The sequence below is a fragment of the Pseudomonas sp. Ga0074129 genome (assembly GCA_001465025.1).
In the GTDB taxonomy this organism is placed as follows: Bacteria; Pseudomonadota; Gammaproteobacteria; order Pseudomonadales; family Pseudomonadaceae; genus Aquipseudomonas.
In genome coordinates this window covers 1-54,786 of the sequence record LNDO01000113.1, presented here as the reverse complement: position 1 = coordinate 54,786, position 54,786 = coordinate 1, and the positions used below count along the sequence as shown (strand labels likewise).

At 59.8% G+C, this 54,786-nt stretch carries 53 protein-coding genes; 19 read left to right on the top strand and 34 right to left on the bottom strand.

The genetic code is table 11. The annotated features are described in order from the left end of the window. The 4 genes from groEL to AUK77_RS17915 form a co-directional block, all read right to left on the bottom strand. Positions 1-779: chaperonin GroEL (gene groEL / locus AUK77_RS17930; protein WP_296132518.1), on the bottom strand; the 779-nt coding region annotated here is incomplete at its 3' end. A 59-nt stretch (positions 780-838) separates the two neighbouring features. Further along, positions 839-1,132 carry a co-chaperone GroES gene (locus AUK77_RS17925; RefSeq protein WP_296132517.1) on the bottom strand — a complete coding sequence of 98 codons (294 nt, stop codon included), beginning with the start codon at positions 1,130-1,132 and terminating at the stop codon, positions 839-841. Positions 1,133-1,469: 337 nt separating this feature from the next. Next, complete coding sequence (locus AUK77_RS17920) at positions 1,470-1,919, bottom strand: FxsA family protein (protein ID WP_296132514.1); 450 nt, start codon at positions 1,917-1,919, stop codon at positions 1,470-1,472. 63 nt (positions 1,920-1,982) lie between these two features. Further along, positions 1,983-2,714 carry a HugZ family protein gene (locus tag AUK77_RS17915; RefSeq protein ID WP_296132511.1) on the bottom strand — a complete coding sequence of 244 codons (732 nt, stop codon included), beginning with the start codon at positions 2,712-2,714 and terminating at the stop codon, positions 1,983-1,985. A gap of 185 nt (positions 2,715-2,899) precedes the next feature. On the opposite strand from AUK77_RS17915, the gene AUK77_RS17910 reads away from it, so the two are divergent. Beyond that, complete coding sequence (locus tag AUK77_RS17910; RefSeq protein WP_296132509.1) at positions 2,900-3,658, top strand: SDR family oxidoreductase; 759 nt, start codon at positions 2,900-2,902, stop codon at positions 3,656-3,658. 74 nt (positions 3,659-3,732) lie between these two features. Here AUK77_RS17910 and AUK77_RS17905 read toward each other — a convergent pair whose 3' ends face one another. After that, complete coding sequence (locus AUK77_RS17905) at positions 3,733-4,737, bottom strand: DUF481 domain-containing protein (RefSeq protein ID WP_296132506.1); 1,005 nt, start codon at positions 4,735-4,737, stop codon at positions 3,733-3,735. A 115-nt stretch (positions 4,738-4,852) separates the two neighbouring features. Next, the gene (locus AUK77_RS17900) at positions 4,853-5,851 is read right to left on the bottom strand and encodes a DUF481 domain-containing protein (protein ID WP_296132504.1); all 999 of its coding nucleotides are present in this window, start codon (positions 5,849-5,851) and stop codon (positions 4,853-4,855) included. A gap of 1 nt (position 5,852) precedes the next feature. On the opposite strand from AUK77_RS17900, the gene AUK77_RS17895 reads away from it, so the two are divergent. Together AUK77_RS17895 and AUK77_RS17890 are read left to right on the top strand one after the other, a co-directional pair. Continuing rightward, complete coding sequence (locus AUK77_RS17895) at positions 5,853-6,242, top strand: MGMT family protein (protein WP_296132526.1); 390 nt, start codon at positions 5,853-5,855, stop codon at positions 6,240-6,242. A 43-nt stretch (positions 6,243-6,285) separates the two neighbouring features. Further along, the gene (locus AUK77_RS17890) at positions 6,286-7,830 is read left to right on the top strand and encodes an AmpG family muropeptide MFS transporter (protein WP_296132502.1); all 1,545 of its coding nucleotides are present in this window, start codon (positions 6,286-6,288) and stop codon (positions 7,828-7,830) included. Between the two features lie 38 nt (positions 7,831-7,868). On the opposite strand, the gene AUK77_RS17885 is transcribed toward AUK77_RS17890, so the two are convergent. Continuing rightward, the gene (locus AUK77_RS17885; protein ID WP_296132499.1) at positions 7,869-8,696 is read right to left on the bottom strand and encodes a mechanosensitive ion channel domain-containing protein; all 828 of its coding nucleotides are present in this window, start codon (positions 8,694-8,696) and stop codon (positions 7,869-7,871) included. A gap of 90 nt (positions 8,697-8,786) precedes the next feature. Beyond that, a complete protein-coding gene (locus AUK77_RS17880) occupies positions 8,787-9,266 on the bottom strand; it encodes a YajQ family cyclic di-GMP-binding protein (protein WP_296132496.1) in 480 nt (159 codons plus the stop codon). 152 nt (positions 9,267-9,418) lie between these two features. Between AUK77_RS17880 and AUK77_RS17875 the strand changes: the two genes are divergently transcribed. Genes AUK77_RS17875 through AUK77_RS17860 form a run of 4 tightly spaced genes read left to right on the top strand, consistent with a single transcriptional unit; the run spans position 9,419 to position 13,960 of the window. Beyond that, positions 9,419-10,384: a response regulator gene (locus tag AUK77_RS17875; protein WP_296132494.1), complete on the top strand. Its 966-nt coding sequence runs from the start codon at positions 9,419-9,421 to the stop codon at positions 10,382-10,384. A 16-nt stretch (positions 10,385-10,400) separates the two neighbouring features. Then, complete coding sequence (locus tag AUK77_RS17870) at positions 10,401-11,309, top strand: putative 2-dehydropantoate 2-reductase (protein WP_296132491.1); 909 nt, start codon at positions 10,401-10,403, stop codon at positions 11,307-11,309. 45 nt (positions 11,310-11,354) lie between these two features. Next, complete coding sequence (locus tag AUK77_RS17865; RefSeq protein WP_296132488.1) at positions 11,355-13,373, top strand: ATP-binding protein; 2,019 nt, start codon at positions 11,355-11,357, stop codon at positions 13,371-13,373. A 2-nt stretch (positions 13,374-13,375) separates the two neighbouring features. After that, the gene (locus AUK77_RS17860; protein ID WP_296132485.1) at positions 13,376-13,960 is read left to right on the top strand and encodes a cob(I)yrinic acid a,c-diamide adenosyltransferase; all 585 of its coding nucleotides are present in this window, start codon (positions 13,376-13,378) and stop codon (positions 13,958-13,960) included. A gap of 175 nt (positions 13,961-14,135) precedes the next feature. Here the strand turns inward: AUK77_RS17860 and AUK77_RS17855 are convergent, their stop codons facing one another. The 6 genes from AUK77_RS17855 to AUK77_RS17830 all read right to left on the bottom strand — a co-directional run bounded on the left by AUK77_RS17855 (position 14,136) and on the right by AUK77_RS17830 (position 21,887). Continuing rightward, the gene (locus AUK77_RS17855) at positions 14,136-14,999 is read right to left on the bottom strand and encodes an RluA family pseudouridine synthase (protein ID WP_296132523.1); all 864 of its coding nucleotides are present in this window, start codon (positions 14,997-14,999) and stop codon (positions 14,136-14,138) included. Positions 15,000-15,037: 38 nt separating this feature from the next. Next, the gene (locus AUK77_RS17850) at positions 15,038-15,997 is read right to left on the bottom strand and encodes a Nudix family hydrolase (protein WP_296132482.1); all 960 of its coding nucleotides are present in this window, start codon (positions 15,995-15,997) and stop codon (positions 15,038-15,040) included. Further along, the gene (locus tag AUK77_RS17845; RefSeq protein WP_296132479.1) at positions 15,994-16,626 is read right to left on the bottom strand and encodes a glutathione S-transferase family protein; all 633 of its coding nucleotides are present in this window, start codon (positions 16,624-16,626) and stop codon (positions 15,994-15,996) included. The genes AUK77_RS17850 and AUK77_RS17845 overlap by 4 nt, the downstream gene beginning before the upstream one ends. A gap of 126 nt (positions 16,627-16,752) precedes the next feature. After that, positions 16,753-17,970, bottom strand: a complete 1,218-nt coding sequence (gene argJ / locus AUK77_RS17840; protein WP_296132477.1) for a bifunctional glutamate N-acetyltransferase/amino-acid acetyltransferase ArgJ — start codon at positions 17,968-17,970, stop codon at positions 16,753-16,755. A 140-nt stretch (positions 17,971-18,110) separates the two neighbouring features. Further along, on the bottom strand, positions 18,111-20,843 hold the full coding sequence (gene secA, locus AUK77_RS17835; RefSeq protein ID WP_296132474.1) for a preprotein translocase subunit SecA: 2,733 nt from the start codon (positions 20,841-20,843) through the stop codon (positions 18,111-18,113). 117 nt (positions 20,844-20,960) lie between these two features. Beyond that, positions 20,961-21,887, bottom strand: a complete 927-nt coding sequence (locus AUK77_RS17830; protein ID WP_296132463.1) for a M23 family metallopeptidase — start codon at positions 21,885-21,887, stop codon at positions 20,961-20,963. An 80-nt stretch (positions 21,888-21,967) separates the two neighbouring features. Here AUK77_RS17830 and AUK77_RS17825 point away from each other — a divergent pair, with 80 nt between their 5' ends. The 3 genes from AUK77_RS17825 (at position 21,968) to cueR (ending at position 25,485) form a co-directional block, all read left to right on the top strand. Then, positions 21,968-22,423 carry a DciA family protein gene (locus AUK77_RS17825; RefSeq protein WP_296132521.1) on the top strand — a complete coding sequence of 152 codons (456 nt, stop codon included), beginning with the start codon at positions 21,968-21,970 and terminating at the stop codon, positions 22,421-22,423. A 143-nt stretch (positions 22,424-22,566) separates the two neighbouring features. Then, positions 22,567-24,960, top strand: a complete 2,394-nt coding sequence (locus tag AUK77_RS17820; protein WP_296132460.1) for a heavy metal translocating P-type ATPase — start codon at positions 22,567-22,569, stop codon at positions 24,958-24,960. 111 nt (positions 24,961-25,071) lie between these two features. Beyond that, positions 25,072-25,485, top strand: a complete 414-nt coding sequence (gene cueR, locus AUK77_RS17815; protein WP_296132457.1) for a Cu(I)-responsive transcriptional regulator — start codon at positions 25,072-25,074, stop codon at positions 25,483-25,485. Positions 25,486-25,680: 195 nt separating this feature from the next. Here the strand turns inward: cueR and AUK77_RS17810 are convergent, their stop codons facing one another. Beyond that, positions 25,681-26,268: an HAD family hydrolase gene (locus AUK77_RS17810; protein ID WP_296132455.1), complete on the bottom strand. Its 588-nt coding sequence runs from the start codon at positions 26,266-26,268 to the stop codon at positions 25,681-25,683. Further along, the gene (gene tesB / locus AUK77_RS17805) at positions 26,265-27,134 is read right to left on the bottom strand and encodes an acyl-CoA thioesterase II (protein ID WP_296132452.1); all 870 of its coding nucleotides are present in this window, start codon (positions 27,132-27,134) and stop codon (positions 26,265-26,267) included. The genes AUK77_RS17810 and tesB overlap by 4 nt, the downstream gene beginning before the upstream one ends. A gap of 176 nt (positions 27,135-27,310) precedes the next feature. On the opposite strand from tesB, the gene AUK77_RS17800 reads away from it, so the two are divergent. Both AUK77_RS17800 and ampC read left to right on the top strand, forming a co-directional pair. Continuing rightward, positions 27,311-28,231 (top strand): histone deacetylase, encoded by a 921-nt coding sequence (locus tag AUK77_RS17800; RefSeq protein ID WP_296132450.1) that lies wholly within the window; start codon positions 27,311-27,313, stop codon positions 28,229-28,231. A gap of 56 nt (positions 28,232-28,287) precedes the next feature. Next, positions 28,288-29,454, top strand: a complete 1,167-nt coding sequence (ampC, locus tag AUK77_RS17795) for a class C beta-lactamase (protein ID WP_296132448.1) — start codon at positions 28,288-28,290, stop codon at positions 29,452-29,454. 103 nt (positions 29,455-29,557) lie between these two features. Here the strand turns inward: ampC and AUK77_RS17790 are convergent, their stop codons facing one another. Continuing rightward, complete coding sequence (locus tag AUK77_RS17790; protein WP_296132446.1) at positions 29,558-30,691, bottom strand: aminotransferase class V-fold PLP-dependent enzyme; 1,134 nt, start codon at positions 30,689-30,691, stop codon at positions 29,558-29,560. Positions 30,692-30,804: 113 nt separating this feature from the next. Here AUK77_RS17790 and AUK77_RS17785 point away from each other — a divergent pair, with 113 nt between their 5' ends. From AUK77_RS17785 to AUK77_RS17775, 3 genes are all read left to right on the top strand, one after another. Beyond that, positions 30,805-32,046, top strand: coding sequence for a TIGR03862 family flavoprotein (locus AUK77_RS17785; protein ID WP_296132444.1), 1,242 nt, complete (start codon positions 30,805-30,807; stop codon positions 32,044-32,046). An 86-nt stretch (positions 32,047-32,132) separates the two neighbouring features. Next, on the top strand, positions 32,133-33,134 hold the full coding sequence (locus AUK77_RS17780) for a response regulator (RefSeq protein ID WP_296132443.1): 1,002 nt from the start codon (positions 32,133-32,135) through the stop codon (positions 33,132-33,134). 3 nt (positions 33,135-33,137) lie between these two features. Next, the gene (locus AUK77_RS17775) at positions 33,138-33,593 is read left to right on the top strand and encodes a PAS domain-containing protein (protein WP_296132440.1); all 456 of its coding nucleotides are present in this window, start codon (positions 33,138-33,140) and stop codon (positions 33,591-33,593) included. A 69-nt stretch (positions 33,594-33,662) separates the two neighbouring features. On the opposite strand, the gene AUK77_RS17770 is transcribed toward AUK77_RS17775, so the two are convergent. The 4 genes from AUK77_RS17770 to AUK77_RS17755 all read right to left on the bottom strand — a co-directional run bounded on the left by AUK77_RS17770 (position 33,663) and on the right by AUK77_RS17755 (position 38,401). Further along, positions 33,663-35,003 carry a DEAD/DEAH box helicase gene (locus AUK77_RS17770; protein ID WP_296132438.1) on the bottom strand — a complete coding sequence of 447 codons (1,341 nt, stop codon included), beginning with the start codon at positions 35,001-35,003 and terminating at the stop codon, positions 33,663-33,665. A 136-nt stretch (positions 35,004-35,139) separates the two neighbouring features. Then, complete coding sequence (gene zapE / locus AUK77_RS17765) at positions 35,140-36,234, bottom strand: cell division protein ZapE (RefSeq protein WP_296132436.1); 1,095 nt, start codon at positions 36,232-36,234, stop codon at positions 35,140-35,142. Between the two features lie 150 nt (positions 36,235-36,384). Further along, a complete protein-coding gene (locus tag AUK77_RS17760) occupies positions 36,385-37,731 on the bottom strand; it encodes a tryptophan--tRNA ligase (protein WP_296132434.1) in 1,347 nt (448 codons plus the stop codon). A gap of 40 nt (positions 37,732-37,771) precedes the next feature. After that, entirely contained in the window at positions 37,772-38,401 is a 630-nt protein-coding gene (locus AUK77_RS17755) for an alpha/beta fold hydrolase (RefSeq protein ID WP_296132431.1), read from the bottom strand. A gap of 155 nt (positions 38,402-38,556) precedes the next feature. Between AUK77_RS17755 and AUK77_RS17750 the strand changes: the two genes are divergently transcribed. Next, positions 38,557-38,994, top strand: coding sequence for a DUF1043 family protein (locus AUK77_RS17750; protein WP_296132428.1), 438 nt, complete (start codon positions 38,557-38,559; stop codon positions 38,992-38,994). Positions 38,995-39,337: 343 nt separating this feature from the next. On the opposite strand, the gene cysN is transcribed toward AUK77_RS17750, so the two are convergent. The 3 genes from cysN to AUK77_RS17735 all read right to left on the bottom strand — a co-directional run bounded on the left by cysN (position 39,338) and on the right by AUK77_RS17735 (position 43,058). Further along, on the bottom strand, positions 39,338-41,239 hold the full coding sequence (gene cysN / locus AUK77_RS17745; protein WP_296132426.1) for a sulfate adenylyltransferase subunit CysN: 1,902 nt from the start codon (positions 41,237-41,239) through the stop codon (positions 39,338-39,340). A gap of 1 nt (position 41,240) precedes the next feature. After that, on the bottom strand, positions 41,241-42,158 hold the full coding sequence (gene cysD, locus AUK77_RS17740; protein ID WP_296132425.1) for a sulfate adenylyltransferase subunit CysD: 918 nt from the start codon (positions 42,156-42,158) through the stop codon (positions 41,241-41,243). Between the two features lie 141 nt (positions 42,159-42,299). After that, positions 42,300-43,058, bottom strand: a complete 759-nt coding sequence (locus AUK77_RS17735; protein ID WP_296132422.1) for a Nif3-like dinuclear metal center hexameric protein — start codon at positions 43,056-43,058, stop codon at positions 42,300-42,302. 111 nt (positions 43,059-43,169) lie between these two features. On the opposite strand from AUK77_RS17735, the gene algW reads away from it, so the two are divergent. From algW to AUK77_RS17720, 3 genes are all read left to right on the top strand, one after another. Further along, positions 43,170-44,312 carry a Do family serine endopeptidase AlgW gene (gene algW / locus AUK77_RS17730; RefSeq protein WP_296132421.1) on the top strand — a complete coding sequence of 381 codons (1,143 nt, stop codon included), beginning with the start codon at positions 43,170-43,172 and terminating at the stop codon, positions 44,310-44,312. A gap of 280 nt (positions 44,313-44,592) precedes the next feature. Further along, positions 44,593-45,756, top strand: coding sequence for a heparan-alpha-glucosaminide N-acetyltransferase domain-containing protein (locus AUK77_RS17725; protein ID WP_296132418.1), 1,164 nt, complete (start codon positions 44,593-44,595; stop codon positions 45,754-45,756). Positions 45,757-45,797: 41 nt separating this feature from the next. After that, on the top strand, positions 45,798-46,514 hold the full coding sequence (locus AUK77_RS17720; protein WP_296132415.1) for a DUF4198 domain-containing protein: 717 nt from the start codon (positions 45,798-45,800) through the stop codon (positions 46,512-46,514). Positions 46,515-46,623: 109 nt separating this feature from the next. Here AUK77_RS17720 and hisC read toward each other — a convergent pair whose 3' ends face one another. From hisC to AUK77_RS17670, 10 genes are all read right to left on the bottom strand, one after another. Beyond that, the gene (gene hisC, locus AUK77_RS17715) at positions 46,624-47,676 is read right to left on the bottom strand and encodes a histidinol-phosphate transaminase (RefSeq protein WP_296132413.1); all 1,053 of its coding nucleotides are present in this window, start codon (positions 47,674-47,676) and stop codon (positions 46,624-46,626) included. A gap of 111 nt (positions 47,677-47,787) precedes the next feature. After that, on the bottom strand, positions 47,788-49,098 hold the full coding sequence (gene hisD, locus AUK77_RS17710) for a histidinol dehydrogenase (protein ID WP_296132410.1): 1,311 nt from the start codon (positions 49,096-49,098) through the stop codon (positions 47,788-47,790). A gap of 171 nt (positions 49,099-49,269) precedes the next feature. Further along, on the bottom strand, positions 49,270-49,905 hold the full coding sequence (hisG, locus tag AUK77_RS17705; RefSeq protein ID WP_296132408.1) for an ATP phosphoribosyltransferase: 636 nt from the start codon (positions 49,903-49,905) through the stop codon (positions 49,270-49,272). 4 nt (positions 49,906-49,909) lie between these two features. After that, the gene (gene murA, locus AUK77_RS17700) at positions 49,910-51,175 is read right to left on the bottom strand and encodes a UDP-N-acetylglucosamine 1-carboxyvinyltransferase (RefSeq protein WP_275961868.1); all 1,266 of its coding nucleotides are present in this window, start codon (positions 51,173-51,175) and stop codon (positions 49,910-49,912) included. A 12-nt stretch (positions 51,176-51,187) separates the two neighbouring features. Next, entirely contained in the window at positions 51,188-51,427 is a 240-nt protein-coding gene (locus AUK77_RS17695) for a BolA family protein (protein ID WP_090255487.1), read from the bottom strand. A 127-nt stretch (positions 51,428-51,554) separates the two neighbouring features. Beyond that, positions 51,555-51,863 carry an STAS domain-containing protein gene (locus AUK77_RS17690; protein ID WP_296132405.1) on the bottom strand — a complete coding sequence of 103 codons (309 nt, stop codon included), beginning with the start codon at positions 51,861-51,863 and terminating at the stop codon, positions 51,555-51,557. Then, positions 51,860-52,492: an ABC transporter substrate-binding protein gene (locus tag AUK77_RS17685; RefSeq protein WP_296132402.1), complete on the bottom strand. Its 633-nt coding sequence runs from the start codon at positions 52,490-52,492 to the stop codon at positions 51,860-51,862. The genes AUK77_RS17690 and AUK77_RS17685 overlap by 4 nt, the downstream gene beginning before the upstream one ends. 11 nt (positions 52,493-52,503) lie before the next feature. Continuing rightward, positions 52,504-52,974, bottom strand: coding sequence for an outer membrane lipid asymmetry maintenance protein MlaD (mlaD, locus tag AUK77_RS17680; protein WP_296132399.1), 471 nt, complete (start codon positions 52,972-52,974; stop codon positions 52,504-52,506). After that, positions 52,974-53,771, bottom strand: a complete 798-nt coding sequence (gene mlaE / locus AUK77_RS17675; protein ID WP_296132396.1) for a lipid asymmetry maintenance ABC transporter permease subunit MlaE — start codon at positions 53,769-53,771, stop codon at positions 52,974-52,976. The genes mlaD and mlaE overlap by 1 nt, the downstream gene beginning before the upstream one ends. Next, positions 53,771-54,580, bottom strand: a complete 810-nt coding sequence (locus AUK77_RS17670) for an ABC transporter ATP-binding protein (protein ID WP_296132394.1) — start codon at positions 54,578-54,580, stop codon at positions 53,771-53,773. The genes mlaE and AUK77_RS17670 overlap by 1 nt, the downstream gene beginning before the upstream one ends. Positions 54,581-54,786: the final 206 nt, after the last annotated feature.

Below are 54,786 nucleotides of genomic sequence, written 5' to 3'. Positions count from 1 at the left end.
GCCAGGGCTTCGCCTTCAACGTCTTCAGCCACGATCAGCAGCGGACGGCCGGACTTGGCCACAGCTTCCAGAACTGGCAGCAGCTCACGGATATTGGAAACTTTCTTGTCAACCAGCAGGATCAGCGGGCCGTCAAGCTCAGCCACCATGGTGTCCGGCTTGTTGATGAAGTACGGGGACAGGTAACCACGGTCGAACTGCATGCCTTCAACAACCGACAGTTCGTTTTCCAGGCCTGAGCCTTCTTCAACGGTGATCACGCCTTCTTTACCGACTTTTTCCATGGCTTCAGCAATGATTTCGCCGATGGAAGTGTCGGAGTTGGCGGAGATCGAACCTACCTGAGCGATGGCTTTGGTGTCAGCGCAAGGCTTGGACAGCTTCTTCAGCTCAGCAACGATGGCGATGGTTGCCTTGTCGATGCCGCGCTTCAGATCCATCGGGTTCATGCCGGCAGCGACGGCTTTCAGGCCTTCGTTGACGATGGCTTGAGCCAGAACGGTGGCGGTGGTGGTACCGTCGCCAGCGTCATCGTTGGCACGGGAAGCAACGTCTTTAACCAGTTGCGCGCCCATGTTTTCGAAGCGATCTTTCAGCTCGATTTCTTTGGCAACGGAAACGCCGTCTTTAGTGATGGTCGGAGCGCCGTAGCTCTTCTCGATGATCACGTTACGGCCTTTCGGGCCGAGGGTGGCTTTTACTGCGTCAGCCAGAACGTTAACGCCGACGAGCATTTTCTTGCGGGCGGAATCGCCGAATTTAACTTCTTTTGCAGCCATGATGGTTATTCCTTAATTCGTTCAAATAGAGCGGAATTCGTAGCGACGGGGCGCTGAAATCAACCTTCAACGACAGCGAGAATCTCGCTCTCGCTCATTACCAGCAGGTCTTCACCATCAACTTTGACGGTGTTGCTGCCGGAGTAAGGGCCAAATACCACTTTGTCACCGACTTTAACGGCCAGCGCACGCACTTCACCGTTGTCCAGCACGCGGCCGGTACCGACAGCAAGGATCTCACCGCTGTTGGCTTTCTCAGCAGCGGAACCTGGCAGCACGATGCCGCCTGCGGTTTTCTTTTCTTCTTCGCTGCGACGGATTACGACGCGGTCATGCAGAGGACGAAGCTTCATTGTCGATCTCTCCTAGTAGGTGATTTATCAGCCAGCGCAGTCGCTGGCGGGTTAGCAAAATCCGGCGGAGCCGGTCGCGCAGCGCCAGGCGCTGCGCGGAAGTCTGATCTGTCTGAATGACAGAAAACCTTGCGGTGACCGTTAGATGAGGGCGCTCAAGGCGAATTCAAGGGCAGCAGGCTATTTTTTTAGCCTATGTTGTCGCGAGCCACTGGCGAAACCAACCAACCCCTCAGAGGCAGGCCTAGCTACCGCGTAACGCGTTCTATTTGGCGGGGGCGCGGCCTTCCCCCATCAATCCGGTGACCTGCGGCAAAGCCAAACGCCATCACCTCGTTCAATCACGACGCTCGTATTCGCCCTCAAGCACCTGCGGACGAACAACCCCGGAACGGGCGGCTTGGTCGTCGAAGAACGCACGCTGGCGCATGGCCTGCTCGGCTGCGCGCAAACGCACTTTATTGACCAGCAGACGACGGGTGAAGGGGATCAGGCAGAGCACACCGAAGATATCGCTGATAAATCCTGGCAGCAGCAGCAACCCGCCACCCACCGCGATCAGCAGCCCCTCAAGCATTTCCTGCTCAGGCAACTCGCCACGCGCCAGTTTCTCGCGCGCACGCCAGGCGGTTGCCACGCCAGCTACACGCAGCAGCACGGCACCGAGAATGGCGGTGCCTACCACCAGTAATAGCGTTGGCAGCACACCAATGGCACTGCCGACCTGAATCAACAGGGCCAGTTCGATAATGGGGAACAACAAAAACAAGAACAGAAAAATGCGCATTAAAAGGTCCTTAACGGAAGATTTGCTTCGTATAAAAAGGAAGTATGGGGCGCCAGGCTGAATTCAAGCTGAAGCCTGACCATCGGTCGGCCAAACGACTGCGCGCGCCAGTGATACCAAGGCTTGGCGCACATCCAGCGGACTGTTACAGGATGTTGGGAAGTTCAGCCAATAGAGGCTTTGGCCAATACGCAGATGAAAGCCTTCAGCGTCGATGCCAACCAATTGCGCCGGCGCGTGCGTGGGTAAACCGGCCAACTCCACATAATGAGCAAGGGCCGAGGCATGGTCGCTGTTCATGTGTTCGACCATGCTCAGTTCCGCCTCGCCGGCAAATGGATTGCCCAGCGCGACCTGATCCAGCCAGTGAATCGCGCCAAAACCACCTATAAAGCGCCAGCGCACCGGCTCCAGCCGCCAAAAATCGAAATCATGCACCTGATGAAAATCCCGCGACTCGGGAAAGTAGCGGTAGTAGCGTGCGGCGGCAGCCTCGATTTGCGGTGTTTCCTGCAACGCATGCGCATGCGCCAGCAGCGTTAACCGCCCGACTGCTTGCACATCCTCAGCGCCACGCTCACCCACCAGCAGTGAGCATTTACCCTCCTGTTTGAGGTTGTGCGTGTGCTGAGCGATGCGGCTGATCAAAATCAGCGGATAGCCGTCAGCGTCCAGGCAATAGGGCACCACTGATCCGAAAGGGAAGCCCGGCATGGCCTTGGAATGGGTGCTGAGCACGCCACGGTATTCCTTGAGCAGCAATTCTCGGGCATTCTTGCCGGCTTTCACGCTCAACTTATGACTCCTTGCATAGAATCCGTCACAAACGGACGGGCGTCAGCGATAAGTAGCTTACCGCGCCGGCAAGGTTACACCGAAGAACCCGCGATTAAACGCGTCCGTTGCTGCAAACCCCTACTTCGGGTGGCAGTAACGAGCCGAGGTGATCGCCGGGTTCGTACCACTTGAGGGGACATGCAATGCAACTTAAAGACAAAGTCATCATCATCACTGGCGGCTGCCAAGGCCTGGGCCTGGCGATGGCTCAGTACCTGGCGGAAAAAGGCGCAAAACTGGCGCTGGTTGACCTGAACCCGGAAAAACTCGATGAAGCCGTCGCCAGCTGCAAGGCGTTGGGCGTTGAAGCCCGTGCTTACCTGTGCAACGTGGCCAATGAAGAGCAAGTGATCCAGACCGTTGCCCAGGTGGCTGAAGACTTCGGTGCCATCAACGGCTTGGTCAACAATGCCGGCATTCTGCGTGATGGCCTGACCATCAAGGTCAAGGACGGCGAAATCACCAAGCTGAGCCTGGCCCAGTGGCAATCGGTGATCGACGTGAACCTCACAGGCGTGTTCCTGTGCACCCGTGAAGTGGCGGCGAAGATGATCGAGCTGAAGAACGAAGGCGCGATCATCAACATTTCCTCCATCTCCCGTGCCGGCAACATCGGTCAGGCCAACTACTCGGCGGCCAAGGCGGGTGTGGCGGCTGACACCGTGGTGTGGGCCAAAGAGCTGGCGCGTTACGGCATTCGCGTGGCGGGCGTTGCCCCTGGCTTTATCGAAACCGAAATGGTCGCCAGCATGAAGCCTGAAGCGCTGGAGCGCATGACCTCGGTCATCCCACTGCGCCGCATGGGCAAACCCGCCGAAATCGCTCACTCGGTGGCGTACATTCTGGAAAACGACTACTACACCGGTCGTGTTCTGGAACTGGACGGCGGTCTGCGTCTCTGATCCGCTAGATCGACACGCTGGAAACAAAAAGCCCCGCAAATGCGGGGCTTTTTCATTTGAAGCGTGGTTAAGCGTTACCAGCCGACACCAAAGCCCAAGCTATAACGGGTTTCGTCCAGTTCACCTTCCGAGCCGCTGACCAGGTCCTTTTCCGCTTTCATGTTCAGCGACGCCCAGTCAGTCAGCTTGTAACGCAAGCCAAGTGCGGCATCCAGGGTGTAATCAGCAACGTTATTCAGTGGTTTGCCCACTTCACCATCACTGAACAGCTCGACACTCTTGCCGACCAGGTAGCGGTTGTAGTCCCACTTCAGGCTCGCGGCGGAGAAGTTGTCGCTCTCGCCATTGCTGTATTGGTAGTCGGTACGGTTAAGCAGCCCGGCAACGGAGAAGGCGCCCAGTTCGTTGTCCCAGAACTGATAACCCGGGCCGGTACCCACGGTGCGCTGGCGCTCAAGCTCTTCGACCATGTCGCGCTTGTACTCGAAGCGGCCTTGCCAGAACCAATGCTCGGTCAGGAAGCGGTCGAGGGCATATTCAGCGCTCCAGTTGTCGGTGGTGACTACGTCGTCCTGGAACTCGCGGTTGTAGTCAGCTTCTGCGTTATGCCGCCACAAGCCGTGACGGGCCTGGGTCTTAAGGCTGACGTCATAGTCGTCGGTGTCGCGCTCAGCACGCTTGTAATCGAGCGAGGCATCAACATTGCCTTTCCACACTAAATCCTCAACCAGCGGCTTGGGTTTGAGTATTTGCTCAATGCTGGCCAACTCAACCGTTTTCAGCTCGTCACCATTGGCCAGGATCACGCTGCCATGCTCAGCTGGCTGCAGAGCTTTGGCGCGTTCGCCTGTAACGGCGTCTTGCTTAATCAGCAGCTCTTGATCGCTTTGCAGGGTGGCGATTTTGCTCCAATCCAGAGCAATGGCACCGCCGTAGTCGGTCTGCAGCAGCAGTTTGCCACCGTCGTAGAATTTGATTTTGCCGGTCAGGCGATCACCGTTTTTCAACCACACGGTATCGGCCAGCGTAGAGGTTGCAGCCACACAGAGGGCCAGGCACATCAGGGTTCTTGGAAACATGGAGGGAGTGTGTCTGTCTGAGAGTAAAGAAAGGGCGCGCATTATCCGTTCACACGCCAACAGAGCAAGCACAGACCGACAGAAGCCCTGCGAGTTCAGAAACACACAGCCCCGACTACCAGCCCACACCGACCCCCAGCAGATAGCGCCGCTCACTCACGCTCTGCCCCAGACCACGCACCATATCCAGCTCATACAACAGCGACAGGCGCGCCCAATCATTGAGGCGATAGCGCAAGCCCACTTCCCCATCCATCACGTAATCGATTACTGCAATCTGCGGTATTTGCCACTCTGCCGTGCTGTAGAGCTCCAATCGCGTCCCCCACAGCAAGCGCTTGTAGTCCCACTCCAGCGAGTAGGTGTTAAAACTCAGGTCACCCACGCTGCTGTTCAACTCCGTGCGGTTGAACTGGCTAATCACATCGAAGCGTCCCAACTCGTTGTCCCAAAAGCGATAGCCTGGCCCGGTCCCCAGATTTCGCTGACGATTGAAAAAGGCGAATTCGTCTTCATCCTGCCCGGCGCTGGCACGCCAGAACCATTGGTCACTGATGAAACGGTCGAGGTCGTACTCCAGCTGCCAGTTATCCGCCGTTTTCACGTCGTTTTTAACTTTGCGCTCCAACTCGGTGCTGAGCCCATGCCGCCAGCGGCCATGTTCCATGCGCGTATTGCCTTTAAGCTTCCACTCGTCGGTTTCACTGCTGTCGCGTTTCATGTCCAGCTTGGCGTCCAGATTGCCCTCCCAAACGCGGTCCTGCACCAGAACGCGCGGCGGTATCAACCGGGTGATCGAGGCCAGCGGCACTGTCTGCGTGGTCGCATTAACCACTCGCACCATGCCCTTGCCCGCCGCCTCCAACTGGTTGCTGTGTTCACTGTCAAAACCATCACGGCGCACCAGCAGCGGTTTATCGGAACGCAGGGTGTCGATATCCTTCCACGCAATCAGCACCTGGCCGGCGTACTTGGTTTTCAACGCCAGCTTGCCACCGTCGAGCAGGATGATCTCGCCACTGAGCCGATCACCGTTGTTGAGCCATACCGTATCGGCCCAAACCGGCGCACACAGCACGACAAAGACTGATAACAGCAGGGAACGTAGCCACATGATGCAAGCGCCAAATAACAAGTCTGAACAGGGTGCGCAGCATGACGCGACAGACCTTCAGGCAGCAAGTCAGGCTGAACGCCGTGCGGCGCTCTTCACGGTCTTGGCGCACATCCCGATTGGTCGCGTGGTCAGCTATGGCGAATTGGCGCAATACGCTGGCCTGGGCCGAGCTGCCCGCTGGGTTGGCCGCACGCTTAGCCAATTGCCCGAGGGCAGCATCCTGCCCTGGCACAGGGTTATTGCGGCGGGTGGACGTATCAGCCTGCCCGCTGACAGCCCAAGTGGCCGCGAGCAACGTCTCAGGCTGCGTGACGAAGGCGTCCTTCTCCACAACGATCGGGTGGATATGACCCGCTATGGCTGGCGCCCCATGGAGCACAGCGGGTAGAGTGCGCCCTTTATTAAGTCAAACTCAGGCTGATACCCCTTCAATGCCCCGTAAAAGCTGGCGCGATGCCATTGCCGCTTATTCCAGCCCCTCAACATTGGTGCTGCTGCTCCTTGGGTTCGCCGCCGGTTTGCCCTACATGCTGGTGTTTTCCACCCTGTCGGTGTGGCTGCGTGAAGCCGGTGTAGCCCGCGAGACCATTGGCTTTGCCAGCTTGATCGGCCTGGCCTACGCCTTTAAATGGGTGTGGTCGCCGCTGCTCGACCAGTGGCGCCTGCCGGTACTGGGCAAGCTGGGCCGGCGCCGCTCCTGGCTGGTGCTGTCACAGATTCTGATCGCCATCGGCCTGGCTGGCATGGCCCTGTGTGACCCGCAAACCCATCTGACCTGGCTGATTTCCCTCGCCGTGCTGGTGGCATTTGCCTCTGCTACTCAAGACATCGCCGTCGATGCCTACCGCCTGGAGATTGTCGACGACACCCGCCAGGCCGCCCTGGCTGCCAGCTACATGGCGGGTTACCGGGTCGCCGCGCTACTGGCAACGGCCGGCGCACTGTATTTCGCCGAAGGCTTTGGCTCCACCGTGCTGCTCTACCAGCACGCCGCTTGGGCCGGTACCTACCTGCTGTTTGCCCTGCTGATGCTGCCGGGCCTGCTCACCAGCCTGTGGATGCGTGAACCAGATGTACCGCTGCGCACGCAACTGGCCGCCGCGCGCTATGGCTTCAGCCACCAAATTGTTTCGGTGCTGGTACTGATTGTGCTGTTAGTGTCTGTACCGGCGATGTTTACCCAGTTCTATTACACCGACTTTGCCAGCGTGGTGAATGGCCAAGCGAGCATGCTCGACCTGCTACTGGAAGACCGCGCCTTCCTGCGCGCCCTGCTCTACACCATCCTTACCGCCCTGTGCTTGTCGTCCATGGGCCGACGCGGATTGGCCCCGGTGCTGACCCCGGTGAACGACTTTATCGTCCGCTATCGGTGGCAGGCCCTGCTGCTGCTCGGACTGATTGCTACCTATCGCATGTCGGACACCGTCATGGGCGTGATGGCCAACGTGTTCTACATCGACCAAGGCTTTACCAAAGACCAGATCGCCAGTGTCAGCAAACTCTTTGGCCTGGTGATGACCCTAATTGGTGCGGGTTTTGGCGGCTTGCTGATTGTGCGCTTTGGCATTCTGCCGATTCTGTTTATTGGCGGCTTCGCCTCAGCGGCCACCAACATTCTGTTCCTGATGCTGGCCGGCATGGGGGCTGATTTACAGATGTTGATTGTCACCATCTCTGCCGACAACTTCAGCGCCGGCCTGGCCACCGCGGCCTTTGTCGCGTACTTGTCGAGCCTGACCAACCTGAAGTTCTCCGCCACCCAATACGCCCTGCTGAGCTCAATCATGCTGCTGCTACCGCGCCTGATCGGCGGCTACTCCGGGGTTATGGTGGAAAACCTCGGCTACGCCAAGTTCTTCCTGGCGACAGCCCTGCTAGGCATCCCAACCTTGATTCTGATTGTCTTGCAATGGCGGCGTGAGCGCGGCCAAGACAACGTGAGCGCGCCTCAGACCTCCCCCGAGCAGGGATAAAAAAGCCCCGCACTGGCGGGGCTGGTTTTATGCGTCGATCAAGACTGCTGCACTAAATGCACGACACGCTGCGGGAAGGGAATGCCAATACCGGCCTCGCTCAGGCCTTCTTTGGCGGCTTCGGTGAAGTCGAAGGTCACCGGCCAGAAGTCCGGAGTAGCCACCCATACACGCAGTGACAGGCTGATAGCGCTTTCGCCGAGCCCGGTGACAAACACCACGGGCGCAGGGTCGCGCAGCACGCGTGGGTCATCCGCCACCTTCAGCAGCACCTCACGGGCCTTTTTGATGTCGCTGGCGTAATCGATACCCAGGTTGATATCAACGCGACGCACCGGCTCGCGGGAAAAGTTGGTGATATGACCATTGGACAGACTGCCGTTGGGCACAATCACCACTTTGTTGTCCGCGGTTTTCAGGGTGGTGTGGAAGATCTGAATACTGTCGACGCTGCCCGCAACACCCTGTGCTTCGATCCAGTCGCCCGCACGAAATGGACGGAACAACATAATCAGCACGCCGCCAGCGAAGTTGGCCAGACTGCCCTGCAACGCCAGACCAATCGCCAGGCCCGCCGCGCCGATCATGGCGATAAACGAGGTGGTTTCAACGCCCACCATTGAGGCCACGCTGATCAGCAGCAGCACCTTGAGCACAATGCTCACCAAGCTGCCGATAAAACTGCCCAGCGCACGGTCGACCTGACGCATCGACAACAAGCGGCTGATGCTCGCGGTCAACCGCCCCACCAACCACCAACCGATCAAAAATGTGATCAGCGCCAAGGTAAGCTTGCCGCTGTATTCCAGCACCACTGGCAACCAGGCTTCAGAGACTTTAACCAGTTGCTCGACATTCAATTCCATAAACCACTCCTTTTCATGGTCGTTAAATGCAACCGCCATGGCTAGGCATGGCGGGTACATTCATCACGGCTGCTTGTTAGCACCAATGATTCAATCGCGGAAGTTATTGAACTGCAACGGCATGCCAAACTCTTTGGCCCGCAGAGCCGCAATCGCTTCCTGCAAGTCATCGCGCTTCTTGCCGGTGATGCGTACCTGCTCGCCCTGAATGGCGGCCTGCACTTTTAGCTTGCTGTCTTTAACGTGGGCCACGATCTTTTTGGCCAAGTCTTTCTCAATGCCCTCGCGCAGAATCACTTCCTGCTTGACGCTTTTACCTGACGGGTAAGCGTCTTTAAACTCAAGGCATTGCACGTCGATCTTGCGTTTAACCAGCGCCAGCTTGAGAATCTCGACCATCTGCTCCAACTGAAAGTCCGCATCGGCCGTCAGGTTGACGGTCAGGTCTTTGAGTTCAAAGGTGCCCTTACCGCGCAGGTCATAGCGCCGCTCAAGCTCTTTAACGGCGTTATCGATGGCGTTGGTCACTTCATGTTTGTCCAACTCGGACACCACGTCGAACGAAGGCATGGGTTTGCTCCAGATAGACGGCGCGCCTTGCATCACGAATGGGACGCGCCTGGCTTGACGATAAAAAAACCCGGCCATTATATAGCGGTAGCCACACACACTGCCCGGCCAAGTACCGGATCCATGCGATTTCCCCTTAGCGAGCCTGCCCCATGCCCAACCCCCACCTGAGCATTTTGGTCGTCGACGACGCCAAATTCTCCAGCGCCATGATCGGGCGCACCCTCAGCTTGGCGGGTTATCAAGACCTGCGGTTCGCCAGCAGCGCCGCCGAAGCCATCAAACTGCTCGATGAACGCCCTGCCAGCGTGCTGCTGGCCGATTGGCTGATGCCAGAAATGAACGGCCTTGAGCTGACCGTGCAGGTTCGCCAGTTTGACGAAATGTCTCACCACTACACCTACGTGATTCTGCTGACCGGCAAAGAGGGTGATAGCGTGCTGAGCGAAGCCTTCGACAGCGGCGTCGATGACTTCATCAGCAAAGCGGCCATGAACGAGCAACTGGTGCCCCGAGTGTTCGCCGCCGACCGGCTGTGCAACACCCTGCAGCGCCTGCTGCTGGAAAACCGCATGCTCACCGAAAACGTCGTCAGCCTGGAAAAGCGCAACCTGATCGACCCGCTCACCGGCCTGGGCAACAGCCGCTATCTGCATCAGAAGATGCTCGACAGCCTGCGTCAGGTGGAGTCGCGTGGCGGGGCGCTGTGCTATTTGCTGATTGGCCTGCAAGACATGCCGGCGTTGCCTCAGCACAGTGGCGAGACGTTCTACAACGACTTGCTGAAGAACGTCGCGCTGCGCTTGCAACAATTGGTCAGGCCTTTGGATGTGCTGGTGCGCCTGGATGACAACCACTTCGCCCTCATCACCTTGCTCAGCGACCTGCACGAATGCGCGCCCAGCAGCTTCAAACGTCTGCATGAGGGGCTCAACCTCAAGGCCTTCAAAACCAGCGAAGGCTTTATCAGCCTGAAGGCCTCAATCAGCCTGGTGGGCCTGGATGCCCGCGGCCTGCCGTGCACACCCGAGCAGATCATCGAGCATGCCGAAAGACTGCTGCCGGAATCCCACAGCAGTGGCCGCGTCACGGCCCTGCGCCTGCCGCTGGCCAACTGACGAGCGACTCTCCCGCATGTGGCATATCCTCGGTGCTGGTAGCCTGGGCACCCTTTGGGCAACGCGGCTGGCACGCGTCGGTTTGCCGGTGCAGCTGATCCTGCGCGATGCAGAACGGCTGAACAGTTATGAGCAAGCGGGCGGCCTGACGTTGGTAGAAGGTGATCGGGTGCAACGCTACCCCGTTGCCGCACAAACAGCGGATCACCCACAGCCGATTCAGCGCCTGCTGGTGGCCTGTAAGGCCTATGACGCCGCTCAAGCCGTCGCGCAGCTCGCTCACCGCTTACAACCCGGTGCAGAACTGTTACTGCTGCAAAACGGCCTGGGCAGCCAGGATGAGGTGGCCCGCGCCGTACCGCAGGCGCGCTGTATCTGTGTTTCCAGCACTGAGGGCGCGTTTCGCCAGGCAGATTTTCAGGTGGTGTGGGCCGGTCACGGTCACAACTGGCTCGGCGACCCATTGCGTCCAGAACCACCGGCGTGGCTGGCTGACCTTCAGCGCGCCGGCATTGCCCACGACTGGAGCCCGGACATTCTCGGCCGGCTGTGGCGAAAACTGGCCCTGAACTGCGCTATTAACCCGCTCACCGTCCTCTACGACTGCCGCAACGGCGCGCTGCTCGACCACGCCGAGCAGTTGGCCCAGTTGTGCCATGAGCTGAGCCTGTTGCTAAACGGCTGCAACCAGGCAAGCGCCGCCGACGGGCTGTATGCCGATGTGCGGCGGGTGGTCGAGGCCACGGCGGCCAACTATTCGTCCATGCATCAGGATGTAGCTCAGGCGCGCCGCACGGAAATCACTTACCTGCTGGGCTATGCCTGCCGCGCCGCACAACAACAGCGCCTGCATTTGCCGCATTTGCAGGCCCTGCATGCACAGCTAGTCGCCCACCTCGTTGCCCGTGGATTGCCCAGCCACTGAACCGCGCGTTAACCTGCCCATACCTTCGCTACCACGACAGCCGCCATGCCTTTGCGTCAGCGTCTTGAAAACCTCCCAGTCGGCCGCAAAGTGCTGGTGGCCTTGCTGGCCCTGCTGGCCACCGTGTTGCTGGTAGCCAATCTGGCGTTTATCAGCGCGGCATATTGGATCTCGCAGGAAAGCGTCGCCCCGCAGGCCCTGCACACCCTCAGCCGCCTGATCGCCAGCCCGGCCCTGAGTACCGATGCGCTCAGCTCACCGCAAGCGGCAAAAGCCTTGCTCAAGCGACTCGACGATTACGCCCCGCTGCGCGCCGCCATGATCTACGACGCCAACGGCCAGAGCCTGGCGCAGCTGCAGCGCGGGGCCAAACTGGGCCTGCCAATGCGTGTCGAAGAGGTGGAGTCTTGGCGTCATCAAGAGTTTCGCATCAACCAGCTAGTCGAACTGCCGCAGCCGGAAGGCCCACCTGGCCACTTGTTGCTGGTCGCATCCAGCGAACTGCCCGGTGTTTTTTACACGGGCACCCTAACCGCCAGTGGGGTGATTCTGGCCTTGAGTGTGCTGTTCGGGCTGATCGTCTCACGCCAGGTGCGCCGCCTGATTATCCGCCCGATCCGCCGCTTGGAGGAGCTGTCGCGCCAGGTCACCCGCGAAGAAAACTATGCCCTGCGCGCCCGCCGCGGCAACGCCGATGAAATCGGTAACCTGGCCGACGCCTTCAACACCATGCTGATCCGCATTGAAGCGCGCGAACAGCAGCTCAAACGCGCCCGCGACGATGCCCAGCAGGCGTTTGACCAAGCCCAACACCTGGCCGAGGAAACCCGTCACTCCAACCGCAAACTGGAGCTGGAAGTGCAGGTGCGCAGCAAGATTGAAAAGAAACTCACCGGCTTTCAGAAATACCTCAACAGCATCATCGACTCCATGCCCTCCGCCCTGATTGCTCTCGACGAGCAACTCTATGTCACGCAGTGGAATCAGGAGGCCAGCAGCCTCTCCGGCACCCGCCTAGATGAAGCCCTGAATCAGCCGATTTTTCTCGCCTTCGAGCCGCTCAAACCGTTTTTGCCACAACTCAAACGCACCGTAGAACAGCACAAAGTGGAGAAAATCGAACGCGTCACCTGGGGCCAGCCCGAGCATCAGCGCCACTTCGCCCTGACCTTTTACCCCCTCACGGGCAGCAGTGGACGCGGGGTGGTGATCCGCATTGACGACATCACCCAGCGCCTCAACCTTGAAGACATGATGGTGCAATCCGAGAAAATGCTCTCGGTGGGCGGCTTGGCAGCCGGTATGGCGCACGAGATCAACAACCCGCTGGGGGCCATCCTGCATAACGTGCAGAACATCCGCCGACGCCTGTCACCTGAGCTGGAAAAAAACCGCGAAGAGGCCGAAAAGGCGGGTATTTGCCTGACCGCCATCGACCGCTACCTAAACGCACGAGAGATTCCGCGCCTGCTCGATGGCATTCAGCAAGCAGGTAACCGCGCCGCAAAAATCGTCACGCACATGCTCAGTTTCAGCCGCCGCAGTGATCGCCAGCTTGCGCCCTGCCACTTGCCGGCGCTGGTCGATCAGGCCGTCGAGATCGCCAGCAACGACTTCGACCTGACTGACAGCTTCGACTTCAAAAGCCTGCGCATTCAACGTGAGTTCGAGGCCGACTTGCCCGCTGTTCCCGCCACCGCCAACGAACTGGAACAGGTGCTGCTCAACCTGCTGAAAAATGCCGCACAGGCGATTCACCAGCGCGGCGACAATGACCAACCCGGACAGATCACCTTGCGCGTGCGCCTGGTCGCCCCTTGGGTAGAAATCCAGGTGGAAGACAACGGCATTGGCATGCCAGAGCGAGTGCGCAAGCGCATCTTTGAGCCGTTTTTCACCACCAAGGAAGTCGGTCAAGGCACCGGCCTTGGTCTGTCCGTGTCGTACTTCATCATCACCAACAACCACAAAGGGCAAATGGAGGCACACTCCACGCCCGGCCAGGGCACCTGCTTCACCGTGCGCCTGCCACTGTCTTCCCCCCACAGCGAAACAGGTCTCTGAACATGGGTTATCGTCTTTCGAAAATCTACACCCGCACCGGCGACGGCGGCGAAACCGGCCTGGCCGATGGCCGCCGCGTGACCAAGGATCACCCTCGGGTGGATGCCATGGGCGAAGTGGACACGCTCAACAGCCATATCGGTCTGCTGCTGGCAGATATGGCCGAGCACACCAACCAATGGCCGGGGCTGACGGAGATTATCGAGGTGCTCGCGCCCTGCCAGCATCGCCTGTTCGACCTCGGCGGCGAGCTGGCGATGCCCGACTACCAAGCCTTGCAAGCCCCAGAAATCGAACGTTTGGAAGTGGCTATAGACCGCTGGAACGAAGAAGTTGGCCCGCTGGAAAACTTCATCCTGCCCGGCGGCTCGCGCCTCATCGCCCAAGCCCACGTCTGCCGCAGCCTGGCCCGCAGCGCTGAGCGCCGCTGCCAACACCTGAATGCCGTGGAACCGATTCGCAGCGAGGGGCTGGCCTACGTCAATCGCCTGTCAGACCTGCTGTTCGTCGCGGCGCGGCTGATCGCCAAGCGTCAGGGCATCGATGAAGTGCTGTGGCAAGCGGCCGCCAAAGAACCCAGCGCGTAAGTTGGATGACGTTATTCTTATCCAGCCGTAGCCCGGATAAGCCTTAGCGCAATCCGGGATCTTTGATGCGTGCGCAGCTTTTCCCGGATTACATCCGGGCTACAAGGCTGCGCCGCACCCCGGTGAACGTATATCGCGTAGGGTGGATGGATAAAGTGCCATACACCCTATGACGTCACAGCAGACTAAGTCGGCTTTCGAAACTGCGCCGTTCGCCGGTAAGCGGGTCGATAAAGCTCAGCCCACGGGCCAATAACTTGAGCGGTTTGCTGTAGTCATCCGGCGCATTGGGCGCGTCCGTGACCTCGGGGTAGAAGGGATCATTGAGGATCGGCGCACCCAGCGCCGCCAAGTGCACGCGCAGTTGATGTTTTTTCCCCGTCACCGGATACAGCCGGTACAGCCAGTGCTCACCGAGGCGCTGGGCGACTTCGATACGGGTTTCCGTGTTGGCCTCACCGGCCACTTCCTGCATGCGAAAAAACGGCTCAGCGCCGTCCAGTCGTGTTGCCCTCAGCAGTGGGAATTGCACATGTGGCAAAGCCGCCGCCAGTGCTTCGTAGCACTTGTCCATTTGCCGTAAACGAAACAACGCTTGGTACTGACCACGGCTGGCTGGCTGGGTGGAAAACAACACCAGCCCGGCGGTGTGCCGATCAATCCGGTGCAGCGGCACCAGATCAGCATTGCCCAGCCGTTTGGCCAGCCGCGCCTGCAAGGTTTGCTCAACGTATTCACCGGCGGGCATCACCGGCAAAAAATGCGGCTTGTCGGCCACCAGCAGGTGCTCATCCTGATACAGCACGGACTCTTCGAAGGGAATCGGCGTTTCCGCCGGCACCTCACGAAAATAGTGCACTTTGAGCCCTTCACGGTACGTGGCCTGCAGCGTTAACGGCCGGCCTTGCGCATCCAGCACCCGGCCACGGCCGAAGCGCTCCAGCCACACCGCGGGGGCAATGGCCGGGAAGTGCGCGCACAAGCACTCAAACACCGTGGCCCATTGCCCACGCGGCAGATGCAGGGTACTGGGGCGCATATTCGAGGGTGAACGCGCGTCAACGGCCTTCGACAGACTCACTCCGCAGCCTCACCTGAGGCCGGCCAGAAGGCGCGAATACCCGCCACGCCCTGAGCCCCAGCCTGCCAGGCACGCGCCGTGTCGGCTGGCGTTACGCCGCCCAGCAGATACGCCGGCTGGTTAAAGCCCTGCAACCATTCACTCACCTGCGCCCAACCCAAAGGCTGCGCGTCCGGATGCGTCTGCGTGGACTGCACCGGTGACAGCGTGACGAAATCCACGCCCATCTTCGTAGCCAGCTCCAGCTCGTCTCGCGAATGACACGACGCCGCCAACCAACGCTGCGGCGGAAACGGCCGCCCGGCCGCGCTCAACTCGCGCAACTGCTGCGCGGTCAGGTGCCAACCGGCCGCGGGAAAATCGCCCAACCACTCCAGCGGTCCCTTGAGCATCAACTGCGCCTTGCCCGCACAGAGGCCCAGAGCATCGACGGCAATATCGCGGTACTGCGCATCGAACATGGCCGGGGCGCGCAGTTGCAGCAGGCGAACACCGTTTTTCAGCGCCGCCTGAATACCGCGCAGCAGTTCCGGCCCACTCAGGCCTTCGGGGGTAATCAGGTAGTGCTCGGGCAGCCGCGCAGCCGCCACAATCGGCCGGTTGGCCGCCGGAAAATCATAATTGGGCAAATGCCGCGGGCTGACCCACGCCAACGGCTGACCTTCTGCCCCATGCGGCTCGCCGTTAAATGCCGACACCTCCCAGACATCCAGCAACACCTGTTTGTCCGGGTAATCGTGGCGCACCTGAATCAACGGCCGCGCCGCATTGGGGCGAATGCCCAACTCCTCCTCCAGCTCACGGGCCAGCGCCGCCTGCACCGTTTCACCGGCCTCGACCTTGCCGCCCGGAAACTCCCACAACCCACCCTGATGCTGATCATCCGCACGCTTGGCGAGCAGAATTTGCCCATCAGCACCGCGAATTACCGCAGCGGCCACATGAATACGCTTCACGCCAGTTGTTCCTCCTGAGCGGCTTGATACCAGCGCTGGAACGCTGGCCATTGATAAATCGTCTCGACATAGGCCGCCGCCACGGCGGGCAGCGTCACCTGATAGCTGCGCAATCTGGCGGCTACCGGGGCAAAAAAGGCATCTGCCAGGCCGGCTTGGCCAAACAGAAAGCCGCCGCTCTGACCGAAACGCTGTCGACACTCGGCCCACAGAGCGCAGATACGCTGAATGTCGGCCAAGGCATCGGCCGGTATCTCTGTCAGCGCCTTATTACGCTTGAGATCCATAGGCAGGTGGCTGCGCAGTGCGACAAAGCCGCTGTGCATCTCCGCGCACATGCTACGCGCCAGCGCGCGCGCCGCTCGGCTTTGCGGCCACAGCTGAGCGGCAGGAAAACACTCGGCCAGGTATTCGCCAATCGCCAGCGAATCCCAAATCGCCCCGTCATCGCTGATCAGCAGCGGTACTTTGCCGGTCGGCGAGTGCTGCAAAATCCGCGCGCGGGTATCAGGGCGGTTCAGGGTAATCAGCTGTTCGCTATAGGGCGCGCCGGTCAACTCCAGCGCCAGCGCCGCACGCAGCGACCAGGACGAATAGGTTTTGTCGCCAATAACCAGAGTAAGTGACATGGGCAGCGCTCGGTGCGAGAAGGTCAAATGACCTTAAAAGGCGACTGGCGCAATAGCAAATTCCCGTTGTTCATGGGGGCATGAACAACGGGAATGCCGGCAGTCAAACAGCAGGGGCGTGACGGATCAGGTGCGGTATTCCGCGTTGATCTTCACGTACTCGTGGGACAGGTCGGTGGTCCAGATGGTTTCGCTGCAGGTGCCGCGGCCCAACTCAATGCGGATGGTGATTTCTTCTTTAGCCATCACCGCAGCGCCCTGCTCTTCGGTGTAAGTGGCTGCGCGGCAGCCACGGCTGGCAATGCACACTTCGCCGAGGAATACGTCAATCAGGCTGACATCCAGTTGCGCCACGCCAGCATAACCAACGGCCGCGAGAATACGGCCCCAGTTCGGGTCAGAGGCGAACAGTGCGGTTTTGATCAATGGCGAATGAGCCACGGCGTAGCCCACGTCCAGGCATTCCTGATGCGTCGCACCACCGTTAACCTGCACGGTGACAAACTTGGTCGCGCCCTCACCGTCGCGCACGATGGCTTGGGCAACGTCCATGCACACGCCAAATACAGCGTCTTTAAGCTTGGCAAACAGGTCGCCGCTGGCCTGGGTGATTTCTGGCAGAGCGGCTTTGCCGGTGGCGATGAGCATGCAGCAATCGTTGGTCGAGGTGTCGCCATCAATGGTGATGCGGTTAAACGACTTATTCGCCGCGTCGCGCAGCAAGTCTTGCAACACGGCCTGGGCCACTTTGGCGTCGGTAGCGATGTAACCGAGCATGGTCGCCATGTTCGGACGAATCATCCCGGCGCCCTTGCTGATTCCGGTCACGGTCACGGTCACGCCATCGTGCTGGAACTGACGGCTTGCGCCTTTGGGCAGGGTGTCGGTGGTCATGATGCCGGTGGCGGCTTCAGCCCAGTGGTTTTCGTCCAAATCATCAAGCGCAGCCTGTAGGGCGCCTTCGATCTTCTCAACGGGCAGCGGCTCGCCGATCACCCCGGTGGAGAACGGCAGCACCGCGCTTTCTTCAACGCCGGTCAACTGGGCCAGCGCCGCGCAGGTACGCTGAGCGTTTTGCAGGCCTGGTTCGCCGGTGCCCGCATTGGCGTTGCCGGTGTTGGTCAGCAGATAACGGACGTTACCCAGCACGCGTTTCTTGGCCAGGATTACCGGTGCTGCGCAGAACGCATTGAGGGTAAAAACGCCTGCCACGCTGGAGCCTTCGGCACAGCGCATCACCACTACATCCTTGCGCCCGGGGCGCTTGATGCCCGCCGAAGCGATGCCCAACTCGAAACCTGGAACCGGGTGCAGGGTAGACAACGGGCCAAGACCAACAGCCATAACGAACGCTCCTTGAGGTTTGATACATCTGAATGCGATGGTAAAACGCCGCGAACGGTCAGACCGTTCGCGGCGTTGTTCTAGCAGGGTCAAGCATAGCCAACGTCACTGTCGGCTTAACCCGCGCTACAGCGGTCGGCTTAGCTGACCTGACCGTGGCAATGCTTGTACTTCTTGCCGGAACCACAGGGGCACGGCTCGTTGCGACCAATTTTCGGCTCGGTGCGCACGGGCGCAGCGGCAACCGCCACGTCGCCTTCTTCATCAGCCACTTCTGCCATCAGCGCGGACGCTTCGGCGTGCTGGAATTGCATACGCTCGGCCAGTGCCTGAGCCTCGCGGCGCAAACGCGCTTCCTCTTCAGCCGGGTCTTCACGGCGCACTTGTACGTGCGAGAGTACGCGGATGGTGTCGCGCTTGATCGAATCGAGCAGTTCCTGGAACAGGGTGAACGACTCGCGCTTGTATTCCTGCTTGGGGTTCTTCTGCGCATAACCACGCAAGTGAATGCCGTGACGCAGGTGATCCATGGTCGACAGGTGGTCTTTCCACAGATCGTCCAGCACGCGCAGCAGAATTTGTTTCTCGAAGGTGCGCAGGGCTTCGGCGCTGGCTTCGTTTTCTTTCTCGTTGTAGGCGCTGATCAGCTCATCGAGAATCCGCGCGCGCAGGGTTTCTTCGTAGAGTTTGTCGTCTTCGTCGAGCCATTGCTGGACCGGCAGGCGCAGGTTGAAACTGCTGAAAAGCGCTTCTTCCAAGCCGGCGATGTCCCACTGCTCTGGCAGCGACTGCGGTGCGATGTGCGCGTTAATGGTGTTATCCAGAACTTCACGACGGAAATCGGCGATGGTCTCGCCAATATCGTCAGCCGCGAGCAAGGTGTTGCGCATGTGGTAGATCACCTTGCGCTGCTCGTTGGCCACGTCGTCGTATTCGAGCAACTGCTTACGCATGTCGAAGTTGCGGCCTTCAACTTTGCGCTGGGCTTTTTCGATGGCGTTGCTGACCATACGATGCTCGATGGCTTCGCCAGACTGCATGCCCAGAGCCTTCATAAAGTTCTTCACCCGATCAGAGGCGAAGATGCGCATCAGGTTGTCTTCCAGCGACAGGTAAAAACGGCTGGAGCCTGGGTCACCTTGGCGGCCAGCACGGCCACGCAGCTGGTTATCGATACGGCGCGATTCGTGACGCTCGGAGGCGATCACGTGTAGACCACCGGACTCAATCACTTGCTGATGGCGTTTCTGCCAATCGGACTTAATCTGCGCAATCTGCTCAGGTGTTGGGTTTTCCAGGTTGGCGACTTCCACTTCCCAGTTGCCGCCCAACAGGATGTCGGTACCGCGACCGGCCATGTTAGTGGCGATGGTCAGCGCGCCCGGACGACCGGCCTGAGCAATGATCTCGGCTTCTTTTTCGTGGAACTTGGCGTTAAGCACCTTGTGCTCGATGCCTTCCTGGTTGAGCAGTTTGGACATGTGCTCAGAGGTTTCGATGGTGGCCGTACCGACCAGCACCGGACGCCCGAGGGCCATGCTTTCCTTGATGTCGGTGACAATGGCGGCGTACTTCTCATCCGCAGTCAGGTACACCAGGTCATTGAAATCTTTACGGGCCAGCGCACGGTTGGTCGGGATCACGATCACCGCCAAACCATAAATCTGATGGAACTCGAACGCTTCGGTATCAGCAGTACCGGTCATACCGGACAGCTTGTTGTACAGGCGGAAGTAGTTCTGGAAGGTGGTCGAGGCCAAGGTCTGACTTTCGGCCTGGATCGGCAGGCCTTCTTTGGCTTCGATAGCCTGATGCAGGCCTTCTGACAAACGACGGCCCGGCATGGTCCGGCCGGTGTGTTCGTCAATCAGCAACACCTGGTTGTTCTGCACAATGTATTCAACGTTGCGGTTGAACAGCTTGTGCGCGCGCAGACCGGAGTAAACGTGAGTCAGCAGACCCAGGTTATGCGCCGAATACAGGCTCTCACCCTCGGCCAGCAGGCCGACTTCGGTGAGCATCTCTTCAACATACTGGTGGCCGGCTTCGTTCAGCTCAACCTGACGAGCCTTCTCGTCGACCTTATAGTGGCCTTCTTGGGTGACGACACCCTCTTCTTCCTCGACATGCAATTTCAGGCGAGGAATCAGCTTGTTGATTTCGGTGTACAGGCGCGAACTGTCTTCGGCCTGACCGGAAATGATCAGCGGCGTACGGGCTTCGTCGATGAGGATGGAGTCCACTTCGTCGATCACGGCAAAATTCAGCTCGCGCTGGAATTTTTCTTCCAGGCTGAAGGCCATGTTGTCGCGCAGGTAATCAAAGCCAAATTCGTTGTTGGTGCCGTAGGTGATGTCGGCCGCATAGGCCGCACGTTTTTCTTCCGGCGGCATAAACGGGGTGACGATACCCACGCTCATACCAAGGAATTCATAAAGCGGACGCATCCAGTTGGCGTCACGACGGGCCAGGTAATCGTTGACCGTCACCACGTGCACGCCCTTACCGGACAGTGCGTTCAGGTACACCGCCAAGGTTGCCACCAGGGTCTTACCCTCACCGGTACGCATCTCAGCGATCTTGCCTTCGTGCAGGGTCATACCGCCCGTCAACTGTACGTCGAAGTGGTGCATGCCCATCACACGCTTACCGGCTTCACGGGCGACGGCAAAGGCTTCAGCCAGCAGTTGGTCAAGGGTTTCGCCTTTAGCCAGCCGCGCCTTGAACTCTTCAGTCTTGGCACGCAGTTGCTCATCGGACAGAGCAATCAACTGCTCCTCGAAGGCATTTACGGACTGAACCGCCTTGAGCATGCGTTTAACTTCACGCTCGTTCTTGCTTCCAAAGAGTTTCTTCAACAAAGGCGCAAACATATCGACGGGATCTTCCAGGCGTATGGATTGTGGGTAACCGAAAAGCGACCCATGCAGCCCTCATGGCTGCGTGCGAAGCGGGCATTCTACCCGGAAACGCGAATGAGGAAAGCTACGTTATTCGTCCTCGCCAACACGAGCGATATAGCTGGCTGGATTGACCAAACGGCCACCTTTGGTGACCTCAAAATGCACGTGATAACCACTGGCGCGACCACTGCGCCCAACCTTGGCTATGGTCTGCCCACGCTGCACAAGGTCACCAATGTGCACCACGTTACTCTGGTTGTGCGCGTACAAGGTGGTGTAGCCATCCGCGTGGCTGATTTCAACGGTATGCCCGTAACCGGACCTCATACCCGAGAAGCTCACTACGCCTGCGGCCACCGCAACAACATCGCTGCCCGGTTTAGCGGCAAAGTCGACACCCTTGTGCTGGGTATTACGGCCAGTGAGCGGGTGCACACGACGACCGAACGGCGAAGACATATAGCCTTGACGTACCGGCATGCCGGAAAGGTATTCGCCCTCACTCAACTGACGCTCACCGATCATCTGCTCCAGCACTTCGAGCAATTGCTCACGGCTGTCCAGGCGCACGCTCAGCTTATCCAATTCATCCATAAAGGGCGGTGGTGCGTAGGCAGCATCGCCCATGGCGTCTTCTGCACCGCCCTGGCCGACATTGAGGGAGAAATCGAACTCGCTGGCGTCCAGATCAGCCAGTTCGGTTAAGCGCGCACCCAAAGCATCCAGGCGCGTCAGGCGCGCTTGCAGTTCGGCCACATGCACGGCAAACGCATCCAGTTGCAATTGAGCATCGCGCCGCACTTCACCCACTTCAGCACGCTGTTGATCCAATGCCAGGTTTAACTGCTGCTCGTCTGGGACAACAACGGTGGCAGGTGCCCACCATGCGCCGACCGCTACACCGCCAGACAGTGCCGCGGCCATCACGATCAACAGTGACAGCACAATCCAGCGCAAATCCAAGCTAATAGAGCGAGCAGCACCGTGGTGCCGACTGAGCAAAATAATCTGCATGAGCGTTCCCTTGTGGTGAAGCCCGGAAGTTGGCAGCGACTCTGCTACCATGGCGGCTTCACTTATTCAGGCGTCCTGCCATGACTTTTCGTCCTTTGCCGGCTCGGGCTCCCGCCGCACTGATGCGCGAGGCGAAACCCCTAAAGGCGCTGTTCAATCAAGCGCAACGTATTGATCGCTTGCAGCACCTGCTAGAGAGCCAATTGCAGCCTGCCGCCCGCGAGCACTGCCATGTTGCTTCATGGCGCGAGGGTTGCCTGCTGCTGGTAATCACTGATGGCCACTGGGCCACCCGCCTGCGCTATCAGCAAAAAAGACTGCTGAAACAGCTGCAGAACCTTGAAGAGTTCGCGACCTTAACGAAGATCCTGTTCAAGGTGCAACCTCCGACTGCCGAAAGGCGTGCGCCGGGTCGCACAATCAACCTGTCGGATTCGGCCGCGGAAAACATTCAGGCCACCGCTGAAGGCATCAGCGATCCCAAGCTGCGCGCAGCCCTTGAGCGCCTGGCCAATCACCGGAAAAGCACATCCTGACCAATCTTGGCGCGCGCTCTTCATTTGGTGCGCGGCCGAGATTTTAAGCCTCAGTCAGTGTCATATGCGTGCGACCAAACACTGCTTGACCTTACCAAGGTGGCAAGGTTGATGCTGTTAGCTCACTTGATGGAGCACCTCTTATGACCTCGCTCATTACCTATGACCTGCCGATCAGCGGCATGACCTGCGCCAGTTGTGTCGGACGGGTTGAGCGCGCATTGAGCAAGGTGGCGGGCGTCGCAAACGTCAGCATCAACCTGGCCAGTGAGCGCGCCCGTATCGAAGCGCCGACAGGCCATATGCAGCAACTGGTTGAGGCTGTTACTCAAGCCGGTTATGAGGTGCCCAGCGAGCAACTGGACTTGGCCCTGAGCGGCATGACGTGCAGCAGTTGCGCCGGGCGCATCGAACGGGTTCTGGCCCAACAAACTGGCGTATTAGCCGTGAGCGTAAACTTCGCCAGCGAACGGGCACACCTGCACATGCTGCGCGGCAGCGACACACAACCGCTTTTGCAGGCGGTGAATCGCGCGGATTACAAAGCCAGCCTGATCAGTGACCCACGCACCGCCGAGAAGACCGCCGCCACTGCATTGCGTCACGAACGCTGGATCTTGCTGCTGGCCATTATGCTGACCCTACCGCTGGTCGTGCCCATGCTCGCTGAGCCCTTTGGCCTGCATTGGATGCTTCCAGCTTGGGCGCAGTTTGCCTTGGCAGCGCCGGTGCAATTTATCGTCGGCGCACGTTTTTACCGCGCCGCCTGGAGCGCCCTGCGCGCCCGCGCCGGCAATATGGATCAGCTGGTGGCCATCGGCACCAGCGCCGCATTTGGCCTGAGCCTGTATCAATGGGCCGTGACGCCAGCAGGCAGCATGCCGCACCTGTATTTCGAAGCCTCGGCGGTGATCATCACCTTGATTCTGCTGGGCAAATACCTGGAAAGCCGCGCCAAACGGCAAACCAGCAGCGCCATCCGTGCCTTGCAGGCTTTGCGCCCGGAGCGGGCGTTACGCCTGCAAGAGGGCGCTGAGCAATGGGTCAGCCTGGCTGAGTTAAAGCTGGGCGACCGTGTTGTGGTCAAGCCCGGCGAACGCTTCCCGGTCGATGGCCAGGTGATTGAAGGCCAGAGCCACGCCGATGAAGCGCTGATCAGCGGTGAAAGCCTGCCGCAACCCAAACAGCCCGGTGACCGCGTAACGGCCGGGGCCATCAACGGCGAGGGCCGCCTGCTGATCGAAACCACGGCGCTGGGTGCCGAGACCGTGCTGTCGCGCATTATCCGCCTGGTCGAAGAGGCCCAAGCAGCGAAAGCCCCGATCCAGAAGCTGGTGGATAAAGTCAGCCAGATTTTCGTCCCCAGCGTACTGCTGATTGCCCTCGCCACGCTGAGCGGCTGGTTGTTGTATGGCGCGGGGATCGAAACCGCGCTGCTCAACGCCGTGGCGGTGCTGGTGATCGCCTGTCCCTGCGCGCTTGGTTTGGCGACGCCCACCGCGATAATGGCCGGCACCGGCGTGGCGGCGCGCCACGGCATTCTGATCAAGGACGCCGAAGCGCTTGAAGTCGCCCATGCCGTTACCCAAGTGGCCTTCGACAAGACTGGCACCCTGACCGCCGGCAGCCCACGCATTGCTCACCTGCGCGCAGTCGACGGCGACGACGCTCAATTGCTGCAGTTGGCCGGTGCCCTGCAACGCGGCAGCGAGCATTCGCTGGCCAAAGCCGTGCTCGACCGCTGCGCCGAACAGCATTTGACCCTCGCCGAGGTCAGCCACAGCAAAGCACTGGCCGGGCGCGGGATTGCCGGACAGATGGGTGAACGGCAACTGGCGCTGGGCAACCAGCGCTTACTGGATGAACAGGGCTTACCGGCAACTGAACTGGCCGCCGACGCCTTGGCCTGGGAGGCCGAAGGTCGCACTCTGTCGTGGCTACTGGTGCTGGCACCGCAGCCACGGGTATTGGGCCTGTTCGCCTTTGGCGACACGCTCAAGCCCGGAGCGGCGCAGGCCATCGCCGCATTGACTGCGCAAGGCATCGACAGCCACCTGATCAGCGGTGACAACCATGGCAGCGTGCAAGCCGTGGCCGACGCCCTAGGCATCAGCGCCGCACATGCCAACGTGCTGCCGGCAGACAAAGCCGCGATCATCAACGCAATGAGGAAGGATGGCGTGGTGGCCATGGTCGGTGACGGCATCAACGATGCGCCAGCCCTGGCGGCGGCCGATGTTGGTATTGCCATGGGCAGCGGCACTGACGTGGCCATGCACGCCGCCGGTATCACCCTGATGCACGGCGACCCACGCCTGGTAGCCGATGCGTTGGATATTAGTCGGCGCACCTACAACAAGATTCGGCAAAACCTGTTTTGGGCCTTCGCCTATAACCTGATCGGCATACCGCTGGCCGCCGCCGGCCTGCTCAACCCCATGCTCGCGGGGGCGGCCATGGCGCTGTCCAGCGTCAGCGTAGTGAGCAATGCTCTGCTGCTGAAAACCTGGAAGCCGAAGCGTTCGGAAAACCCGTAGCCCGGATGAAATCCGGGAGAGATTGGCCAGAGTGCGAATTTCCCCGGATTGCATCCGGGCTACCTAGACAGGATTAAAACCCCGACCTCACCACAGCGCGTGGAGAACCTGATGAATATCGGCCAAGCCGCCAAGAAAACCGGCCTGAGCGCCAAGATGATTCGCTACTACGAAAGCATCGACCTGCTGCCTGCCGCCGGGCGCAGCGACAGCGGCTATCGCCTGTACAGCGCACCAGACCTGCACCGTTTAGCGTTTATCAAACGCTCACGCGACCTGGGTTTTTCCCTGGCCGAAATCAGCCAACTGTTGGCCTTATGGCAAGACCGTCAACGCGCCAGCGCCGACGTCAAAGCCCTGGCCGCCGCACACATCCGCGAACTGGAGCACAAAATCAGTGAACTCAGCGGCCTGCGCGACACGCTCAGAGACTTGATGGAAAGCTGCCAGGGCAACGACCGCCCGGACTGCCCGATCCTCAAAGACTTGGAATCAGGTTGTAGCCATAAGGCAGATCACGCGTAGGGTGGATGACGCTTCAGCCATCCACCCTTTGCGGTCCTATGGTCGATGAAAAGAGCGTCAACTACGCGCCCCGACTCACCCTACAACCGCAGCGATTAACCGTAGCCCGGATGCAATCCGGGGTATCGATTGTGGCAATAAAACCGGATTCCCGGATTGCACCGCGCTTATCCAGGCTATATGAGTGCATCTGCCCTACAACGCCTGCTGCAACGCCCGGCAATCCAAGGCGAAATGATCAACCAATTCCGGCCAAGGGTTTTCCGGCAGGTTGACCAGCACGCTGCGCGCCCCGGCAGCGCGGGCGCATTCCAGGTCAAAGCGGTAATCACCGACCATGACCAACTCACTCGGCGCGACCTGCCAGGTTCTGGCGAAATGCAGCAGGCCGCCCGGATCCGGTTTTGGCGGCGCTTCATCGCGGCCGATCACATCAGGCACGGCAAAACAGTCATCCAGCCCAATCGCGCGCAAGGTCAACAGCGCCAACTCATGGGCATTGCGGGTCAGGATGCCCAAACGGCAACCACGCTCGCGCAGTTCCCGCACCAGCTCAATCGCACCCGGTGCCGGTTGTGAAGCCAGTGCCAGTTCGCGCTCGTGCTCCAGCAACCAGGCATGTTTGGCGGCGGCCACCGCCTCTGGCAGCGACGCCAGATGGCCGAGGATGTCCTCCGCCAAGGGAATATCCAGCGCCCGCTTGATGGCCTCGAAATCATGCACCGCCAGGGTCAGGGTGCCGTCCATGTCGAACACCCAATGGCGGGCCGCGCTCAGGCTCATTTCCAGTCCTCGCGCACGCGGGTCAAGCCCTCCTGCGCCACCGAGGCCACTAACTGGCCTTGACGATTGAAGATGCTGCCACGGGCAAAACCACGGGCGTTACCGGCCCAGGGGCTGTCCATGCTGTACAGCAGCCAGTCGTCCATGCGCAGGTCAGAGTGGAACCACAGCGAATGGTCGAGGCTGGCGACCTGCATAAACTTCTGCCACACCGACACGCCATGCGGCAGCATCGAGGTGGTCAACAAATTGAAATCGCTGGCGTAGGCCAGCAGCAACTTGTGCAGTTGCGGCTCATCCGGCAACTCACCCGCCGCGCGAAACCACACATGCTTGACCGGGTCGCACGGCTTGGGCGCGAACGGATTGCTCAGGGTCACCGGCCGAATTTCAATCGGCTTATCGCTAATCGCCCGCTCACGCATGCGCTCGGGCAAGGCATTGACCACCAAACGGGCCAGCTCGGTTTCCGATTTCAGCTCATCCGGCCCCGGCACATCCGGCATCGGATTCTGGTGATGAAAGCCTTCTTCATCGAACTGGAACGAGGCGCTGCAGGTAAAGATCGGCTTGCCCTTCTGGATCGCCGTCACCCGCCGCGTGCTGAAACTGCCACCGTCGCGCACGCGATCGACCTGATACACCACCGGCAATGCCGCATCGCCAGGGCGTAAAAAATAGCCATGCATGGAGTGCACATGGCGCTCAGGCTCAACCGTCTGGCTGGCCGCTGAAACGCATTGACCGAGCACCTGACCGCCGAATAACTGGCGAAAGCCGAGGTCCTGGCTGACGCCACGAAACAGATTTTCTTCGATGGTTTCCAGGGTCAGCAGGGCGACCAACTCACTCAACACCTGACTCATGCATGCTCTCCGGTTAACGCTGGGGGCGAGATGGTAAAGGCTTCGCCCGGCTTTGTCGACCCATCCGAACGATGGATGTGGACAATAATGGCAGCATTCCGGCCACGTGGCCTACGGACTTGAGGCAAGCCGGGCTGCTGGCCATACTGCGGTCACCCCCGTTTGAGCTCAGCCCCATGCGCCTGCCGCTGGTCTACCACGACGATTACAGCCCGCCCTTCCCGGCCAGCCACCGCTTCCCCATGGAGAAATTTCGCCTGCTGCGCGATCACCTGGTGGACAGCGACCTGTGCACCGAAACCAGCCTGCTGCGCCCGGATTTATGCCCCGCCGAGGTGCTGGCTTTGGCGCATTGCCCGGCCTATATCCAGCGCTTTGCCAGCGGCGAACTGGCCTATGAAGAGCAGCGTCGCCTCGGCTTGCCGTGGAGTGCCGCCCTGGCCCAGCGCACCGTGCGTGCTGTGGGCGGCTCGTTGCTGGCCGCTGAGCAGGCGCTGCAACACGGCCTGGCCTGCCACCTGGCCGGCGGCACCCACCACGCGCACTACGATCACCCGGCCGGCTTTTGCATCTTCAATGACCTAGCGGTGATTAGTCAGTACCTGTTGGCCAGCGGCAAAGCCCAGCGTGTGCTGATCTTCGACTGCGACGTGCACCAGGGCGACGGCACCGCGCGCCTGCTGGAAAACACCCCTGAGGCGATCACCATTTCACTGCACTGCGAAAAGAACTACCCGGCGCGCAAAGCCGCCAGCGACTGGGATATCCCGCTGCCCAACGGCATGGGCGATGACGACTACCTGAAGGTGGTCAACGACACCCTCAATTACCTGCTGCCCCTGTATCAGCCCGATATCGTGCTGTATGACGCCGGTGTCGACGTGCACCAGCACGACGCCCTCGGCTACCTCAACCTGAGCGACGCTGGCATCGCCGCCCGCGACGAAGCCGTGCTCAACCACTGCCTGGGCCGCGACATCCCGGTGGTCGGGCTGATTGGCGGCGGTTACGACAAAGATCGCCACGCGTTAGCAAAACGCCACGGCATCCTGCACCACAGCGCCACCAAGGTCTGGCAAGTGCGCGGGTTGGGATAAAAGCGCCACAGGCGCTGTCACATCGCGCACCTTCACGACCCAGGAATTCGCCTCGCATGCACGCAACGCTCAGCCCCCTGCCGGCCCTGCTCGCCGCACTCGCATTCGGCACTGCCGCACACGCCGACGACACACTGCAGCCACGGGTAGACGACATCATCCGCCCGGTGATGGCGCAGTTCGATATCCCCGGCATGGCCGTGGCGATCACGCACAACGGCCAGGCGCACTACTTCAACTATGGCGTGGCGCGCCTGGACGACCCGCAGCCGGTGAGCAGCGACACCCTGTTTGAAATCGGCTCGCTGAGTAAACCCCTCACAGCCACTCTCGCCGCGCTGGCGCATACCACCGGCAAGCTGAGCCTCGCCGACAGCGCCGGCCAGCACTGGCCCGAGCTGCAAGGCAGCAAGCTGGAACACGCAAGCCTACTCAACCTCGGCACCTACACCGCCGGCGGTCTGCCGCTGCAGTTCCCCGACACCGTGACCAACCCGGCCAGCATGCTCGCCTATTACCGCCAGTGGCAGTCTGAATACGCCGCTGGCAGCCATCGGCGATATTCCAACCCCAGCATTGGCTTGCTCGGCCATCTCACCGCACGCAGCATGGGCCAGCCGTTCCCCGCCTTGATGGAGGGCACGCTGTTCCCCGCGCTCGGCATGCCGCACAGCTATATCCAGGTGCCCGCTGCGCAGTTGCCGCGCTATGCCTACGGCTATAGCCAGGACAACCAGCCGCTGCGGGTCACGCCGGGCATGCTCGACGCCGAAGCCTACGGGGTGAAAACCAACGCCCGGGACATGCTGCGCTTTGTCCAGGCCAACCTTGATCCGGCCAGTCTCACCGAGGACCTGCAACGCGCCATCGCCATCACCCACACCGGTTATTACCGCGTCGGCGAGATGACCCAGGGCCTCGGCTGGGAGCGTTACCCCTATCCGATCAGTCTGGAACGCCTGCAAGCCGGCAACTCCCCAACCATGGCCCTGGAGTCGCAACCGGCCAAACGCCTCGCACCGCCGGAAACAGCGCCAGCCGACAGCCTGTTCAATAAAACCGGCTCAACCGGCGGCTTCGGCGCCTACGCGGTGTTTGTTCCCAGCCAGAACTTCGGCCTGGTCATGCTGGCCAACAAGAACTACCCCAACGCAGCCCGAATCAAAGCGGCGCACGCCATACTGAGCACCTTGGATGAGTCCACTCGCGAGCCTGAGGAATAACCGTAGGATGACGTTGAACTTAGCGATACCCATCGGCCGGTATCGCTGCAACGCCAGGAGAGTGATGGGTATCGCTAAGTTCCACCCATCCTACAAGCCGGTCCTACCCCGCCAACACCTTCTCCAGCGCCTGCTCAAAGGTCGCTACGGTGCGGTCGATATTGCCCAGTTTGTCCAGCCCGAATAGCCCCAAGCGGAAGGTCTGGAAGTCCGCCGGCTCGTCGCACTGCAGCGGTACACCGGCAGCGATTTGCAGGCCCTGGGCGGCGAATTTGCTGCCGTTTTTGATGCTGGCATCGTCGGTGTAGCACACCACCACACCGGGGGCTTCAAAACCGGGGGCGGCGACGCTTTTGAAGCCTTTACGGGCGAGCAAGGCGCGCACACGCTCACCAAGTTCCTGCTGCTGGCTGCGCACCTTAGCGAAACCAATGGTTTCGGCCTCGCGCATGGCATCGCGGAAACGCGCCAGGGCATCGCTGGGCATGGTGGCGTGGTAGGCGTGGCCGCCTTGTTCGTAGGCCTGCATGATCTGCAGCCACTTTTTCAGGTCGCAGGCAAAGCTGGTGCTTTGGGTCGCTTCGACGCGGGCCTGGGCGGCTTCGCTGAGCATCACCAGGGCGCAGCACGGCGAGGCGCTCCAGCCTTTTTGCGGGGCACTGATCAGCACGTCCACGCCGCACGCTTGCATGTCCACCCAGAGGGTGCCGGAGGCAATGCAGTCGAGCACAAACAAACCGCCCACGGCATGCACGGCATCACTCACCGCGCGCAGGTAGTCGTCCGGCAGGATCATGCCTGAGGAAGTTTCCACATGCGGGGCAAAGACCACCTTGGGTTTTTCCAAGGCGATCACCGCCAGCACATCGGCCAGCCGCGGCGGGGCGTAAGCGGCTTGGCTGCCTTCACTGATCGGGCGGGCCTTGAGCACAATTGATTCAGACGGAATTTGGCCCATCTCGAAAATCTGCGTCCAGCGGTAACTGAACCAACCGTTGCGCAGCACCAAGCATTTGTGCCCAGTGGCCAACTGGCGCGCCACGGCCTCCATGCCATAGGTGCCGCTACCGGGCACCACGGCCACGGCATGAGCGTTGTAAACCTGCTTCAGGGTGCTGGAAATTTCCCTCATCACGCCCTGAAACGACTGCGACATGTGATTGAGGGAGCGGTCGGTGTAGACCACTGAGTATTCGATCAGGCCGTCGGGGTCGATGCTGGGGTAAAGGTTGGACATACAGGGCTCCAGTCAGAAATTGTCCTCACGACCCTGCCCGAAGCCGGTGCAAATGACAAGGCGCACGCCGCCTCAGTTAGAATGCACGCCCTTAATTCCCGCCCGATATCGCCATGACCGACAACCGCCAACCACCAGCCTCTCGCGTTGCCATTATCGGCGGCGGCCCCGCCGGGCTGATGGCGGCCGAAGTGCTGGCCCAGGGCGGTGTGCAGGTCGATCTTTACGACGGCATGCCGTCAGTTGGCCGCAAGTTCCTCCTTGCCGGTGTGGGCGGCATGAATATCACCCACGCGGAAGCCAAACCGGCGTTTATTGGCCGTTACGCCGAACGCCAAACGCAGGTGGCTGCCTGGCTGGACGACTTCGATGCCGATGGCCTGCGCAGCTGGATTCACGGCCTGGGTATCGACACCTTCGTCGGCACCTCGGGGCGGGTGTTCCCCACCGATATGAAAGCCGCACCGCTGCTGCGCGCCTGGCTCAAACGCCTGCGCGAACTGGGCGTGCAGCTCCACACCCGGCATCGCTGGCTGGGCTGGGAGGCGGACGGTGCACTGCGCATTGCCACCGCTAATGGAGACATTCAGGTGCGAGCTGACGCCACCCTGCTGGCGCTGGGTGGTGCGAGCTGGGCGCGACTGGGTTCGGACGGCGCGTGGGTCAGCCTGCTGGAAGCGCGCGGGGTGTCCATAGCGCCATTGCAGGCGAGCAATTGCGGCTTTGACGTCAGCGCCTGGAGCCCGTTTCTGCGCGAGAAATTCGCCGGGGCACCGCTGAAGAATGTCAGCCTCAACCTGCTTGGTGGCGTGCCCCGCTTGGGCGAATGCGTGCTCACCGCCAGCGGCATCGAGGGCAGTTTGGTGTATGCCCTGTCGGCGGCGATTCGCGAAACGATCAACCTGCACGGCAGCGCCACCGTGCAACTGGATCTGCTGCCGCAGACGCCGCTGAACAAATTACAGACAGCCCTAAGCAAACCACGCGGCGCGCATTCCATGGCCAAACACCTGCATCGTCAGGCGGGAATCGATGGCGTCAAAGCCGCGCTGCTGCGTGAATTGGCCAGCGCTGAGGCTTTTAACGATCCCATGCAACTGGCAGAGGCGATCAAGGCCTTGCCCATCAGCTTGATCCGCCCGCGCCCGCTGGATGAGGCCATTAGCACAGCCGGTGGTGTGCCCTTTGCGCAACTCGACCCGCACCTGATGGTTAAACAGCTGCCCGGTACCTTCTGCGCCGGGGAAATGCTCGACTGGGAAGCCCCAACCGGCGGCTACCTGCTGACCGCCTGCTTTGCCAGCGGCCGCTGCGCCGCACAGGGCATTCTCACCTGGCTACAGAGCGGCAGATAAGCACGCACACCTCAGCTCAAGCGGCTATGCTTGGAAAAAACCGTCCCAGAACGGTGTTCTTCCACGCGTACAGGTAATCTCCAGCCGTGATTCCACTAGTGGTCTGTGACGACTCGAATATGGCGCGTAAGCAGTTGATCCGCGCCCTGCCAGCCGAATGGCCGGTGACTATTAGCCAGGCCACCAACGGCCAGGAGGCACTGGCCGCCCTGCGCCAAGGGTTAGGCCAGGTAATGCTGCTTGACCTGACCATGCCGGTGCTCGACGGCTACGAAACCCTCGCCGCGATGCGTGCCGAAGGCCTGGTCTGCAAAGTGGTGGTGGTGTCGGGTGACGTACAGGATGAAGCCGTTCGCCGCGTCAAAGAGTTGGGCGCGCTGGCCTTTATCAAAAAACCGGCCGATCCCGAGACACTGCGCAGCACCCTGCTTGAGCTAGGTCTGTTTGACCCCAAAGCCACGCCAACGGCCGTCGCTCAGGCGGCGGTGCTAGATGAGCTGAAGGTCAACTTCCGCGACGCCCTGCGCGAAGTCACCAACGTTGCCATGGGCCGCGCTGCCGCATTGCTGGCCAAAGTGCTCGGTGTGTTCGTGCAGTTGCCGGTGCCGCAGGTAAATATCTTCGAAGTCAGTGAACTGCACATGACCCTCACGGATGCCATGCGTGGCGAACGTTTGAGCGCGGTGTGCCAGGGTTTTATTGGGGATGGCATTGCCGGTGAAGCCCTGCTGCTGTTCCACGATTCGGAAGTCGCCGACATGGCCAAGTTGCTCGGCTGGCAACCCAAAGACGACACCCAGACCTCGGAAATGCTCCTGGATCTGGCGAGCATTCTTACTGGCGCCTGCCTGGCTGGGATCGCCGAGCAGATCGACGTGCGCTTCTCGCAGGGCCACCCGCAACTGCTGGGGCAGCACTCATCTATCGAACGACTGATTCACCTCAACCAACGGCGCTGGCGCAAGACACTGGCCATTGAAGTGAGCTACAGCCTGGAAGCGCACAGCATCCACTTCGACCTACTGCTGCTGTTTACCGAAGATTCGATCAAGCGCCTGACCAACAAACTCAACTACCTGATGAATTAAGCCATGCCTGCACAAATCGACATCAAAGAGGTTCACTGGCTGCTCGATATCGTGCAATGCATTGATGTCGGCGTGATCGTGTTGGATCGCCAATACCGGGTAGAAGTGTGGAACAGTTTTATGGAAAACCACTCCGGCATGGGCCCGGATGAGGTGCACGGCAAAACCCTGTTCAGCCTGTTCAGTGAAATTGACGAAGCCTGGCTGCGACGCAAAGTCGATACGGTGGTGGCCCTGGGCACGCGCGCATTCAGCCTTTGGGAACAGCACCCGTACCTGATGCACTTCAAGAATTACCAGCCGATCACCGGCCAGGAAGAATTCATGTACCAAAACATCACCCTGCTGCCACTGGGCGGCGCAGGCGATGCGGTGGAGCATATTTGCGTGGTGATCTACGACATGACCGCCGCCGCCACCCACAAGAAACAACTGGAAGCGGCGCAGGCCAATCGCTAAGCGATTGGCCTGAGAGCGGCGCATACGCGCAAAAGACGCCGCCGGATTGCATCCGGGCTGCGGTTGAGATTACTTAACAAACTTACCGGGCTTACCCGCTTTGCCGCCAAAACTCGGCACCTTGCGCACGGCCTTGACCGACGGCGCGGCCGGTTCATCAGCCTCCATCCAGCGCCCTAGGCTGCCGCTTTTGCCGCCGCCCACCACTTTGGGCTTTTTGGCTTTCTTCGGTTTTTTCACCACTTGGCCACCGGGCAAGGTCTGCGGCACGCGGTGGTCGGGGATAAAGTCGGGCTCGTCGACACGTTGCAGCACTTGTTGCGTCAGGGTTTCGATGGCCGAGAGCAGTTGCACTTCATCAGCGCAGACCAGCGACACCGCCTGACCGGTGGTGCCAGCACGCCCGGTACGACCGATACGGTGCACGTAATCTTCGGCCACGATGGGCAGGTCGAAGTTGACCACCAGCGGCATGTCGTCGATATCCAGCCCGCGAGCCGCCACATCGGTGGCCACCAGCACCTTGATCTCACCATCCTTGAAACGCTGCAACGCACGCTGACGGGTAGCCTGCGGCTTATCACCGTGGATTGAGTCGGCGCTGATGCCGTGGCGCTGCAACTCGGCTTCCAGTTCATCGACGCCCTTGCGGGTTTTCACGAAGACCAGCGCCTGGCTCCAGCGCTTGCTCTGGTAAAGATGCAGGAAGAGTTCGGTCTTGAGTTTTTTGTCCACCGGGATCAGCCATTGCTTGACCGATTTGGCGGCGGCGTTACGTGGGCTGACTTCGATGCTCAGCGGGTCATTGAGCATCTCACCAGCCATGCTGCGAATGGCTTCGGAGAAGGTCGCGGAAAACAGCAAGGTCTGGCGCTTTTTTGGCAGTGCGCGGAACACGCTTTCCAACTCGTTGGCAAAGCCCAGATCAAGCATACGGTCGGCTTCATCCAGCACCAGGGTTTGCACCTGATTGAACTTCACCGCGTTCTGCCGGAACAGGTCGAGCAAGCGCCCAGGGGTGGCCACCAGCACGTCCACGCCTTTACGCAACTTCATCATCTGCGGGTTGATGCTTACCCCGCCATACACCGCGTAGCTGCGCAGCGGCAGATGCTCGCCGTAGGTGAGAAAGCTCTGCAGTACTTGCTCAGCCAGCTCACGGGTCGGCACCAGCACCAGCGCGCGCAGCGAATTACTGGCCACTTGAGGGCCTTCCATCATCAGCCGTTGCAGCACTGGCAGGGCAAAGCCTGCGGTTTTACCGGTGCCGGTTTGCGCGGCGGCCATTAGGTCGCGACCTTGCAGCACCGGCACGATGGCCTGGGCCTGTACGGCAGTGGGAGTTTTATAGTCGAGGCTGTCGAGGGTACGCAGCAAAGGCTCGATCAGGCCGAGGGAGGCAAAGGTCATAGGGCTAACCGCAGAGAAAAGTCGATGGCGCAGAGTTTATCCTGCTTGGGCGCAGACGGCCCGGTTGTCTTCAGTAGGCCATCAATACAAAGCCCGGATTAATCCGGGCTTTGTATGCACGCGTAAACGCGTTGGATCAGGGCTTGTGCGGGCGCGCGAGAAACTCATGCGACTGCATTTCCAGCAGGCGACTCAGGGTGCGCTGGAACTCGAAGTTGAGACGGCCACCGGTGTAGAGGTCTTTAAGCTCCACTTCTGCCGAGATGATCAGCTTGACGTTGCGGTCGTAGAACTCATCGACCAAGTTGATAAAGCGCCGCGCCATATCATCTTTAGCGGTGCTCATCTGCTCGACGTTGGCCAGCAACACGGCGTGGAAGATCTTGCCCAGCTCGATGTAATCGTTTTGGCTGCGCGGGCCATCGCAGAGTTCGCGGAAGTCGAACCAAGCCACGTCGTCACCGATCTTGCGCGCAGTGATGGCGCGATTTTCGATCATCAGCGGCTCGTTCTCCTGCACCGCGCAATGCTCGGGCAGCAGGCTGCTGAAGCTTTTTTGCAGGCTTTCTTCGGCGGCGGCATCCAGCGGCCAGTGATACAGCTCAGCTTGCTCCAGCGCGCGCAGGCGGTAATCGATGCCGCTGTCGACGTTGACGATCTCGGTGTGCTGCTTGAGCAGGGCAATCGCCGGCAGGAAGCGTGCACGCTGCAGACCATCTTTGTACAAGCCGTCAGGCACGATGTTGGAGGTCGCAACCAGGCTGACGCCGTTCTTGAACAACTCTTCCATCAGGGTGGCGAGGATCATCGCATCAGTAATGTCGCTGACGAAAAACTCGTCGAAGCAGATGACCTTGGCTTCGTCGGCAAAACGCTTGCCGATGATGGTCAGCGGGTTCTTTTCGCCTTTGAGCGTGCGCATTTCTTCATGCACGCGCTTCATAAAGCGGTGGAAGTGCGTACGCACCTTGCGCTCGAACGGCAGTGCATCGAAGAAGGTGTCGACGAGGTAGGTCTTACCACGCCCAACGCCGCCCCAGAAATACAGGCCCTTGACCGGCCCCTGCGGCTTTTTGCCGAACAGCTTGCCGAACACGCCGGCACCGCCCTTCTCGGCGGCGACCAGGTCGTCATACAGGCGTTGCAGGTGACGTACCGCTGTTTCCTGCGCTGCATCATGGAAGAAATCAGGGCGTTTAAGGTCAGCCTGGTAGCGTTCTAGAGGAGTCATAATTCGTTAGCCGGGCAAGTAAAACGGGGGCGTCACTTTAGCGACGCCCCGGGGGATTGGCAATCGGGTAGGTTGGCGTTGAGCGCAGCGAAGCCCAACAAAAACGCAACGTTGGGCTTCGTCGCGTTGCTCCTCAACCCAACCTACACCTTAATCCTGAGGTGCCAGCGCCTCGCGCAAGCGCGTGATAGCGGCCTCACGCGCGTCGCCGTCGGCGAATGCCGGGCTTTGCGCCACGCACTCATCGTCCAGCCAAACCCCGAAAGCACCGTCCTGCTCGCGCACATCCAGCGCTTCGCCGGATTGCAGGCGCTTGTTGACCATGCCTGCTGCCTTGCCATCGGCAAACGACTTGGACAGCAGCAACTGCTCACCCGCGGCGTCCAGCAGGCGGAAACGGAAGCTGCCGTCTTCGTCACGGAAGCTGACGAAACGCGCGCTCTTGCCGGCTTTTTTCTTCTCGCCAGCGGTGTTGATGGCCTGACTGCGGAACGAGCGCAGGCCCACCGCTTCACGCAACTCACCGAGGAACGGCGTGGCGGTTTTACGCGCTTTGGCGGCACCGGCCAGCAGGATATCTTCCAGGTCAGCCGGCTTGCTGATCAAGGCGTTGTAACGCTCGCGAGCCTCGCCCAGCTGACTTTCCAGCAGCTGATACAGGCGATTCTTGGCCTCGCCCCAGGCCAAGCCACTTTCCAGTTCGGCGCGAAACTCAGCCTGTTGGGCGGGCGCGGCAAAGGCCTGATAAAGAGTGAACAGGTGCGAGCTATCGGCATCCTTGGCTTCACCCGGCAGCTTCGAGTCAGTGACGATACGTGCCACAGCGTCCTTGAGTTGCTTGGCAGTGCCGAACAGCGGGATGGTGTTGTGGTAGCTTTTGCTCATCTTGCGACCGTCGAGGCCGGGCAAGGTGGCCACGTCTTCTTCGATCACCGCTTCAGGCAGGGTGAACAACTCTTTACCGTTGCCAAACAAGTGGTTGAAGCGCTGGCCAATGTCGCGGGCCATTTCCACGTGTTGGATCTGGTCACGACCGACCGGCACTTTGTGTGCGTTGAACATCAGAATGTCGGCGGCCATCAGCACCGGGTAGCTGAACAAGCCCATGGTGATACCGGCATCCGGGTCTTCACCCTGCTCAACGTTCTTGTCCACCGAGGCCTTGTAGGCATGGGCGCGGTTGAGCAGGCCCTTGCCCGCGACGCAGGTGAGCAGCCAGCACAGCTCGGGGATCTCTGGAATATCCGACTGACGGTAGAAGGTGGCCTTGTCGGTATCCAAGCCCAGCGCCAGCCAGGTGGCGGCGATTTCCAGGCGTGAACGCTGGATACGCGCTGGGTCATCGCACTTGATCAGGGCGTGGTAATCGGCCAAAAAGTAGAACGAATCAGCATCCGCCGCACGGCTGGCAACGATGGCCGGGCGAATCGCGCCCGCGTAGTTGCCCAGGTGCGGCGTGCCGGTGGTGGTGATGCCGGTAAGGATACGAGTGGTCATAACGTTCGCTTATCTACTCAGGCGCTATTGGCCTGCGGGGTCAGAGACGCGGCAGCAGCAGATCTTTGAGGTCAGTAAGCTTGCCGTGAAAAAAGTGGCCGCATTCTGCCACTTTCAGCAGTTCATGGGCACGCCCAAGCGCCGCCGACCATTGATAGACCACCTGCGGATCAATCACTTCGTCGTCTTCGGGCTGGATCAGGATCAGCGGGCACTGGCCGGCCGCTGGCGTGTCATCCGTCAGGCGATGCACCGCCGGGGCCAGCATAAACAGCTTTTCGGGCGTTATACCCTGAGCTTCCAGACGCGCGCCCAAGGCCGCCGCGACAAAGCCTCCAAAGGAGAAGCCCAGCAAAGTCAGCGGCAGTGTCGGGTATTTTTCGCGCAGCCAATGAGCCACCGCCTCGGCGTCATCTACCTCGCCAATCGCCATGTCATGGCTGCCCGCACTCGCGCCCACGCCACGGTAGTTAAAGCGTAACGTGGCCAGGCCACTGTCACGGCAGGTGCGTTGCAGGGTGGACACCACCTTGTTGAGCATGGTGCCGCCCTGTATCGGATTGGGGTGGCAGATCAGCGCAACGCCACGGGCGTCGGGGGTATCCAGCCAGAGGGCTTCGAGTTGGCCGCAGGGGCCGGCAATCGTGATGGGGGTTTCGCGGGTGAGCAACAGGGAACTCCGTGACCTCGCAGTGGGTCGACTCGTCTAGCTGACAGCCTGCGCCGCACACACAAACACCGTAATCGTTTCGGCATTGCATTGCGGTATACAGCGCAGGTTCGAGCCGTTAACGTAAAGCAAAGCCGTTTAGAGAGGAAGGACTCGTGGAACAGACGCTCACCGCCTGGTTGCTACCCGCTATGACCCTGGTCGCTGGCATTGCCATTGGCTTCCTGATTGCCCGCCTAGCACCCAATGCAGCCCCCAACCGCACCCAGCGCCAACTGGATGACATGCAGGCGCGCTTTGATGCTTATCAAAGTGAAGTGGTCAGCCACTTCAACACCACAGCCAGCATGGTGAAAAAGCTCAACCAGAGTTATCAGGACGTGCAAGAACACCTATCTGAGGGTGCCAATCGCCTGGCCCTCGACGAGTTGACCCGTCAACGCCTACTGGCGGCCCTGCATACCGACGACGCCAGCGAAAAACGCGAACGTTTGACGCCACCGAAGAACAACGAAATGCCCAAGGACTACGCGCCGAAAAGTGCCGATGTGCCGGGCATGCTCGATGAAAGCTACGGTTTGAAGAACAAGTAATAATTTCCCGCCCCCAAAAGCCTCGGCCTAAACAGCCGGGGCTTTTTGTTGGCGTCGGGATTGTAGGAACAGCGGTGACGCCTAAGCCATGCCCGCGAAACAGCTATCGCGCCCATGGGCCGCTCCTACGGGCAAGAATCTGCTGCCAATAAAAAAGCCCCGCGAACTAGGCGGGGCTTTTTTATTGTGAAACAAGTCCGACTAGAACCTGCTTACGAGCTTGCGAGCTAGAGTCCTGCTAGGCAAAAACAGGCGAGGAAGCGGAGTGTACTTTTGTACATGAGCATTCCGAGCCTGTTTTTAACGCCGCAGGACCGACGCGCAGCTGATCGTAAACAGGGTCTTAAATCGCGCCACGCTCACGCAGCAAGGCCAACACCTGCTTGACGCCCTCTTCCACCGACAACGCCTGCGTGTCGATCACCAGATCGGCATTCAGCGGAATGTCGTACGGGAAGGACTCGCCCGGGATGTTGTCGCCACCGGCGGCATATAGGCCTTGCGGGTCACGTTCGGCGCAGACTTGCGGGGACGCTTGCACGTACACCGTGATCAAGCGCTCGGCACCGATCAGCGTCTTGGCCTGCTCGCGGCCTTCGGCATCCGGCGCAACAAAGGCAGCCAAGGTCAGCAAACCGGCTTCGTTGAACTGACGCGCAACATGTGCGGCGCGACGCCAGTTTTCGGTACGCCCGGCGCGATCTTGCGGCAAGCCTTTGTTCAGGTCGTGACGCAGGTTCTGCCCATCGAGCACATAGACCGCACGGCCCATATCAAACAGCTTGCGCTCAACGGCGTAGGCCAGGGTGCTCTTGCCCGCGCCGGACAGGCCGCTGAACAATACCGTCGCTGGCTGCTGACCAAAGCGCATCGCACGCTCTTCGGTCGACACATGCGCCAACTTACCGTGGTGCCCCGTTGTGCCCTGCGCGCTCACCGGCTCAGCGATGATCATGCCCGCACCGACCGTGCCGTTAGTCAGACGATCGATGACGATAAAGGAGCCGGTGGTGCGGTTGTGCGCGTAGCCGTCCAATGCAATCGGCGTATCTAGCGCAATGCGCACCTGACCGATTTCGTTGAGTTGCAGGCTGCTCGCCGCACCCTCTTCCAGAGTGTTCACATCCACCCGGTGAGTGATGCTGGCAATCGAACCCGGCACATAACTGGTCGCACGCTTGATGTCGTATTTCTTGCCCGGCAGCATCGGCTCTTCAGCCATCCACACCAGCATGGCGTCGAAGCTGTCGACCACCTGCGGGCGGCTGTCGGCATGCACCAGCATGTCGCCACGGGAGACGTCGATTTCATCTTCCAGGGTGATGGTAATTGCCTGACCAGGGCCAGCCTGCTCCAGCTCACCTTCAAAGGTGACGATGGATTTAACCTTGCTGCCTTTGCCCGATGGCAAAGCGATGATTTCATCGCCCTTGCGCACGATGCCACTGGCCAGGGTACCGGCGAAACCACGGAAGTTCAGGTTGGGACGGTTGACGTACTGCACCGGGAAACGCAGGTCGGTGAAGTTACGGTCACCGGCGACTTCCACGCTTTCAAGAATCTCCATCAGCGACTGGCCGGTGTACCAAGGCGACTGCTCGCTCTTGTTGACCACGTTATCGCCCTTCAGCGCCGACATCGGCACGAAATGCAGCGAGCTTGGTTTGAGCGCGATGCCTTCGGCGAACTTCAGGTAATCAGCCTTGATCTGCTCGAATACGCCTTGATCAAAACCCTTGAGGTCCATTTTATTAATGGCCACAACAATGTGTTTGATACCCAGCAGGCTGGCAATAAAGCTGTGGCGCTTGGTCTGGGTCTGCACGCCATAACGGGCGTCGATCAGGATGATCGCCAAGTCGCAGTTAGATGCGCCGGTGGCCATGTTGCGCGTGTACTGCTCATGGCCGGGGGTGTCGGCGATGATGAACTTGCGCTTGGCGGTGCTGAAATAGCGGTATGCCACATCGATGGTGATGCCTTGCTCACGCTCGGCCTGCAGGCCATCGACAAGCAGCGCCAGGTCGATGTCGTCACCGGTGGTGCCGACTTTCTTAGAGTCTTTGCTGATGGCGTCCAGATGGTCTTCGTAGATCATCTTGGTGTCGTGCAACAGACGACCAATCAAGGTGCTCTTACCGTCATCGACGTTGCCGCAGGTAAGGAAGCGCAGCAGCTCTTTACGCTCGTGCTGAGCCAGGTAAGCGAGGATGTCTTCGCTGATCAGATCGGATTGGTGCGACATCTTAAAAGTACCCCTGACGTTTTTTCTCTTCCATCGACCCAGCGGCATCGTGGTCGATCACGCGGCCCTGACGCTCGGACGTGCGGGTCAGCAGCATTTCTTGAATGATGTCGGTCAAGCTGGTGGCCGTGGACTCCACGGCGCCGGTCAGCGGATAGCAGCCAAGCGTGCGGAAGCGCACCATCTTTTTGGTGATGCTGGCTTTCTCTTCGTCCGAGAGGTGCTCAAGGATGCGCTCGTCGTCGATCATGATCAGCGTGCCGTTCTTCTCGATCACCTCGCGTTCAGCGGCGAAGTAAAGCGGTACGATCGGGATTTGCTCCAGATAGATGTACTGCCAGATGTCCAGCTCGGTCCAGTTGGACAGCGGGAAGACACGGATCGACTCGCCCTTTTTGACCTTGCCGTTGTAGACATTCCACAGCTCGGGGCGCTGGTTTTTCGGGTCCCAGCGGTGGTTGCTGTCGCGGAAGGAGTACACGCGCTCTTTGGCGCGGGACTTTTCTTCGTCACGGCGCGCGCCACCGAAGGCGGCATCAAAGCCGTATTGATTCAGCGCTTGCTTGAGCCCTTCGGTCTTCATTACGTCGGTGTGCTTGGCACTGCCGTACGTGAAGGGGTTCATGTTCTGCGCCACACCATCCGGGTTGATGTGAGTGATCAGGTCCAGGCCATACTCGTTGACCATTTTCTCGCGGAAGCGGTACATCTCCTGAAACTTCCAGCGGGTGTCGACATGCAGCACCGGGAACGGCAACTTGCCAGGAAAGAACGCCTTGCGTGCCAGGTGCAGCATCACGGCGGAGTCTTTACCAATGGAATAGAGCATTACCGGGTTGTCGAATTCGGCGGCCACTTCACGAATGATGTGGATACTTTCCGCCTCAAGCTGCTTCAGGTGGGTCAATTTATCGAGCATGGCTACTCACGGTTTTCGAGGTGTTTGGGCCGGCGGGCCGTGGACGAGGGCGCACTCTAGCACAGCCCCTTCTTCTAATCAGGAGAGCGGTTAGATCGAAAAGATCTAGCTTTATAGCCGCCGAATGGCAACTCACGGGCTTCAAATCGGGTTGGGACAATCAATAAACAGGTGTTCGATGGCAAACCGGCGCGCCAAGTAATTACCCAATGCCTGTACCCCATAACGTTCAGTGGCGTGATGCCCGGCGGCGATAAAGCTGATGGCGTTTTCCTGGGCGCTGTGGAAGGTTTGCTCCGAGGCCTCGCCGGTCAGGTACAGGTCGACGCCAGCCGCAATCGCCTGATCGATATAGCCCTGGCCGCCGCCGGTGCACCAGCCAACCCGGCGAATCATCTCTGCGCCTTCGACCAGCAGCGGCTCGCGCCCCAAGACCTGTTGCACATGGCGGGCGAAATCACGCGGGCTCATGGCCTGACTCAACGAACCAACCAAGCCGACGGTGCGCGGATTATCCGGCTCCAACGGGCCCTCAACGGTGATACCGAGTTGCGCAGCCAACTGCACGTTGTTACCCACCTCAGGGTGCACATCGAGCGGCAGGTGATAGGCCAGCAGGCTGATGTCGTTGGCCAGCAGGGTTTGCAGGCGGCGGCGTTTCATCCCGGTAATGCAGGGGTTTTCGCCTTTCCAGAAGTAACCGTGGTGCACCAGCAACACATCGGCTTCGGCCTCGACCGCCGCATCGACCAGCGCCTGGCTGGCCGTTACACCGCTGACAATCCGGCGCACCTGAGGCCGACCTTCAACCTGCAGGCCGTTGGGGCAGTAATCACTGATGCGCGCCGCATTGAGGTAGCGGTCGGCTTCTTCTACGAGGGTCGCCAGGGCAATGGCCATCGGTGTTTCCTTTTGGACGGTGGCAAGGCGCTGCTTTATTCGCAGCAGCCTCTCTATAATGATGAACCTTAAGGGGCGCACCTGCCCCTCGCAACCCTCAGGATTGGATCGATGTTCAAGGCCCTGCGTTTTTTCGGCTGGCCCCTGCTGGTAGGCGTGCTTCTGGCCTTGCTGATCATGCAGTACTTCCCGCAATGGGTCGGCCTGCCGGGGCAAGACGTGAACGTGCGTCTGGCACCGTTCTATACGCGCATGCAGGAAGGGCCGGTGTCCTATGCCGACGCGGTGAGTGTTGCCTCGCCAGCGGTGGCCAACCTGTACACCACCAAGTTCGTCAGTAAACCCGCGCATCCGTTGTTCGAAGACCCGCAGTTTCGAAAGTTCTTCGGCGACAACCTGCCACGTCAGCGGCGCATGGAATCGAGCTTGGGCTCGGCGGTAATCATGAGTCCCGAGGGTTATCTGCTGACCAACAACCACGTAGTCGCCGGTGCCGATCAGATCGTCGTGGCGCTCAAAGATGGTCGCGAAACCCTGGCGCGCATCATTGGCAGCGACCCGGAAACCGACCTCGCGGTACTCAAGATCGACCTGCCGGATCTGCCATTCATCATTCTCGGACGCTCGGACAATATCCGTATCGGTGACGTCAGCCTGGCCATCGGCAACCCATTCGGCGTTGGCCAGACGGTGACCATGGGCATCATCAGCGCCACCGGGCGCAACCAACTGGGCCTGAATACCTACGAGGACTTCATCCAGACCGACGCGGCGATCAATCCCGGCAATTCGGGCGGCGCACTGGTGGATGCCTACGGCAACCTAGTGGGCATCAATACGGCGATTTTCTCCAAGTCCGGCGGCTCGCAAGGCATCGGCTTTGCCATTCCGGTGAAGCTGGCGATGGAGGTCATGCAAGCCATTATCGAGCATGGCCAAGTGATACGCGGCTGGCTGGGCATTGAAGTGCAGCCCTTGACCCCGGAGCTGGCCGAATCGTTTGGCCTAGACGGACGCCCCGGCATCGTCGTGGCCGGCATTTATCGTGACGGCCCGGCGCAAAAGGCCGGGCTGCAACCGGGTGACTTAATCCTCACCATCGATGGCAAAGCCGCCGGCGACGGACGTCGTTCAATGAACCAAGTGGCCCGCACCCGACCCGGCGACACAATCAGCATCGACGTCCTGCGCAATGGCAAGCCACTGCAATTGACAGCCGAAATTGGCGTCAGACCAGCCGTCAACGGTAACTGATCAAGCCGCACCAGCCTTTTGCACCTGGGCGCGGCGGGCAAAGGTCGCCAGGAATGCCGACATAGGCGGCTTACGCGCGAGGGGTTGAACGTGACCGGCCCACATCAACAGCCCGCCCCGCAACGCAGCTGATAATGCCTCGCAACAATATTGATATGTTATTACATCAATGCCAGACTAGCCGCCGCACGCCCGGCCGCCGCATACGAAGCTCGCAAGAGCTGGCGCCCAGCGCACGCAAACCGTGCCGCGAAGCCCTTATCCCCTCAGTGAACACTCCATGCCCCTCAGCACCACTGCCCCGCCGCTCAGCGCTCGCTTGCAATCGATTGACGCCCTGCGCGGGCTGATCATCCTGTTGATGCTGCTCGACCATGTACGCGAAACCTTTTACCTGCACATGCAGGTACCGGACCCTATGCCGATCGAGACAACCGAGCCGGCCCTGTTCTTCAGCCGCAGCCTGGCGCACCTCTGTGCGCCGTTGTTTATCTTCCTCAGCGGGTTGTCGGCCTTTCTTTACGGTCAAAAGCAGCAAAGCAAAGCCGATGTCGCGCGTTTTTTGTGCACACGTGGGCTGTTTCTGGTGGCGCTGGAGTTCACCCTGGTTAACTTCGCTTGGACCTTCGAGTTCCCGCCCAGCGTGATTTACCTGCAGGTGATCTGGGCCATCGGCTTGAGCATGCTGGCGCTGTCAGTCTTGATCTGGCTGCCGCGCGCGCTGCTGGTGGCGCTTGGCCTGTTGATCATCGGCGGCCATAACCTGTTGGACTCACTGAGCTTCGCCAAGGAATCGTTCTGGCATATTCCCTGGGCTGTTCTGCATGACCGGGGCTGGATCGAATTGTCGGAGTCGCTGCGCTTGCGCACGTCGTACCCGGTTTTACCCTGGATCGGTGTCATCGCCTTGGGCTATGCCGCCGGGCCGTGGTTTACCCACGCCACATCAGCGACCCAGCGCCGCCGCTATTTGTTGCGCAGCGGCCTGCTAGCGCTGGGCCTGTTCATGCTGCTGCGTCTGCTGAACGGCTATGGCGAGCAACCTTGGCAGCCGTATGACAGCACCCTGTTGACCCTGATGAGCGTGCTCAACATCACCAAATACCCGCCCTCGCTGCTGTTTTTGGCGCTCACCCTCGGCCTGGGTTTGCTGATATTGCGCAGCCTGGAGCGCGTCCAGGCACGGGCGTGGGTTCGCCCATTGATAGCCTTCGGCGGCGCACCGATGTTCTTTTATCTACTGCATTTGTATGTACTCAAGCTGCTGTATCTGGCGGCAGTGGCTATCTGGGGGCTGAATCAAGGTGCGTTCTTTGGCTTTGATCAGTTCGCGTGGGTATGGCTGTGCACCGCTCTATTGGCCGTGGCGCTGTATCCCGCCACACGCTGGTTCGCTGCGCTGAAAGTACGCCGCCGCGACCTCACCTGGCTCAAATACTTTTGACCATTTACCACTCTGCCAACTCGCCCTTACAAGGAAGCCTTATGGCACGCACCGCGCTCTTACTCGCCAGCTTGTTGTTTACCGCTCAGGCCAGCGCCCACGGGCTATGGCTGGAGGAACGCCGAGGCAATATCGAAGCGGTTTACGGGCATGGCGCGGAGGACAAAGCTTTCAAGGCCGATAAAATCAGCGGTGCCTGGGCCTATGACCGCAACGGCAAGATGATCCCCGTGACCGTTGCGCGCCTGCCCGACCACGCCCGCCTGCAACCGCTCAAACCCGCCGCTGTGGTGGGCGTAGCACTGGATAACGGCGCATGGTCGCTCACCCCGGATAAGCAATGGATTAACGCCGGGCGCAGCCAAGTACCGAATTCAACCCAATCGCTGCACACCTTTAAATACAGCCTGGCGATCTATCAGCACGGGGCCAAGCTGCCGGCATTGGATCAGCTGAAAATGCTTATCTTGCCCGAAGTTGACCCACTCACCGTCGGCCCCGGCAAGCCATTGCCAGTTCGAGTGCTGGTGGACGGCAAACCAGTTGCCGGGGTGGCGCTGACTGGCGACTACCGTGGCGCGCCGCACCACGTCAGCGCCACCACCGATGCCAACGGCCGCGCTCAGGTTATGGTGCGCAACCAAGGGCTGAACATCATCAGCGCCTCCATCGACCTGCCGGTTAAGGGCGACAAAGACATCGAGACGCGCGGCCTGTTTACCTCGCTGACCTTTCTCGGCCAGGCGCACCACGAGTAACACGCAGGCAATAAAAAGCCAGCGCTGCTGACGCGGCGCTGGCTTTTACGTGACCCGGATGCAATCCCGAGCAGAGAGCGACGTTCCCGGATTGCATCCGGGCTACACGCTACAGGTCTTGCAACGCATCCAGCAACGCCTGATTCTGCTCAGGCGTGCCGATGGTGATACGCAGGAACTGAGCGATGCGCTGTTGCTTGAAGTGCCGCACGATCACGCCCTGCTCACGCAAACCGGCGGCCAGCGTCGCGGCATCTTTGCCGGGGTGGCGAGCGAAAACAAAGTTCGCAGCCGACGGCAACACCTCAAAGCCTAAGGTCTCCAGCCCAGCCACCACGGCGTCGCGGCTGTCGATCACGCGCTGGCAGGTTTGCTCGAAGTAGGCCTTATCCTCAAACGCCGCCGCCGCACCGGCAATCGCCATACGGTCCAACGGGTAGGAGTTGAAGCTGTTCTTGATGCGCTCCAGCGCCTCAATCAAGTCCGGATGGCCGACCGCAATACCGACCCGCAGCCCCGCCAAGGAGCGCGATTTGGATAGGGTCTGGCTGACCAGCAGGTTCGGGTATTTGTCCACCAGACTGATCGCCGTCTCGCCGCCGAAATCGATATAAGCCTCATCGACCAGCACAACGCTATCCGGGTTGGCCTTGAGCAAACGTTCAATCGCATCCAGCGCCAGCGCGCAACCAGTAGGCGCGTTGGGATTGGGGAAGATGATACCGCCATTGGGCCGCGCATAGTCCTCAACACGAATCTGGAACTGCTCATCCAACGGCACCTGTACGAAGTCGATGCCATACAGCCCGCAGTAAACCGGATAAAAGCTGTAGCTGATATCCGGGAATAACAGCGGCTGGCTTTGCTGGAACAGGCCGTGGAAGGCATGTGCCAGCACCTCATCGGAACCGTTGCCGACAAACACCTGAGCCGTCTGCACGCCGTAATAATCGGCCACTGCTTGCTTTAAGCGGTCGCTATTGGGGTCCGGATACAGGCGCAGGTTGTCATTCACCTCGGCCTGCATGGCAGCAATCGCCTTAGGCGAAGGGCCGTAGGGGTTCTCGTTGGTGTTGAGCTTGACCAGCTTGGCCAGTTTCGGCTGCTCGCCCGGTACATAAGGCACCAGGTCTTTGACGAAGGGGCTCCAGAATTTGCTCATCTGCCCTTCTCTCCTCGAATTCTTCGGTTTGTGTAGGGTGAAATCCGCGAAGCGTTTTTCACCGGACAAGGCGGTGGACACGCAAAGCGTTGTCCACCCTACAAACAGCCATCAGGGCTTGATGCGGTACTCGGCGCTGCGGGCGTGAGCGGTCAGCGACTCGCCACGGGCCAGCACGCTGGCGACCTTGCCCAATTCCGATGCGCCCTCGGCCGAACAATGGATGATCGACGAGCGTTTCTGGAAGTCATACACCCCCAGCGGCGAGGAATAGCGCGCGGTGCCGGAGGTCGGCAGTACGTGGTTAGGGCCTGCGCAATAGTCGCCGAGCGCCTCGGCAGTGTAACGGCCCATAAAAATCGCGCCCGCATGACGGATCAGCGGCAGGTACTCATCGGGGTTTGCCACCGACAATTCCAAGTGCTCTGGGGCAATACGGTTAGCCACTTCAATCGCTTGGGCCATATCGGCTACTTGAATCAATGCACCGCGACCTTCCAGGGAGGTGCGTGCAATCGTCTCGCGCTCCAAGGTTGGCAGCAGTTTGGCGATGCTTTCGGCCACGCGATCAAGGAAGGCGGCATCCGGGCTGACCAGAATCGACTGCGCGTCTTCGTCGTGCTCGGCCTGAGAGAACAGGTCCATGGCGATCCAGTCAGGGTCGGTCTGGCCGTCACACACCACGAGAATCTCCGACGGCCCGGCGATCATGTCGATGCCGACCTTGCCGAACACGTGCCGCTTGGCGGTGGCGACATAGATGTTGCCCGGACCAACGATCTTGTCCACCGGCGGCACGCTTTCGGTGCCATAGGCCAGTGCGGCAACGGCCTGCGCGCCACCGATGGTGAATACACGGTCAACCCCGGCAATACAGGCCGCAGCCAGCACCAGTTCGTTGATTTCGCCACGCGGTGTCGGCACCACCATCACCACTTCCGGCACACCGGCAACCTTGGCTGGGATGGCGTTCATCAACACCGAGGATGGGTACGAGGCTTTGCCACCCGGCACATACAAACCCGCGCGATCCAGCGGCGTGACCTTCTGCCCCAGCACCGTGCCATCGGCTTCGGTGTAGGTCCAGGAGTCCTGTTTCTGCCGCTCGTGATAACTGCGCACGCGCTCGGCGGCCGTTTCCAGGGCGCTGCGTTGCTCAGGGGTGATACGAGTCAACGCGAGCTCGAGACGCTCACGGGGCAGAATCAAATCGGCCATGCTGACGACGTCGAGGCCATCGAACTGCTTGGTAAATTCGACCAGGGCAGCGTCGCCACGCTCGCGCACGGCTTTGATGATATCCAGCACACGCTGATTGACCGCATCGTCCGAGACACTTTCCCAGCTCAGCAGATGATCCAGATGCTGGGCAAAGTCCTGGTCAGCGGCATTGAGTCGGCGGATAGCGATAGGAGCGGTCATAGCGGGCCTCTTAAATTGGCAAATGCTCAAGCGCCCGTAGAGTACCAACCGCTCCGCGCGGGCACCTGAGAATTTTGGCTATAACGCGGATAGGGCCGGGAATATGCTCCTGCGATTCCGGCATTTCCGCCGTCCTTGGCGGTCACGCGGCGAATTGCCGCATGGCAGGGGTTAGCGAGGGTGTCGCGCTTCAACCGCAGCGCGCAGGGTGTCGATCAACGCTTGAATGCGCGCGTGCTGCATTTTCATCGACGCTTTGTTAACCACCAGACGCGAGCTGATGTGGGCAATCAATTCTTGAGCTTCCAGGCCATTGGCGCGCAGGGTGTTGCCAGTGTCGACCACATCAATAATCTTGTCGGCCAGCCCCACCAGCGGTGCCAGCTCCATCGAGCCATACAGCTTGATGATGTCGACCTGGCGACCCTGTTCGGCGTAATAGCGCTTTGCAACGTTGACGAACTTGGTGGCCACGCGCAGTCGGCCCTTGGGTTCAGGCGCGCCGACAGCACCGGCGGTCATCAGCTTGCAGCGGGCAATGCGCAGGTCCAGCGGCTCATACAGGCCCTGACCGCCGTACTCCATCAGCACATCTTTACCCGCCACGCCAAGATCAGCCGCGCCATGCTCGACATAGGTCGGCACGTCGGTGGCACGCACGATCAACAACCGCACATCGTCCAGCGTGGTGGGGATAATCAGCTTGCGGCTTTTATCCGGATTTTCGGTCGGCTCGATCCCCGCCGCCGCCAGCAGCGGCAGGGTGTCATCGAGAATCCGGCCTTTGGAAAGGGCAATGGTCAGCATGGCATTAACCCGGCACGCGGCGGATTTTGGCGCCGAGCAACTGCAGTTTTTCCTCGATGCACTCGTACCCACGGTCGATGTGGTAGATGCGATCGATCAGCGTGTCACCTTCGGCAACAAGGGCGGAGATCACTAGGCTGGCGGAAGCGCGCAGGTCGGTGGCCATAACCGGCGCACCTTTGAGCGTTTCAACGCCAGTGACGATGGCAGTGTTGCCTTCGACCTGGATCTGCGCACCCATGCGGATCATTTCGTGCACGTGCATAAAGCGGTTCTCGAATACGGTTTCGATCACCGTACCGGTGCCTTCGGCAATCGCATTGAGGGCGATAAACTGCGCCTGCATGTCCGTTGGGAACGCCGGGTATGGCGCAGTACGCAGGTTCACGGCTTTCGGCCGTTTGCCGTGCATGTTCAGCTCAATCCAGTCATTGCCACAGGTGATCTCTGCACCGGCTTCCTGCAGTTTGGACAACACCGCTTCAAGCGTGGTTGGATCGGTATCCTTAACCTTGACTCGGCCGCCTGTAACAGCAGCAGCCACCAGATAGGTACCGGTTTCGATACGGTCTGGCATCACGCTGAAGCGCGCGCCGTGCAGGCGCTCAACGCCATCGATGGTGATGGTGTCGGTGCCGGCACCGCTGATTTTCGCGCCCATGGCGATCAGGCAGTTGGCCAAGTCAACCACTTCCGGCTCGCGCGCGGCGTTTTCCAGCACGCTGCGACCTTTGGCCAGAGTCGCCGCCATCATGATGTTTTCAGTACCGGTCACACTGACGGTATCGAAGAAAAAGTGCGCGCCACGCAGACCACCTTCTGGTGCCTTGGCCTTGATATAGCCGGCTTCGACATCAATGATCGCGCCCATGGCTTCGAGGCCGCGGATGTGCAGATCAACCGGACGCGAACCGATGGCGCAGCCGCCCGGCAGGGCCACTTCGGCATAACCGAAGCGCGCCACCATCGGACCAAGCACCAGGATCGAGGCGCGCATGGTTTTCACCAGCTCGTAAGGCGCCACCAGGGTTTTGATAGCACGCGCATCGACTTCCACACTGAGCTTCTCGTCGATGATCGGCTCAATACCCATGCGACCGAACAGCTCGATCATGGTGGTGATGTCGTGCAGATGCGGCAGGTTGCAGATGGTTACGGGCGCGTCGCCCAGCAGGGTGGCGGCGAGAATCGGCAGGGCAGAGTTCTTCGCCCCGGAAATGCGGATTTCGCCATCGAGGCGCACACCGCCGGTAATAATCAGTTTGTCCATGATTCTCTCGGTTTAGGAGCGCGCAGCCCAATCGGCACGGCTGAAGAATTTCATACTCACGGCGTGGATGCTGCCATCGGCAATCCAGGCATTGAGGTGAGCGTAAATCTGTTGCTGGCGCTTGACTGGGCTTAGAGCGGCCAGTTCATCGCTGATCAGGTTCAGCTGGAAGTTGCAGCCTTCGCCTTCGACTTCCACCTGGGTATCCGGCAATTTAGCCTCTAGGAGACTTTTTACTTCTAAGGCTTGCATGCTCAACCTCGATCAATGCATGAATTAACGACAGCCGAGCAGACGCTCGCGGGCCGAGCATCATACAAAAAAGCCCCTCGCCTGCGAACCCCGCATTATGCCAAGGGACCGACGCGCGCGATGGCACTCAGGCCTGCTGGGGCAAAATTTCCAGCAAACCGCAAACATTGGCGATTTCGCGCATGTCGTTGGGCAAGCCTTTGATGCTGAACGCTTTGCCGGCGGCCGCGGCATCACGCATAAATGCCAAGAGCAAGGACACACCGACGCTGCTGGATTTCACCACACCGGTACAGTCAATCACGCAGGTCGCAGCAGACGCCCCCTTGATCAAGCGCGCCCCCTGCTCACGCAGAGCAGGCGCACTGCTGTAATCCAGCACACCGGCCAACGTAATCAGACCCGGCGACAACTCGCTGATGCTGGCCTGACTCACGATGCACTAGACCCTTGACGCGCCTTGGCTACCGTATCGGTCCAGTTGTTGATGACCTTGTCTAGATCATTCTGGTTTTCCTGCATGGCTTGGGCAAACTGGTCACGGAACAGCTTGCCGATGTTGATGCCATTGATCACCACATTACGCATCTTCCATGTGCCGTCTTGGCTGACCATGGTGTAAGACAACGGATAGACAGCCCCATTGCCATCACGAATTTCCATATTCACCGAGGCGCGCTGTGGGTCTTGCTGGCCGGTTGCCGGCAATACCCGAATATCCTGATTGTTGTATTCCAGCAAAGCGTTGCCGTAAAACTGCATCAGGCTGCGCTTGAAGTTTTCCTGGAAGCGCTGCATTTGCTCAGGCGACGCCTGACGCGAGTAGCGCACGGTCATTACGCCGCGCGAGATGCCGTCAACATCCACCACTGGACCGAGAATACTGTTGAGGGCGTCATAGAACGCGCCGGGGTCTGTGCGGTATTGCTCTTTATTCGCTTTAAGGTCGGCCAACAGGTTCGTCGTCGTCTCCTGCACCACCTCATGAGCTGCGGGTGCAGCCAACACCGGCAAAGAAAACGCTGCCAGGCAGATCAACAGACCGTTTCGTAGCGTTTTGAACATGGTAATTACCTCTACTGATTAGCCTGATCTTTGTTAACCGAATTGAGCAAAAACTTGCCAATCAGATCTTCCAGCACGAGCGATGACTGGGTGTCATGAATGATGCCGCCCTCGCCCAACACTTCTTCTTCACCACCGACGCTGATGCCAATGTATTTCTCGCCCAGCAGGCCAGCAGTGAGAATCGATGCGGTTGAGTCAGCCGGCAGGTTATTCACCGCCTCATCGAGTTGCATGGTCACGCGCCCCATGTAGCTGTCACGATCCAGATCAATGGCGGTGACCTTACCGATCGTCACTCCAGCCATGGTGACTTTAGATCGCACCGTCAAACCGGCGATGTTGTCAAAGTTTGCATAGACCTTGTAGGTGTTATCAGACCCTACCGTCAGGCCACTGACGCGCAAGGCCAGTAACAAGAATGCCAATAATCCTGCCAACAAGAACAAGCCGACACCCACTTCCAGCGTGCGGTTTTGCATCAGAAATCTCCAAACATCAATGCAGTCAGAATAAAGTCCAGCCCCAACACGGCGAGCGAGGCGTACACCACGGTCTTGGTGGTGGCCCGGCTAATTCCTTCCGAAGTCGGCTCACAGTCATAACCCTGAAAGACGGCAATCCAAGTCACGACAAAAGCAAAAACAATGCTTTTGATCACGCCGTTGAGCACGTCCTCGCGAAAGGAAACGCTGTTTTGCATATTGGCCCAGAACGAGCCTTCATAAACGCCCAGCCAGTCAATCGCGACCATGGCGCCCCCCCAAATACCGACCACACTGAAGATTATGGCCAGCAGCGGCATCGAGATAAAACCCGCCCATAGACGCGGGGCCACGATGTATTTGAGCGGATCGACACCAATCATTGCCAGGCTAGACAGCTGCTCAGTGGATTTCATATTGCCGATTTCGGCGGTTAACGCCGACCCGGCGCGCCCGGCAAACAGCAGGGCCGTCACCACAGGGCCAAGCTCACGCAGCAGGGTCAGGGCCACCATCTGCCCGACGGCCTGCTCAGAGCCATACTGAGCGAGGATGCTAAAGCCCTGCAACGACAGCACCATGCCGATAAACACACCCGACACCACAATGATCGCCAGGGACATAACGCCCACGGAATGCAGCTGTTTAACCAGTAACTGAAAGCCATTGCCGGTGGAGCTGCGACCAAACAGGGCGCGCACCAAGAAGATCACCGAGCGCCCCAGCGTACCCAACACATCAATCCCGGCGCGCCCGAACAGGCGCACCCGTTCGAGCACAGATGTTTTGCGCATCAGCGCCCCCTCAGCAAATCATCGCGGTAATTGTCCGCCGGAAAGTGAAACGGTACAGGCCCATCGGGCGTGCCCTGCATAAATTGACGAATGCGTGGATTATCCGAATCCATCAATTCTGCCGGTGTCCCCTGACCCAACACCTGAGTGTCACCGACAACATAGAGGTAGTCGGCAATGCTGGCGGTTTCAGCCAAATCATGCGAAACCACGATGCTGGTAATACCCAGTGCGTCGTTGAGCAGGCGAATCAAACGCACCAAAACGCCCATGGCGATTGGGTCCTGACCGACAAAGGGTTCGTCATACATCAATATCTGCGGGTCCAGGGCGATCGCGCGAGCCAGCGCCACACGACGCTTCATGCCGCCGGATAACTCATCAGGCATTAGCTCCACGGCACCCCGCAACCCTACGGCCTGCAGCTTCATCAGTACGATGTCGCGAATCATCTCTTCGGGCAATTGGGTGTGAACGCGCAGCGGAAAGGCAACGTTCTCAAACACGTCCAGATCGGTGAACAACGCGCCGCTCTGAAACAGCACACCCATCTGTTTGCGCATATCGAACAACTCGCCACGCGAGAGGCTGGGCAGGTTCACACCGTTAACCCTCACCTCACCCTGACTTGGCATCAACTCCGCAGCAATCAGGCGCAGCAGTGTGGTTTTGCCGCAGCCGGACGGCCCCATAATCCCCGTAACCTTGCCGCGGGGGATGTGGATATCGACATTTTTAAAAATATCCCGCTCGCCACGCTTAAAGCTCACGCCTTTTAGCTCAACTGCATACGGGCTCTCGGCGCTCATCTGGACTCCTTGCTTGACGCGTGCCTGACTGACGTAGCTTCCCGGGCAAAGGGCACTACAAATCGAGTCGAACGTACCGAAAATGGCCGCGAACTATACCACCACCCCCCCTGAATTCATAGAATAAGTGCAACGCTTGAAACGATAGGCAGAGGGCCAGCCACCGGTAGAATCCAGGCTCTCACACCAAAGGATTCAAGCGCAGA

What these genes read in the sequence shown, in the direction of transcription:
- cysN (WP_296132426.1), bottom strand. Translation starts at nt 41,239, where the DNA reads ATGTCGCACCAATCCGATCTGATCAGCGAAGACATCCTCGCTTACCTG.
- AUK77_RS17770 (WP_296132438.1), bottom strand. Translation starts at nt 35,003, where the DNA reads ATGACCTTTGCCTCCCTCGGCCTGATCGAGCCTTTGCTGCGTACCCTC.
- AUK77_RS17910 (WP_296132509.1), top strand. Translation starts at nt 2,900, where the DNA reads ATGCAACTTAAAGACAAAGTCATCATCATCACTGGCGGCTGCCAAGGC.
- AUK77_RS17785 (WP_296132444.1), top strand. Translation starts at nt 30,805, where the DNA reads ATGACCGACAACCGCCAACCACCAGCCTCTCGCGTTGCCATTATCGGC.
- AUK77_RS17875 (WP_296132494.1), top strand. Translation starts at nt 9,419, where the DNA reads ATGCCCAACCCCCACCTGAGCATTTTGGTCGTCGACGACGCCAAATTC.
- AUK77_RS17890 (WP_296132502.1), top strand. Translation starts at nt 6,286, where the DNA reads ATGCCCCGTAAAAGCTGGCGCGATGCCATTGCCGCTTATTCCAGCCCC.
- zapE (WP_296132436.1), bottom strand. Translation starts at nt 36,234, where the DNA reads ATGACTCCTCTAGAACGCTACCAGGCTGACCTTAAACGCCCTGATTTC.
- AUK77_RS17810 (WP_296132455.1), bottom strand. Translation starts at nt 26,268, where the DNA reads ATGAGCCTGAGCGCGGCCCGCCATTGGGTGTTCGACATGGACGGCACC.
- AUK77_RS17870 (WP_296132491.1), top strand. Translation starts at nt 10,401, where the DNA reads ATGTGGCATATCCTCGGTGCTGGTAGCCTGGGCACCCTTTGGGCAACG.
- AUK77_RS17735 (WP_296132422.1), bottom strand. Translation starts at nt 43,058, where the DNA reads ATGGCCATTGCCCTGGCGACCCTCGTAGAAGAAGCCGACCGCTACCTC.
- AUK77_RS17860 (WP_296132485.1), top strand. Translation starts at nt 13,376, where the DNA reads ATGGGTTATCGTCTTTCGAAAATCTACACCCGCACCGGCGACGGCGGC.
- AUK77_RS17685 (WP_296132402.1), bottom strand. Translation starts at nt 52,492, where the DNA reads ATGTTCAAAACGCTACGAAACGGTCTGTTGATCTGCCTGGCAGCGTTT.
- AUK77_RS17800 (WP_296132450.1), top strand. Translation starts at nt 27,311, where the DNA reads ATGCGCCTGCCGCTGGTCTACCACGACGATTACAGCCCGCCCTTCCCG.
- AUK77_RS17830 (WP_296132463.1), bottom strand. Translation starts at nt 21,887, where the DNA reads ATGCAGATTATTTTGCTCAGTCGGCACCACGGTGCTGCTCGCTCTATT.
- secA (WP_296132474.1), bottom strand. Translation starts at nt 20,843, where the DNA reads ATGTTTGCGCCTTTGTTGAAGAAACTCTTTGGAAGCAAGAACGAGCGT.
- AUK77_RS17925 (WP_296132517.1), bottom strand. Translation starts at nt 1,132, where the DNA reads ATGAAGCTTCGTCCTCTGCATGACCGCGTCGTAATCCGTCGCAGCGAA.
- murA (WP_275961868.1), bottom strand. Translation starts at nt 51,175, where the DNA reads ATGGACAAACTGATTATTACCGGCGGTGTGCGCCTCGATGGCGAAATC.
- mlaD (WP_296132399.1), bottom strand. Translation starts at nt 52,974, where the DNA reads ATGCAAAACCGCACGCTGGAAGTGGGTGTCGGCTTGTTCTTGTTGGCA.
- AUK77_RS17775 (WP_296132440.1), top strand. Translation starts at nt 33,138, where the DNA reads ATGCCTGCACAAATCGACATCAAAGAGGTTCACTGGCTGCTCGATATC.
- algW (WP_296132421.1), top strand. Translation starts at nt 43,170, where the DNA reads ATGTTCAAGGCCCTGCGTTTTTTCGGCTGGCCCCTGCTGGTAGGCGTG.
- AUK77_RS17790 (WP_296132446.1), bottom strand. Translation starts at nt 30,691, where the DNA reads ATGTCCAACCTTTACCCCAGCATCGACCCCGACGGCCTGATCGAATAC.
- AUK77_RS17920 (WP_296132514.1), bottom strand. Translation starts at nt 1,919, where the DNA reads ATGCGCATTTTTCTGTTCTTGTTTTTGTTGTTCCCCATTATCGAACTG.
- AUK77_RS17855 (WP_296132523.1), bottom strand. Translation starts at nt 14,999, where the DNA reads ATGCGCCCCAGTACCCTGCATCTGCCGCGTGGGCAATGGGCCACGGTG.
- hisG (WP_296132408.1), bottom strand. Translation starts at nt 49,905, where the DNA reads ATGCTGACCATTGCCCTTTCCAAAGGCCGGATTCTCGATGACACCCTG.
- AUK77_RS17880 (WP_296132496.1), bottom strand. Translation starts at nt 9,266, where the DNA reads ATGCCTTCGTTCGACGTGGTGTCCGAGTTGGACAAACATGAAGTGACC.
- AUK77_RS17865 (WP_296132488.1), top strand. Translation starts at nt 11,355, where the DNA reads ATGCCTTTGCGTCAGCGTCTTGAAAACCTCCCAGTCGGCCGCAAAGTG.
- argJ (WP_296132477.1), bottom strand. Translation starts at nt 17,970, where the DNA reads ATGGCTGTTGGTCTTGGCCCGTTGTCTACCCTGCACCCGGTTCCAGGT.
- ampC (WP_296132448.1), top strand. Translation starts at nt 28,288, where the DNA reads ATGCACGCAACGCTCAGCCCCCTGCCGGCCCTGCTCGCCGCACTCGCA.
- AUK77_RS17820 (WP_296132460.1), top strand. Translation starts at nt 22,567, where the DNA reads ATGACCTCGCTCATTACCTATGACCTGCCGATCAGCGGCATGACCTGC.
- AUK77_RS17670 (WP_296132394.1), bottom strand. Translation starts at nt 54,580, where the DNA reads ATGAGCGCCGAGAGCCCGTATGCAGTTGAGCTAAAAGGCGTGAGCTTT.
- AUK77_RS17825 (WP_296132521.1), top strand. Translation starts at nt 21,968, where the DNA reads ATGACTTTTCGTCCTTTGCCGGCTCGGGCTCCCGCCGCACTGATGCGC.
- tesB (WP_296132452.1), bottom strand. Translation starts at nt 27,134, where the DNA reads ATGAGTCAGGTGTTGAGTGAGTTGGTCGCCCTGCTGACCCTGGAAACC.
- cysD (WP_296132425.1), bottom strand. Translation starts at nt 42,158, where the DNA reads ATGCTCGATAAATTGACCCACCTGAAGCAGCTTGAGGCGGAAAGTATC.
- mlaE (WP_296132396.1), bottom strand. Translation starts at nt 53,771, where the DNA reads ATGCGCAAAACATCTGTGCTCGAACGGGTGCGCCTGTTCGGGCGCGCC.
- AUK77_RS17895 (WP_296132526.1), top strand. Translation starts at nt 5,853, where the DNA reads ATGCAAGCGCCAAATAACAAGTCTGAACAGGGTGCGCAGCATGACGCG.
- AUK77_RS17725 (WP_296132418.1), top strand. Translation starts at nt 44,593, where the DNA reads ATGCCCCTCAGCACCACTGCCCCGCCGCTCAGCGCTCGCTTGCAATCG.
- cueR (WP_296132457.1), top strand. Translation starts at nt 25,072, where the DNA reads ATGAATATCGGCCAAGCCGCCAAGAAAACCGGCCTGAGCGCCAAGATG.
- AUK77_RS17905 (WP_296132506.1), bottom strand. Translation starts at nt 4,737, where the DNA reads ATGTTTCCAAGAACCCTGATGTGCCTGGCCCTCTGTGTGGCTGCAACC.
- AUK77_RS17720 (WP_296132415.1), top strand. Translation starts at nt 45,798, where the DNA reads ATGGCACGCACCGCGCTCTTACTCGCCAGCTTGTTGTTTACCGCTCAG.
- hisD (WP_296132410.1), bottom strand. Translation starts at nt 49,098, where the DNA reads ATGACCGCTCCTATCGCTATCCGCCGACTCAATGCCGCTGACCAGGAC.
- AUK77_RS17885 (WP_296132499.1), bottom strand. Translation starts at nt 8,696, where the DNA reads ATGGAATTGAATGTCGAGCAACTGGTTAAAGTCTCTGAAGCCTGGTTG.
- AUK77_RS17695 (WP_090255487.1), bottom strand. Translation starts at nt 51,427, where the DNA reads ATGCAAGCCTTAGAAGTAAAAAGTCTCCTAGAGGCTAAATTGCCGGAT.
- AUK77_RS17760 (WP_296132434.1), bottom strand. Translation starts at nt 37,731, where the DNA reads ATGACCACTCGTATCCTTACCGGCATCACCACCACCGGCACGCCGCAC.
- AUK77_RS17900 (WP_296132504.1), bottom strand. Translation starts at nt 5,851, where the DNA reads ATGTGGCTACGTTCCCTGCTGTTATCAGTCTTTGTCGTGCTGTGTGCG.
- AUK77_RS17845 (WP_296132479.1), bottom strand. Translation starts at nt 16,626, where the DNA reads ATGTCACTTACTCTGGTTATTGGCGACAAAACCTATTCGTCCTGGTCG.
- hisC (WP_296132413.1), bottom strand. Translation starts at nt 47,676, where the DNA reads ATGAGCAAATTCTGGAGCCCCTTCGTCAAAGACCTGGTGCCTTATGTA.